We start from the raw sequence: 57449 nt of genomic DNA on the forward strand, positions 1-57449 counted from the left end.
GCTGGACTTTCCCGATCCCGACTCACCGACGATGGCGAGGCGTTCACCGCGCCGGACGGTGAAGCTGGTCGGCTCCACCTTGACCGCACCGTGGTAGGCGACGGTGAGGTCGGCGACCTCGAGAACCGGCATGTCGGGTCGGGCTTCGGCCATATACGTTGTGCCGGAGTCGGTGTGCGGCGCGTCGGCGGCGAGTCGGGGTGCGTGATCGAGTGTCATTGTTCGAGCTCCGAGTAGTCGATGACGTTGTCGGTGCGGAACACATAGCCCTTGAGGTTGTTGGCGAATGCGTTCAGCGGCTGGACATATCCGACGTAGACCGTCGGCATCTGATCGGCGAGGATGCGGGTGGCGGTGTTCCATTGGGTCCACGCCGCCGTCGAGAGCGGATCCCCGGCGGCGTTGCCGGCGGCGATGGCGTCGTTGAGCGGTGCGTAGTCGAAGTCGGGCCAGTTGATGGGCGATCCGGGGGTGTAGAACAGCGACAGCACATACGGCGGCGACTGGACGACGGCGTAGTCACGACCCATGGACGCCTGGAAGGTCTTGTTGGCCAGGCCCTCCTGGAACACCGCGGAGTTGACCTCGTTGATGGTGACCTCGAATCCGGCACTGGCGGCTGCGGTCTGGATCTGGACCGCGGTCTCCTTCAGGTCGGGCACGGCGTTGTTGACGGTCAGTGCGAACTTGACCGGTGTGCTGATTCCCGCGTCCCGCAACAGTTGCAGGGACCGTTGCGGGTCGGTGCTGTTGGGCTGCAATCCGGATGCGTTGTAGCCGGGCAGTGTGCCGTTGAGGATCGACGTCAGCGGGCCCAGGCGACCGTGATAGACGTTCTTCATGATCGACTCGTACGGCACCGCCGAGGCGAACGCCCGCCGCACCGCCGGATTGTCGAACGGCGCCTTGGTGGTGAGCAGCGGGATGTAGACGTAGGCGTTGGTGGGCACGGTGAACACCTGCGCGGCGTTGGCCTGCTGGAGCGCGACCTGATCGGCCGGCCGCAGCTGCGTCGCGATGGAGGCGCCGCCGCTCTTGACGAGGTTGCTGCGCTGGCCCGGGTCGGCGACGACGCGTTGCACGATGCGCTTGACCATGGGTGCGCCGAGCGCGAATCCCGGATTGGCTTCATAGACCATCTGCTGGCCCGGGGTGTAGTCGGTGAGCTTGTAGGCACCGAACCCGAAGCCGGCGTTGGTCTTCGACCATTCGACGCCGTACGGGTCGGTGGCGGTGGCGTGGGACTTGAGGACCTTGGCGTCGTAGATGGCGTACGGCGTGTTCGCGAGGAGCGAGAGCAGCGTGAAACCGAAACCGGGGTCGGCGATCGAGATCTCGACGGTGGCGCCGTCGATCTTGCGGACCTGGGTGTCGGGGTCGGTGAGGACGGGTTTACTGATGAACGGGATGATGCTGGTGTCGACCTTGAACTTGCGCTGCAAGGAGAAGATGACGTCGTCGGCGTCGAGGGCATTGCCCGCCACGCTCTTTGCCGCGGTATTGAGATGGAAGGTGTAGACCTTCTTGTCGGCGCTGACGTCGTAACTCTTGGCCAGCTCCGGCTCGAATTCGAACAGCTGCTGGTGGGCGGCCATCCCGTTGTCGCCGGCGACGTAGGGGTTGCGGATCAGCGTGGCACCGGTGTTCATGAAGAACTCCGCCGACTCATACCCGGTGGCACTGGTCTCGTAGCTGAAGCTCTGCGGCTGCGCGGCCGTCACCAGGACCAGGCCGCTCTCCTCCGAGGACCCACCGCCGCACGCGGTGAGCACCATCGCCGAGGCGAGCATGGCGGTCAGGCCGAGTACCACCTTCTTGGGAATCTTCATCTCAGAACTACTCCGTTTTCTCTCAACAGGGATATGACGCAACGTGATTCGTGGACTCTTGTCGGTGTGGGAGATCAGCGGCGGCGAAGGGCGCCTGCCGCGGTGGTGAACGTCGAGGCGGCCCATACGGCGTAGGCGAGGGCCAGCGCCGGGAACAGGGCGGGCCACCAGCGGCCGACGGCGGCGTCGGGTGCGCCGGAGGAGAGCATGTTGCCCCATTCCGCTTCGGGGAGTGGGATCCCGACGCCGAGGAAGCCAAGCCCGGCGCAGAAGATGATCGCCATGCCGAAGATCGCCGAACTGTTCTCCAGCATCGGCCCCCACGAGTTGGGGATCACGTGTCGGAGCACCACGCGCAGTTCGGTTTCGCCGCTCATGCGGGCGGCGGTGACGTAACCGTCGGTGCGGGTGCGCATCACCTCGGTGCGCATGAGCCGCGCCTGGAACGGCATCACCACGATGCTCAGTGCGATCGTGATGACCACGGCGTTGCGGCCGAAGAACGACACGATCACCAGTCCCGCGATCATCACCGGCAGCGCCTGGATGAGATCGATGAGACGTCCCACCGTCGAGGCGAGGAATCCGCGGACGCCCGCCGAGGTCGCGTACATCCCCGAGAAGGTGCCGATGAGCACCGCCACGGCGGTCGCGAGGACGGTGACCGCGATGGCGATCAGGACATCGAGGCGGAAGGCGGTCAGGGTGCGGGAGAACACGTCGAAACCGTTGGAGTCGGTGCCGAACAGGTGCGCTCCCGACGGACCGACCGAGGGTGGGCCGACGACCATCGTCGCCGATTGCGGCGCGAGCAGCGGCCCGATCACGGCCAGCAGCACCAGGACGCCGAAGGGCAGAAATCCCCAGTTGCGACGCAGGATTCCCCTGGCGGCCGCGGTGGGACGTCGGCTTTCGCCGGCGACCGGGATGGCGATATCGGTGGTGGCGTGGGTGCCGGTCGCGGGTGTGACAGTGGGGTCGGCGGCGGTCATCAGATCTCCTGCTTTCGGGCGGAACGGCGGCGCGGGTCGAGGAGGCCGGTGGCGATGTCGGTGAGGAAGTAGGCGGCCAGACACAACCCCGCGGTGACGACGAGGAACGAGCGCAGGGCGTAGACGTCGGAGGCCTTCACCGCGTCGACGGCGTACTGGCCGAGCCCACCGAGACCGAACAGCGATTCGAGCACCACCGCCCCGCCCAGCAGGAGCCCGAAGACCATGCCCAGCATCGCGACCGCGGTCGGCAGGGCGCGACGATAGATGCTGAGCAGTACCGTCCGGCGCGGGGCACCGGAGGCGATGCGGAAACGTGTTGCCGGGCTGTCGATCTCCTTGTCCAGGGCCAGGGTCAAGGTCTTGACGAGGATCGCCGAGTGCGCGACGACCATCACGACGACCGGTAGGAACAGATGTGCCACATAGGAACTCGCGGCTGGCATGTCACCGGCGATGAGGGCGTCGACGATCGGGAAGCCGGTGACCTGCGGCGGTGGCATCAACAACGGGTCGAGCCGTCCCGACGGCGCGGGCACCCAGTGCAACGTCGCGAAGAAGATGAACAGGAACGCGATGCCGATGACGTATTCGGGAACCGCTCCGGCTGCCTGGGCGTAGCTCCGCACGGCATCGGCGATGAGGTTCTTGGGCCGTGTGACAACGAAATACGAGAGCGCAAGGCTCACCAGCGCCCCGAAGAACAAGCCCGATCCGACGAGTTCGACGGTCGCCGGTACCCGGGTGGCCATGTCGTCGGCCACCGGACGGCCGGTGGCGATCGAACTCCCCAGATCGAAGGTGGCGAGGCCGTGCAGGTACGTCCCGAATTGCGAGATCCAGGAATCGTTGAGGCCGTAGCTGTCTCGAGCTGCCTCCAGTGCCGCCCCGGACAGCTGACCACCCGAGGCGGACACCAGCGGATCGCCCGGGATCATCTTGACGAGAAAGAACGCCACGACGACGAAGATGAGGAAGTTGACGATCGCCGTGCCCGCCGCACGTGCGATCCACAGGTTGGAGCGCAGGCGTGCGACGACCGCTCCGGCGACGTCGTGCGACGTCCCGTTCTCGTGCGTCTCACTGATGACGATGGTGGTTTCGGCGGTCACTGGCACCCTCCCGATAGGTGTTGCTAAGGACGATGCGACGATCTTCGGGGCGCTTTGTTTCGGTTCCTGCGCTCTTGCGTGACTCGGCTATTGCGCCGCTGCGACACCCGCACAGTCGGATGTCAGTGCAGTTCAGGACGTTTCTGTGGGAAACCTGAGCGCAAATCCGCCGACTGTGACCCCGACTACTTGACAACGCAAGGACTCCGGATCGGCCCTAAACTCCCTGCAAGAGGCCAGCACAACCGGACCGAAGTCCAGAGCTTTCGAGGGACTGTCATGACACGATCGACCGAATACCATCCACGCGCCCGCGGTGGGTCCGCCCGAGGTCGGCAGGTGTCGTCCCGACGCGTACGCGACCTCATCCTGGCCTCGATTCGCGAAGGCACCCTCGACCTCGACACCCAACTCGTCGAGGAGGACCTCATCCGCATGTTCAACTCCAGTCGAGCAGCGGTCCGCGACGCCCTCAACGAGCTCAGTGATGCCGGATTCCTGGTGCGCAGACCGCGGCTCGGGACGCGGGTTCATCGCCGTGACCTGGGCCTGGAGCTCACCGCGATCTCCGGGATCGGCGGAGAATCGGTGGAGATCGTGATCCGCGAACAACGACTGGTACCCAACCTGCCCCTGGTCCGCACCCGACTGAACATCCACGACGACCACGTTCGGCTGGTGGAGAACACATTTCACGCATTCGGTGAAACCATCGGTTTGCGCAGCGCCTATTTCTCGGCGTCCTACAATGCAGATCCCACCGAACTCGCCGGCATACCGCTGACCATGGAACGCACCGCGGCCGAGTTCTTCGGCACCGACCCCGGCGACGCCTGGGTGTCGATCGGCGCCGAGCGCTGCGATGAGCGGACCGGACAGATACTCGGCGTCGCGGCCGGCAGCACCCTGCTGATGCGCGAGATCACCTACACCACCAGTGACGGCGCGCCGTTCCAGATCGTGTTCGATCGATTCCGCGCGGACTTCGTCCGGTTCGAGACCCGCCACGATCATCGGGGTGTGGCGTGATCGCCCGCGGCGCAATCGGGCCCGCGCCGACGTCGATGACGCGGTGACCAGCGCCGTCATCGGTGTCGGCGGCGGTGTCCTCGGCGCGAAGTCGCGCAATGGGGGCGTAATGATCAGGTGACCGACGGTTAATCGTCGGCTCGCACTCTTCGTCTCGGAGTAGTTGTCCGTCAAGAAGATTGGAGAGGTGTCACGTGATCGTCACCGTAGTCGCGGGGAATCCGAAACCGGCCTCGCGCACCCTGCACGCGGCCACCCGACTGGCCACCGAGCTCACCGGGCAGCAGCCGGACCACGTCATCGACGTGGTGGACCTGGGGCCGGGGCTGCTCGGGTGGGGTGATCCCGCTGTCGCCGAGGCCGTGAGCACCGTCGCCTCCAGCGATCTGGTGGTGATCGCGTCCCCGACATTCAAAGCCACCTACACCGGGCTGTTGAAGCTGTTCCTCGATCAGTTCTCCACCGCCGACGGCCTGCGCGGGGTCACCGCCATCCCGCTGATGCTCGGCGCCGGACCGGCGCACTTCATGGCACCGGAACTGCTACTCAAACCCGTTCTCGTGGAACTGGGGGCCATCACCCCTGCGGCCGGGCTCTACGTGATGGACAAGTCCTACGACCAGCCCGACGCGTTTGCCACCTGGATCGAACGCTGGGGCCAGGTCGTCCTGCGCGCCGGCACCACCCTCGCCACGGAAGGACGATGACCATGATCCCCACCACCGACCTCGACGCCACCGAACTGCGAAAAGCGTTCTCGGCCTTTCCCACCGGAGTGGTCGCACTGGCCGGAACCGTCGACCGCGAACCCATCGTGCTCGTGGCATCCTCGTTCGCCGTCGGCGTCTCCCAGGACCCGCCGCTGGTCATGTTCGCCGTGCAGCACTCCTCGACCACCTGGCCCGTTCTGCGCGAGGCGCCGGCGCTGGGAGTGTCGGTGCTCGGCGAGCAGCAGGCCGACGCGATCCGGCAGTTGTCGTCGAAGGACAAGGCGGCTCGCCTCGCCGGCGTGAGCACTCGCGTGTTGCCCACCGGCGCAATCCTTCTCGACGCAACACCGGTCCACTTCGAGTGCACCATCGAGAACATTCACCGCGCTGGGGACCACGACATCGTCGTGCTGCGGATCGTCAGTGTGGGCATCGACCACAGCATCCGACCGATCATCTGGCACATGTCGTCGTGCACGAGGATCGTTGTCTGAGTGCGCAACGACACTGGTTAGCTCAGCGGGTCTCGAGGCCCTCGCCCTAGCGGGCTCGGGCACCTCGACCATCGGGGGGAGAGATCGGCACCGCGATCGGGGACCATCATCCGATGGTCGAGGTGCGAGCCGCGTGCGGCGAGCCTCGAGACCGCCTGTGCCGATGCTGGTTTCGTTGGAGCGGTTACTCTACCGACAGACGCGCTCGTTGAGCCTGACCTTGTGCAGGATTTCCGCATCCCACTGCACGTACTCGATCACGGCTCCGTCGGGGTGACGAACATAAGCGAACGTGCCCGTCGCACTCCGCGACGGCCCGCCCACCACTTGCGAGCCCAAGCCTCGCAGTCGATCCATCGTCTCGGTCAGGTCATCAACAACCAGCGGACCGACCGTACCGCGGAAGCGATCCGTCACCTCGGGCGGACCGCCGATCAGCAGGAGATCTCCCACGGCGGCGAGCGACGCTCCCTCGAACTCAAAGCGAAGGTCGGCGGTCTGCCCGACGAGCGTCTCGTACAACGAAAGCGCCGAGTCCAGATCGTCAACGAAGCATCGTGCATAGGTTTTCAGAATCGACATACTCTGAGGTTAGGAACACGGCCACCCACGGGAAGTACGCACTTGAAAGTAACCACACTTATAGACGTCGAGAGTAACCCCGACGTGCTCGCCGCCCAGACGATTGCCCGCGAGGTGTTCGCCGCCGTCTCCACCAAATGGGGCCTGCGAACCCTCGAATATCTCGACGGTCCGCCCAAACGCTTCGCCGATGTATGCCGATCGGTCGGTCCGGTCAGCCACAAGGTGATGACTCAGACTCTGCGCACGCTTGAGCACTCCGGCCTGGTCACGCGGCGGGATCATGGGCGTGCGAGTCCGCACGTCGACTACTCGCTCACCACCGCCGGCGCCGAGCTGCTCGCCCTTCTGCACCCCATGTGCGCCTGGTCCAGGGCACATCTCGATGAATTGATCGAGGGCGGCGCGGCTCACGCATCACGTGACGTCTGACGTTGATGCCGAACGAAGCACGCTGGATTCGCCGGAGTTGACGTGGTTCCGATTCCCATCGTCTCACCGGGTCTCGAGGCCCTCGCCCTAGCGGGCTCGGGCACCTCGACCATCGGGGGAAAGAGCCGGCCCACGGCAAGGGGCAACGGCGGCCCCGTGATCGGGGGGGCCATCATCCGATGGTCGAGGTGCGAGCCGCGTGCGGCGAGCCTCGAGACCGCCTGTGCCGAAGCTGGTTTCAGGCCACCGGCCGCGCGCACACCCGCGTGACGAGCGCTGCGGTGTCGCGCCGCAAGACCTCTTCGAGATCGTCGGCGCGTCCGGCGGAGAGCAGACGTGAGCGGGCGGTGGCGTCGGGATCGGGGATGACGACGAGCACGTCGTCGGTGGCGGTGAGGCCATCGACATAGTCAGTGATGGCGTCGACGATCGAGTCCTCGTCGACGGCGTACAGGGTTTCCAGCGGCACCATCGGATGCCGCTCGCGCCAGCACGTCGCGAAACCTTCCTCAGGGGACGCCGCGACCTCGACGTGCACCACCCGGACCTCCCGCCCGAAGGATCGGGCCCGGCGCAGCGCGTCCTCGACCGCGATGCACGGCTGCGATACCGGCACCACGGCGATCCCCTGCCCGGCAAAGGAGCGGTGGGTGAGCGTCTTTCGTACGAGATCGGCGTGATGGTCGGCGGCGGCCGCGGCGACCCGGCGCTTACGGTATGCACGCGAGACCGCCGACATCGACGCAACCAGCACGACGAGCACCACGATGACCCACAGCGACCCCTCGTCGGCCTTCATCACGGTCACCACCACGGTGGCCAGGCCGGTCGCTGTGGCGCCGATCGCGTTGAGCGCCAGACGCCATCGCCACCCGCGAGTGCGCGCTGTCCACCAGTGCCGCACCAAACCCAGTTGGGCGAGCGTGAATCCGATGAACACGCAGATCGCGAACAACGGCACGAGCAGATTGACGTTGCCCTCGGTCACCGCGATCAGGGTGCCGGCGGCAACAGCGAGTACGAGCACGCCCTCGCGGTAGACACCATGGGTGGCGCGGGTGAGCCGATGCGGCAGGTAGTCGTCGGCCGCGACCACCTTCATCAGCTGCGGCAGTCCACCGAAACTGGTGTTGGCGGCCAACGCGAGCAGGATGACCGTCGCCGCCTGAATGACGTAATACAGTGCACCACGCCCGAAGACGCCCTCGGTGATCTGCGAGAGCACGGTCACCCCGTCGCGCGGTTCGATATGCAGGGCTTCCACCAACGCGGCCACCCCGAGCATCATGGCACCCAGCAGCACACCGAGTGCCACCTCGGCATGCTGGGCACGTCGAACCCGGTTCTGCCGGAACTGCGGGGTGGCGTTGGCGATGGCCTCGACACCGGTCAATGCGGCGCATCCGTTGGCGAATGCCTTGAGCACCAACAGGAGTCCCACGGTGGTGAGGGTGCCGGTGGTGTGCTCGACCGAGGAGTGGGTGGGGTGCCCGCCGGTGATCAGTCCGACGACGATCAGCGAGAGGATCGACACGATGAAGATCACCGTCGGCGCCATGAACACCATTGCGCTGCTGACGATGCCGCGGAGGTTCACCGCGGTGATAAGCACCAGCACACCCAGACCGATCCACACCGTGTACGGCCGTGCCGCGGGGATCGCCGACGTCAGGGCAGCGGTCCCGGCCGCCACCGACACCGCGACGTTGAGCACGTAGTCGATGACCAGGGACGCCGCCGCCACCAGCGCCGGACGCCGGCCGAGATAGCGCTTCGACGACGCATACGCCCCTCCCCCGTCGGGGAAGACCGCGATCAGCTGCCGATACGATGCGATCAGGATGGCCAACAGCGCGACGATGGCCGCACTGACCGGCAGCGTCAGCCCGAGCGCGTGGCTACCCGCGGCGGCCAGGACCACCACGATCGCCTCAGGGCCGTACGCCACCGACGCCATCGCATCCAGCGACAATGCGGCGAGCCCGGTGGTCGCGGTCAGACGCCGTTTCTCGGCGGGGTCGGACGGTTCCGGGGCCTGCGGTGTCGGTCCGGAATCCGTCGGGACGGTACGGGTCGCGATGTTCAGCACTGTGCCGTTCTACGTCCGCCAAGCGAGCGATACCGCGTTCCATACGATCTTTTGACGCTGCGCCGGCGATCGTTCACGGCAGCATGACGCTCAGCCCACCCGATACCGCGTGAAGCCTTGCCGGGCCAGGGTGAAGCCGTAGCCGTTCGGGTTCTCGCAGGCGAGACCGGCCGACCGCGAGTAGCAGACGATCGTCAGGTTGGGGCGGGGCTGCCAGGTGACGGCGGTGCCATAGGGCAACGTCGCTCCGACCTGGCGATAGGCGCCCTGCAATAACGACGCGCACACTGGTTTGTCGAAGTCCGCCCAGCCGAACATCGTCGCATTCGTCTCGTCCTGTCGGTCGTACACACCGCAGGTGTCATCGCGGGGCACCGGCACGCTGAACTTGCTCTCACACAACAGACTTGTCGACGTGCCGAAGCAGATGACGTTTCCCGACGGAAGGGCGAAGCCGAATGTCGAACCCGGTCCGCCGTCGGCGAACTGGGATGCGGGCAGCATTCGGTAGCTGCCTCGATCGAACACCGGACCGGCTGCGGTGGTTGTCGTGGTGGCAGGTGTCCGTGGGCTCAATTCCAGCCAGAGCCTGCCGTCGGCAATGGCATCGAGATCCGGAGTGGCCGTGACAGTTCCGCCCGAGACGGTGAACGTGGCGTTCTTCCACGCCGGTTGCTCGACACCGCTGGATCGGGTGTCGACCGACGCGACGATGCGATCAGGGGTGGCCGACGAGACCCGGATCTCGCGGAACTCGTACGGGCGGATCGCCGACAGCTTGCCGTCGACGAAGATCGCGAGTGCCTCGAACAGACTCGAGCCGGTACCTGCGGGGCGGTCCCGGTCACCATTCTGGCCGGCGAGGATGGCGTAACCCAATCCCTTTTGGCAGGCATCGAAGTTGGTGGCCTTCGGATGGGTGTCGAGATGGGCCCATGTGTCCGGAGACGGCCCGCCGGTGGGCACCACGCCGCCGGCCAGCCAACTCGGTGTGGGCGCACACGACGCGCTCGACGACGCGGTGGCGGTTGCCGTCGCAGTGTGAGTGATTGTCGATGGCGCGGCCTGTTGCGAGCTGTGACAGCCCGCCGCCAGCACGACAGCCGCGAGTATCACGGCCATGACACTGAGTCGCCGGATCACGAGGCCTCCCCTTCATCGACGCGTGTGGTCACAGTAGCGCCATTTCGCGCGGGCGTATTCTCGATTTGGTTTCTCGCGTGTCGCCCGTCGATCTCCGGACGGCAGCGACGGTCCAAACCAGCCCTGACACAAGAGGTCTCGAGGCTCGGCGTTGGCGCGCCTCACACCTCGACCAGCGGGAGGAAGGTCCGACGCGCTGGTAGACGTCGGACGATCGAACGACATCGGTGGTGCGGAACCAGCAGCGGCGCAGGATGTCTCGAGGCTCGGCGCTGCCGCAATGGCAACGCTCAGCCCGCATCCTTGCGACCATCACGGCGTCGGCGCTTCTGCGACAACATTTCGCGGTCCGATTCGGCAAGCAGACGCGTCAACGTGGTCGTGGCCCCCGGCTCCGGCGCAGCCCACCCGATCGACGCCGACTGCGGTAGTGCGGAAATCGATTCCACGACCCGATTCTGCAACTGCCGGACGCCTGTGTCGCTGTCGCTGACGATCAGGACGACGAACTCGTCACCCCCGATGCGTGCGGCGAGCTGACCCGCGTCGAGCAGCCACCGCAGCGACCCGCCGGCGGCCTGGATCATCCTGTCGCCCTCGGCGTGACCGCGAGTGTCATTGAGGTGCTTGAGTCCGTCGATGTCGAAGCTGCCGACGACGACCGGTCGAGCGCGGGTGAGTGCTTCATCGAGCAGAACGTGGCCGCGGGTCGTCAGTCCGCGGCGGTTCAGCAATCCGGTGAGGTCGTCGGTGATGGCCAGGGCCCGAATGGTCTCATTGGCACGGTGCAGTCGACGCTCGGTCCGCTGCCACGTCAGCGCGATGATAAGCGCGAGTACATCGGCCTTCACGAGTTGCAGAATGACCGAGCCGAAACTGACATCGGTGGTGAAGTGGATGGCGTATGCAGCGGCGGCGACATTGACCAGCGCGATGAGGACCACGGCGATGCGCGGATAGGGAACCAACGCACCCAAGGCGACGATCACCAGCAACGTACCGATTGCGGGGTAAGCGATACCAGTGAACGCGATGTACACGAGCGGGTTGATTGCCACCACGACGGCGGTCGCGGTCACCACAATCGGTGCGCTGACACGTTTGATCACGTCACGGCGGCGCCACAGCAGCAAACCTTCGGCACCCAACACGGCAGCGGTGAAGATCGCGACCCACGACGGTGCCCAGACATTCGGTGCCGTGTCAATCAGAAACTGTGCCACGCCGACAGCCAAGAACAGCAGAGCACCGAGTCCGACCGCAAGCGCAAGTCGATCGTCAACGAGCGCGTGGACACGCTCTGTACTCGACATCGTGATCACACTCCCGACAATCGTCGCAGATGCGACCCAGTGTAGGCCCGTGCACAAGCTCCGGCATCGTGCAGGTTGATCGTCGGTGGCTACGATCAGACACGTCTGCGTATCCATTGCGCCGAGTCGACCGAGCCATACGCACGCGCTCAGCGCGGCCGATGGCGCCGAACGCAATGTTCCGAGCATCGCGGTGGGTGGGTCGATTCCCATTACCACCTGGATCACGCTCTCCACCACATCGAGATTCCCCGGTGTCTCGCCGATGAGAGGCAGAGCTTTTCCGCCGATGGTCGAGGTGCCCGAGCCCGCAAGGGCGAGGCCTCGAGACCCGGTGACACGACAGCGGGAGTACGGAACCAGCAGCGGCGCAGTAGGTCTCGAGGCTCGGCGCTAGCGCGCCTCACACCTCGACCAGCGAGAGGAAGACGCGGCAACCAAACGGCGCGACAGCGGGAGTACGGAACCAGCAGCGGCGCAGTAGGTCTCGAGGCTCGGCGCTGGCGCGCCTCACACCTCGACCAGCGAGAGGAAGACGCGGTAACCAAACGGCGCGACTGCGGGAGTACGAAACCAGCTGCAACACACGCGGCCTCGGGGACCAACGGAGGTGGGGCCGGTGGCGGGGGCGGGGTCAGTGACCGGGGGTCGGCGGGCGACGAAGGATGAGGGATTCGACGGCCTCATGAGGGACGCGGTCGTGCCATCGGGCGGCGTTGGTGTCGTACAGGCGCTCGCCCTCTTTGCGGGCCATCTCGGCGTCGAGGAGGTATTCGCGGCAGCGGGCCACGAATTCGGCATCGTCGTCGTACGGGGTGAGGCCGAAAACCGGGCCCAGGGAGCCGATGGCGGCCGAGGTTCCGACGACGGGCAGACCGATGCTCGCTGAATCGAGCAGCTTCACCCGCACTCCACCGCCGGTGCGCACGGGGGCGACGAGCGCACGACACGTGCTCAAGAACGCGGTGATGTCGTCGACGAAGCCGAGGTCGCGGACGCCGTCGGGCAGCGGCGGTTGTTTGGCACCGGCTTTCGGGGCGCCGATGACGCAGAGTTCGGCGCCGTCGATGCCCTTCGAGATCTCCGGCCACAGACGCAGCGCCTCGAGGAAGGCCTCCTGGTTCGGCGGCCATCCTCGAGTACCCATGAATGCCAGTCGTGGGGGCGCGATGTCACGATGAGCGGGAACACCGGGCGGCAGGGTGAGATCGATCCATCGCGCGTTGGGTACGCCGTTGTCGCGGTAGTACTGCGCCTCGTCGAGGTCGTAGCCGCCGAGGGCGTCGGCCTTGCGGGCAACCCGCAACTCGTCGGCGGTGATGCGCGGCGCCTCGAGCCTGCCGATGGTGCCGCGGGTCAGCTTCCACACCGACGACTCCGGGTTGACGGTGCTGATGACGAACGGTGCCGACACACTGTGTCGCGAACGCAGAAATGCTTCTGCCATATAGGAATGCTCGGCGACATAGACGTCGCTGCAGGTGGTGTCGATGGCGTCGACCAACTCGTCGACGTCGTAGCGGACGTGGCACAGACTGCGACGCGTCGTCACACTTCGCCACGCCAGCGACGGCCCCTTCACTGCCGGCTTGGGTACCCGGACGATGCTGCCGTCGGCGTTCGGGCCAATCCCGTTGCCCGACAGGCACACCGCACGAACATCGAAGTTCTCCCGTGCGATGTCCATCACGACCCGCGACAGGGCGATGTCTCCGCCATGCTCGTGCTCGGGGTCCTTCGACAGCAAGAACGTCACCGACGTCATCTCATTCACCCTCTCTGACAGTCTGTTCCGGAACCATCGCAGGCTGCTCGGCTTCCACCGCGGGAATCGGACGGCGCACCGCGGCGAGATAGATGGCCAGCAGCAGCGCATCGGTCACCACCGACGCGATACACGCACCGATCGATCCCCAGTGCGCCAGCGCGAACACCAACAGCAGCTTGATCGGGGCGAGCACGCCGGCGGCGACGCTGCGGACGATATCGCGGCGCTGCACATACAACACCGTCATCAGAACGAAGTTGACCACCCGCATGGCCACGAACACCCCGATGATCACCAACGACCACGCCAACTGCGTCGAGAACGGTGTGGCCAGCATGATCAGCCCGGCTGCGATCACCGATCCGGACGTCGTCGCCGCCACGGCAGCAATGTGTTTGGTGGGTGGGCCGGCACTCAGCGCACCACCGGCTGCACGGAGCGGCTCGTGATAGGTGTTGCCCAACGCCATCCCGAGTTGGGCCGCGGCCCAACCGACGGTGCTCGCGATCGCGTAATACCCGGCGATGTCGGAATCGGTGAGGGCACCGAGCAGCAGGATGTCGCCCTGCATGTACGCGGCATTGGCCAGGTGCTCGGCGAACAGCACCGCGATCAGCCGGGGATGGCCGGGAATGCCGGGACGGTTGCCCGGCACCAGCATCAGCCCACGCGCGGCGACCACCACGTACGGCAGGGCGTAGAGCACACTGGCCGTGGTCAGGTTCGGATGCGGTACCACCAGAAGGTATCCGGCACCGAGGACGATGCTGGAGAACTGGCGGATGGTGTCCATCCGCATCACCCGGTCGGGGTGTCCACCGCGCAGCGGGGCGCTCTTGACCGCGTTGAACACGACCTCGCCACCGCCGACGACCAGCGCGAACCATGCGAGATAGGAGAACGGCGAGCATGCCGCGCCGGCGATCATCAATCCGATGCCGAGCAATGCCCGGGAGGCGCGTTCGGTGAGGAAACGCTCCTGGGACTCGCGGATCGCGCGGACATTGAACGGATTGTCCAGTGGGGCAGCGATGATCGCGCCCAACGCGAAGCCCATCGCGTACTGCCCGTAGGACCCGACGCCGAGATGGGCGACAACCACAATCGTCCACAGCAACCCGGAGGCGCGGCCGCCGTAGGCCCAGCCGGCGGCGACCACCGCCTTGATCACATTGCGGCGACCATCGACGGGAGTCGGGGCGTCGGTCACCGTCACCGCGACCCCGCAGGCTTCGTTGAACTCTCTGACACCGACGACGTCCCCAACACCGACGACCACACCGAGACATAGCCCCCGATCACGGTGTCGGGTTCACGCAGCTTGCGCATACCTTCCACGCTCGCGCCCATCATCGCCAAACGCTCCGTGTCATCGACAATCTCGACGATCTTGCCGGCGAGCGCGGCCGGTGTCTGCTCGGGACTGACGCTGTCGTCGATCGCCACTGCCCCACCCTCGGCCCCCAACTCGCGCAGCGCACCGTGACCGGTGGTGACGATCGGTGTCAGATGACTGATGGCATCGGCGACCACACCGGAGGACGGATAGGCGGTGCCGTACGGGCTGCGATCGCCGTAGGGCACCACCAGCGCCCGAATCGAGGCGAAGTAACCGGCCATCTCCTCCTCGGCCAGCCCGCCGAGGATCTCGATGCCGTCACGGCTCGGCAGGTTCTCGGTGCCGCGGCCGGCGATCCGGATGGCGATGTCGTCGGGTAATTCGTCGCGCAGTCGTTCGACATGCTCGAAACCCTTGCCCCGGTATACGAGTCCGAAAAGCCCGACGGCTCGCGGACGGTCGGGGGCCGGCGGCATCTCCGGCATCGCCCGCACCGTCAGGGGCGCAACGTGCACCGTGGCGTCCGGATAGCGATCCCGCAGCGATTGTGCGCCGATCACGCTGGTGCCGAACAGAATCCGATCACCGAACACCCCTCGCTCGACGCGGCGGGAGACCGCTCGCATCGGGAAGTGCAGGCCGTGATTGAGTAACCGCTGACGCTGCAGGAATCGGGTGCGCGCGGGCCACCACACCAGTCCGGGCGGATCGTGCACCGTCGCGGAAATCGCCAGCTTGTCCGATGCCACAAGACCGGCTGTGGGCCAGAAGGATTCCACCGATCCGCCGGAGAACTCGGCGTGCAGCACGGTCGGCCGGTCGGACGCCGCGATCAACTCGGTCAGGTGTCGACGCCGCCGACGTAGGTCGGCCACCGTGTCGGACCCGGGGCTCCCGTGTCGGACCTCGATCACCTCGGCCACATGGCCGCGCAACGTCTCAGCAAATCGCACCGAATAGGAGCCCACCCCGCCACATTCGGCGCGCGGGCCCACGTGGATCACCCGTAGATCCGCCAACTCTGCCATCACTATCGGCGTCAGTAGAACAGCGGCCGGTACTTCGGCCGGTATCGGAGGGCGGTCTCGGGACGTTTGGAGATGACGCGAGCGGGCACCCCGCCGACGATGTCGAGATCGGCGACATCCTTGCCGACCATGGCACACGCGGCGACCACCGCACCGCGTCCGATGCTGACACCACTGACAATGGTTGCGCGACTGGCGATCCACACGTAGTCGCCGATATAGACCGGCTCGATGACGGGCACGAACTCCGGGCTGGCCGGGTCGTGTTTGCCGGCGATGATCTGGGTGTCGCTGGCGATCACCACATTGTCGCCGATGCAGATCCCGGATCGGGCGTCGAAGAGCACCCGGAATCCGATGGAGCAGGCCTCACCGATCCGGATCTGATCGATGTCGAAGACCTGGCAGCCCCGCAGGATCGAGGTGTCCTTGCCGATCTTGGCCCCGAACAACCGCAGGAAGCCCTGCCGGATCGTATGCGACGGGATGAAGGTGATGAGGTTGTTGTACAGCAGGATTCCGACCCGATTGCGCGCCTTGGCGATCGTGGAGATGTCGTTGAACGAATATCTCGGCGTGAAATCGTCCCGTTCGGGGACGGTGACGCTCGCCGGGGCGGCCACGGTCTCGTTGTCGCTCACACCATCTCCTTTGCCGATGCCGCCGGTCCGAGGTCGGTCGTTCCGGGTGCTGCCGATCTGTAACCTGGGGCGCTCTCGTCGATCACCCGTCGGATCTCGCCGATGAACGCGCTCTCGTCGAACTTGTGTACGTGATGGCGGATGACGTCGGTATCCCAGTCCATCGCCACCACCCGGTCCACCGCGTCACGGATCTGCTCGGGTTCGGGCTCGTCGAAGAAGTCACCGTTGATGCCCTCCACGACGGTGTCGAGGAATCCGCCCCATCGCAACACCACACACGGTTTGCCGTACATGCCACCCTCGAGCGGGGTCAGCCCGTAATCCTCGTAGCTCGCCGCCACGACCGCGGTGCAGTGCTGATACAACCACGCCATCTCGGTGTCGGCGAGATCCTGGAGCATGGTCACATTGTCGGGGCAGATCGCTTGCAGCGCATCTTTTTCCGGACCACGGCCGACGACGACGAGGCGGCGCCCACTACCCCGGAAGGCCTCGATGACCTTGTCGACGTTCTTGTAGGACAGCAGCCGGGAGATACACAGGAAGAAGGGGGCGTCGGTCAGCGACGCGTCCGGCGATACCGCGCCCTCGACCGGGGCGGGTGCGGTCACCGGTGCGGAGACCACGGTGGAGCTGAGTCCGTAGGTGGTGCGGATGCGGTCACGGACCGCGTTGGAGATCGCCAGGTAGCGATCGCAGTCGTAGGCGGCCCGACGGTCCCACCGCTTGAGTCCCGGTCCCATCGCGGCCATGGCGAACCGTTTGAGTCCGCTCGGCGACTCCCCGAGGTACACGTCGGTCTGATAGAGCCATCGCGCAGGCGAATAGCAGTAGACGATCTTGGTTCCGGTCGTGGAGAAGCCGTGCGCCCACCCGCTGGTGCTGGTGAGCACGATGTCGGCGTCGATGACCATCCGTGATGCAGCAAAGGGCAAGAGCGGCAACGCAGCCCGGTGGTTCTTGCGCAGGAATCCGACCCGGTTCACCGGCGAGGTCACGACGGTCTTCTCGGCGAACTCCGGATAGGTCTGATCGGGTTCGAAGAGCAGTGTGTGGATCACCGCCTCCGGGAAGGCCCGGCTCAGCGACAGCACCACCTTCTCTGCGCCACCGCGTTGGGTCAGATAGTCGTGCGCAATGGCGATCCTTGGACGTGGAGCGTCATCAGTAACCACGGGTTCTTCCATTCTTTGTGAGTGCGCAACCCACAGATCGCCGCGGTAGGACCGTACAAGCGTACGCGGCCGCCACCTACGGTCACGTACACAATTCTCACCACAGAAATCAGTCAGCGCGTGCTGGGAATGCCACCGCATCCCTGGGACAGGGGAAACGCTAACACCGCATCCGACGATCGGCATCTCGACTGCATGGTGACCGGGATCTCTCACGCATTTCTGTAACGCAACTTACACAGCGCACGAAATCCATTGCTTGTATCGCACGTGGAATCCGGAAGATTCCGTCGATCACCCCGCCAGAACCGACGCGGCGTATTTCGGCGTCCAGTCGTAGGTGAACAACGCCCCGAAGTTCTGCTCGCGGTCGGTGGTGGAAGTCCCCGAGTCACGAATCGTATAGATCAGCGCCGGACCGGCGAACCCGCAGTTGGCGGCGTACCACAGCATGTCGGTGATCTGCTTGGCCTGCTCAACCTGGCTCACCCCATCGGGCGAGCCGGCGGCGGTGGGGGCACCGAACTCGGTGAACCAGATCTTCTTGGCGCCGTCACCCCGCGCGATCATCAGATTGCGCAGGCCAACGGTGTCGCTGATGGCATTCTCCGGATTGGTCGTGATGCCGCTGGGAAAGACGTACGGATGCATCGCGGCCGCGTCGAAGTATCCTTGCGCGCCGCTGTTGTACATCGCGGTGTAATACGAGAGCGGAGAAAACGGACCGACCGAGCGCGCGAGACCTGCACTGATGACCGTGGCGCCGGGCTGTGCCGCCTTGACCGCCGTGTATGCGGACTTCAGCAGCGAGGTGTAGCGCGCTGCGTCGACGCTGCCACCGAAGAACAGCGGCAGGTTCACCTCATTCCAGATCTGGTAGTTCGACACGTTGGCGCCATACCGCGAGATCAGGGCGTGCAGGAACTTCGAGAGGTCGCCGTTGTTGGTGGGCGGGGCGGTGAAGAAGCTGCCTGCCGGGCGCGACCAGGCCGGCGATGACACCACCGTGGCCAGCACTTTCAGTCCATGCGCGCGGGCGGAGTTGATCAGGCGGTCGGGCGTCGACCAGTTGTAACTGCCCCGGGTCGGCTCGATGGTGTTCCAGTCGATGACCACTCGCAGCCAACTCGCCTTGGTAGCGGTGACGCCGTCGAGTTCGCGGTTCAGGTCGGCCTGCGACAACCACAACATGTCGCTGCCGCCGGCGAACCCGTAGCCGTCCGGCGGGATGGACACCTCAGCACTGGCGCGGCCCGGCTCGGCGCCGACCATTCCTGCACCGAGGACGGCGATCACGACGAGAACGATGGAGAAAAGCCGCAAACGGCGCACCGTGCTGGGCATGACATGTTTCATGCACGCATCGTAACCAGAGCTTCTGACACATTCTTCATGAGAGGTGAAATACATGTGAATTGCGTGACAATCGCCCGAATGCTGTCCAATTCCGGTATCTCGGCGCGCCAATTGTCGGGCAGCATGCGAACATCTCTTTGTCGGTCCCGAGGAACGGGCTCGCCGACGATGCTGCGTCCACGGCATCCACTGACTTCAGAAAATGGGGTTCGTATGAAAACCGCGCTCATCACCGGCATCACCGGTCAAGACGGCCTTTACCTGTCCGAGATGTTGCATTCCAAGGGCTACCGGGTCGTGGGATTGGTTCGGGGACAGAACAACCCGAAGGCCGACGCCCTCGCTCTCACTCACCCCTTCGTGGAGGTGGTGTCCGGAAACCTGCTGGATCTGTCGAGTCTGATGCGGGCGATGGCCTTCGCGAATCCCGACGAGGTGTACAACCTCGGCGCGGTATCATTCGTCGCGTACTCGTGGCAGAATGCCCGGCTGACCAGCGATGTGACCGGTACGGGCGTGCTCAACATGCTCGAAGCCGTGCGCCTGCACCAGGACACCACCGGCAAGCAGATTCGCTTCTACCAGGCATCGAGCTCGGAGATGTTCGGCAAGGTGCAGGAAGTTCCGCAACGCGAATCGACATTGCTGTGGCCACGGTCGCCCTACGGAGTGGCCAAGGTCTTCGGTCATTACATGACCATTAACTATCGCGAATCCTACGGAATGCACGCCAGCTCCGGAATTCTGTTCAATCATGAATCCCCGCGTCGCGGACCGGAATTCGTGACGCGCAAAGTCAGTCGCGCAGTCGCGCGCATCCATCTCGGACTCCAGGAGTCGCTCGCGCTGGGCAATCTTGATGCCAAGCGCGATTGGGGCTTCGCCGGCGACTACGTGCGCGCGATGTGGCTGATGCTGCAGCAGGCAGAGGCCGACGACTACGTGATCTCCACCGGCGAGACCCACTCCATCCGCGAACTCCTCGACGTCGCCTTCGACGAGGTGGGCATCAATGATTGGGAGCGCTACGTGGAGATCGATCCACGTTTCTTCCGTCCCGCCGAGGTGGATCTGCTCATCGGCGACTCCAGCAAGGCGCGCACCCAACTCGGGTGGACACCGGAGGTCGACTTCGACAGCCTGGTGCGGATGATGGTGCGTTCCGATGTCGCAGCCGAATCACGCTCCGTGACACGCGAAGTCGCCTGATGCCACACCGCGCGCTGATCACCGGCGCGAGCGGTCAGGACGGCCGGCTGCTCACCGTGGCACTCGCAGATCGCGAATGGCAGATCACCGGCGTCATCGGTCCGGGTAGCAACGCGGCACCCACCGACCTGCCCGGGGACGCCGAGCCGATCGCGATCGATCTCAGCGATGTCGATGCGTGCGCGTCAGTGGTCGAGACCGTACGACCCGACGTCATCTTCCATCTCGCCGCGGTGTCGTCGGTCGGTCAGAGCTGGCAGGATCCGGTGCACACCGGTCAGGTCAATGCCCAGGCGACGGCCGCAGTGCTCACCGCGGCCCGGGATCTGGTACGCGACGGCCATCCGGTACATGTGGTCAATGCGTCAAGTGCGGAGATATTCTCGGGCACACGCACTGCCCCGCAGGACGAGACCACTCCGATCTGCCCGACGTCACCGTACGGGGTGTCCAAGGCATACGGCCATCTGCTCGCCGCGGCGTTCCGCGCGCAAGGGGTGAGTGTGTCGAACGCGATCCTGTATCCCCACGAGTCCCCGCTGCGGGCCCCGCATTTCGTCACCCGTAAGATCACGCGGGCGGTCGCCGAGATCGCGGCCGGTACGAGAACCGAATTCGCGCTGGGCAATCTCACCGCCCGCCGGGACTGGGGCTGGGCGCCGGATTACGTCGAGGCGATGATCTCGATGGCCGACGCGCAGGCCGACGACGATTTCGTCGTGGCCACCGGTGTCTCGCACAGCGTCGCCGACTTCGCCGGCGCAGCGTTCGCGGCCGCGGGCATCACCGACTGGCATCATCACGTCCGCACCGACAAGTCGTTGTTCCGGCCCGCCGACAGCATCGACCTCGTGGGTGACAGCACCCGCTTGCGGACCACGCTGGGCTGGCGCCCCACCAAGACCTTCAGCGAGGTCGTGGCGGCGATGGTCGAGCACGACATGGCGTCGGTCGACCATGACGTCGCCACGGCTCAGCCCGCCGGGTCGAGCCGGACCGTGGCGTAGGCACGGAACATCCGCTCCCCCAACACCTGGGCGCCGGCCGCGTCGTAGTGGATGAACTCACCGGGATTGTGCATCCCCGCGGGGCCCTCGACGAAGGCGCACATCTCATGCCGGGACGGTGTATCGCGGTGTACTGCATCGATTCCGGGATAGCGGTCGTGACCGGTCGTAATCTCCTCGGGCACCATCTGCCCGAGGAGGAACGGCACGGTGCCGAATCGGTCACGCAGGCGCCGAATCAGGGTGTCGAGGCGGTCCCGATAGACCTCCGGTGCCGTCAGCGGTACATCGCTCTCCCCCTGATGCCACAGCACCGCAACGAGTTCGGATTCGGGACCGGCGGCCCGGAGCGCGCCCGCGATCTGGGTGACGGCCCGGTCGAAGAGGTTCACGCGCACCAAGCGCTCGTCGGGGTCCCAACTGAACCCGTTCTTCGGGTGGAAACTCGTGTCGCCGCGCGCCGCGGGGACGAGCAGGACCGCGCTGCCGGTGTCCTCGGCGAGCAGCCGACCGAAGGTGGTCCCGAATCCGACTCCCGCACCGGGGATTCCGTGCAGAAGCGGATCCTCGGCGAGCAGAATCCGTCCACGGCGGCGTCCGCATCCGGGCCACTGATGCACTCGCGGATCGATGACGGGTGCGGCCGCGGCGTCGACGAGCCGACCCGCACCATGGGCGTTGGACTGGCCGAGGACGGCAACGACCTGATAGGGCGGGGTCGGGGTGACCGGTGTTCCGGACGCCAGCGCCCGTTTGACGGTGTCCTTTGCACGGATACGCCACTGCACGGCTTTCGCGGCGTCACCGTGGATCCGCAACTCGGCGGCCGACGGCGCCCACTCGGTCTGATCGGTCATGTGGTCATCCTCCTGCGCAGGTATCGGGAGCGGTTGCGCCCGTGAATCTCTGGCCGATCCATCCCAGTACGGCATCACCGTTGAGGTCGCCGTGCACCTTGTCGGGCTGGAAGTCGGCGTCGACGACGGTGCCAGCGGCGCACAATTCACCGATGTAGGCGCGGGTCCAGTCCGAATCGATGAAGGTGTCCTTGCCGCCGTAGACGATGAGCATCGGCACCGGTGTGCGGGTGACGGGCGCGCGGGATCGCATCAGCCGGGCGACGAGACGGTTCTGCGCGTCGGTGGTGCGTGGCGCGATGTCGGTGGGGCGCAGCTGTGCGGCCACCGCCTCGCGGCGGTCACCGGCCGAGGGGGCACACTGCGACAACGCATCCCAGCCCGCCACGGCGGCGCCGGCACGGTAGTCGTCGAGGGCAACGCTGTGGTCGGCACGCGCCCACGATTCGATCACCCACTGCAACATCAGTCGCTGATCGGGGGTGGCGGTCCCGGCACGCGCCTTGCCCACGACACCGACGACGTCGGCGGCCGGGGCGAGCGCGGCGGCACCGAGCATCTCGAGCCCCGCACCGTAGTTGGGGAATTCGGTGGCGGCGGCGACCACGGCCCCGCCACCCTGGGAGCCGCCGTAGGCGACGAACCGTGGCGAGGTGTCGGCGAGTACCGCACGCGCGGCTCGCACGCTGTCGATGACGTTGAAGCCGGCCGTCGGCGCGTCGAGATACGGGTGTACCCCTGGCGCTCCGAGGCCCTGATAGTCGGGCAGCGTCACCACATATCCCTGTCGGGCGAGATTACCGGCGAGCGCCCCGAGACCGTACATGCCCGCGGCGACCGACGGGGCACACGGCATGTTGATCCCGGTGGTGCCGTGGGCGAAGGCGATCACCGGCCGGCCCCCGCGCGGTGCGTCGCCGGTACCGGCCACGACGACGGCGCTGACCACCGTCGGCGAGTTCGTGGTGGCGTCGGTGGAGCGGTAGGTCACGCGAAAGGCCTTGACCCCGGCGAGTTTCGTCGAGATCGGCAAACCGTTGAACGTCTCGGCCGACACCACCGATCCCGGACCCTCACCGGGCCGGAATCCCACCGCCTCCTTACCGACGACGAGGACGGCGGCCAGACGCACCGAGATCACCACCACCAGCACGAGGAGCACGATCACCGCGAACGCGAGCAGACCGAACAGCACCCGGTGTCGACGGATGACTCCCGTCCGGCGACCACGGATCACTCCCGTCATCGCACCTTGAACCGGCGCGCATAGGTCATGGCGGGTTTCTCCACGAAATGGAAGGTCACACTGGCCAGGGCGAAGCTCACCGCACTGCATGCCACGATGTTGACCGCCAGTCCGGCCCAGGAATCCCCCTGCAGCACACCCAGTCTGATCAGCACGATGATCACCGGGAAATGCCACAGATAGATGCTCAGCGAGATCCTTCCCAGATATTCCAGGGGCCGCCAGTCCAGGGCGCGGGCGAAGACGCTGTCGCCGCCCGCCGCCATCGGCAACACGATGATCAGGATGAGCAGACCGGAGGCGAGTGCGGTGAACGTCGACTGGAAGTTGGAGCCGGCGGCGATGAGTACCAGCATGATCAGCAGGCTCGGAACGATGGCAATGATCGCCGCGATCCGGATCGGTCGCACCCGGCGGGCGTCGATCATCCCGACGCCGACGGCCACGAACACCACCGTCGCCAGCATCCCGAAGGCGAAATTGTCACTCGAGGCCACAAAGCTGCGCAGAACCACCGCCGCCCAGTTCGGGCCCCAGTTGGCCTCGATGGTGGTGGTGATGCCCGCACGTTCGGTGAGCCAGGCGGCCAGGACCTTACCGGCGATCCCGAGCACGATGAGGATCGCCGGTGGTGCGAGGACGAGCACGGCGAGGTTGGTGCCGAATCGCCGCCGCAGGAACCACATTGCCGCGCCGAACACCGGAAGGCAGGCGTAGAAGACGAGTTCGAGAGTCAGCGACCAGGACGGGCTGATACCGGTTTGCAGGTAGTGCGGGAAGTAGGACTGCAACAGGGTCAGGTTGGTGGCGAGTTGCCCGGGATCGGTGATCATGCCGGTGCCCGCGTCGGTGCCGGTGTGGCTCGACGCCCACTCGTTGTGCAGGAACGAGGCCTGCAGCGCGAAGTTCACGATGAGGAAGATGACGAGATAGCCGGGGAACACCCGCAGCAGCCGATGGATGACGTAGGCGCGGGTGTCGGGCTGGGTCTGCTTGTGCTGCAGCAGGGCTCGCACATACGGCAGGTACAGCAGGAAACCCGAGAGTGCGAAGAAGAAGATCAGTGCCTGACCGAGCAACGCCAGACCGCCCTTGGCCATCGTGTCCGGGGAGCACTGATTGGCCACGTGCACGATGAGCACCGCCCAGCACGCCACACCGCGTGGTCCGTCGAGCCCGCGGATGCGGCCGGCCTTGTAGGCCGGGGGGCTCGTGGGGGTCGGGTCCGCCGGTGTCGCGGCGGGCGTGACTGGTGGTTGCCGTCGGTCGGCGAGTTCTTCGGTCATCGTTGCTCACTCCCGGGGGGCGGTACCGCATGTGGAGAACGCCGGCTCGTCGTCGAACCTGTTGAGCATCCAGCCGACGACGATGTCGCCACTGACGCCGCCGTGATCGGCGTTCGGCTGGAATTGCGATTGCAGTGTGGCGCCGCCGGCACACGCCGTTCCGATGGCCGCGGCGGTCCACCGGGAGTCGATCAACTGATCGCGCCCGCCGTAGAGCACCAGCATCGGTGCGGCCGGGCGCTGGTCGGGCACCCCGCGACGGGCCAGCAACGCGGTGAGCGCGGCGGCGTCGGCCGGTGAGTCCGGTGTCAGATCGTCGGGACTCAACGATCGCAGGATGCTCGCACGCGCCTGTGCGTGCGCCGGAAGGCATTGGGCCAGTTCATTCCAATGGCTCTGGGCCGCACCGCGTACGTATTTGCCGATGTCGAATCCGGGGTTCTCCTGTTGCACGGCGAGGATAAGCCACGTGTAGAGGCCGTACTGGTCGAGGGTCAGTTGTCGGCGGGTCGCGAGATCGACCAGACCGGAGAACTGCGCGGCCGGTGACAGGCTCGCCGTCCCCCGCAGATCGAGTCCCGTTCCGTAGGTGCCGGCCAGCGTGTTGGCCGCCCATACTGCTTGTCCGCCTTGGGAACCGCCGAGTGCGGCCCAGCGGGTGGACACCCCGGGCACCAGTGCTCGGGCTGCCCGGACTGCGTCGATGACGTTCATCCCCTCGGTCCGCGCGTCGAGATAGGGGTGGGTGGGATCGCTGCTGCCGGGGTAGCCGAGACCCTGATACTCCGGCACGACCACCACGTAGCCCTGCTCGAGCCACGCCGCGGCGGTCGCGGCGAGGTCGCCGAGAGCCGGGTCGAGGGTCACGCCGCATTCGCCGAGGAGTCCGGTGGTCCCGTGGGCGAGAACGACCGTGTCCCACCCGTCGGCCGGACGGGCCGAGGACGGGACGAACACCGCGCCCCACACCGTCGTCGGGGCTCCGGTGCGGCCGTCGGTGGACACATACCGGATGCGCAGGGCGGTGCTCGCCTGTGCGGTCACGCGGCGGTCGAGGTACGGCATGGTCTGGGCGGCGCGCAGCGCGCCCGGTCCGGTGCCACTGGTGTTGACGTCATAGGCCACACCGAGGTCGTCGGAGCCGGTGGGAGCGGAGTCCGGTTTCGACGAACATCCGGTGGCGAGGACTGCGACGATCACCAGGATCGCCAGCCACCATCCCGCACGTCGGCGCGATGGTGGTGCCTCGGCCGCCATCCGAGGAGTCGGTTCGTGAGTGTCTGTCATCGGTCGGCCCCCATCGCCGGTTCACGCACGCGGACAACTGCTTCCCGCGGCGTCTCGATGACGTCGCGGGAGATCCCGACACCCACGACGCACACGCTCGAGAGCACCACGCCGAGCACGAGCGCGGTCAGCAGCGTCGTCGAGATCCCGGGAGACACCGATGCCACCGACGAACCGGCGTCGATGACCTCGGCGTCATACTGCGGCATGCCGTCGGTGCGGCTCCATTCGAGTTCGGTGACCAACGCGGCGAGGTTCGTGCCGACCCCGCGGGCCAGCGTCTGCGCCGCGTCGGCGGTCGGGCCCTTGGCGCCTATCGTGATCACGGCGCCGTCGCCGTACGGCAGCACCGTGATCCGGCTGCGCAGCGCGGCGATGTCGGCGCCGCCGAGGGCGCCGGTGGCATCGGCGAGGCGCGTGCGTCCCAGTACCTGGTCGGAGACGGCGAGGTCACTGTAACTCGAGATACGCAGTCGCCCGGCCAGATCGGAGGCCTGCGCCGCCGACACCGTCGCCGGGCCGGTCGCGGTGACCAGCAGCCGTGCCTGCGACTCGTAGGCGTGCGGCAGGAAGATGAAGGCCACGAGGCCGGCCACGACCGCCCCGAGGGCCGCGGCGGCGATCACCGGCAGACCCCGGACCCATAGTGCGGCGTAATCGGCGGGTGTGCGGTCGCTGGGTGACCTCATGGCAGGTCACCGCAATTCTCCGGTGGGGTGGGTCCGCCGTTCGCGAGACTGCGCATCCAGGCGACCGACTGGCTGGAATCCAGGGTGGAGTGGGATTCACCGATACGTTTGATGGCCTGTACGTGACCGCCCTGCCGGCAGGACTGCGCGATCACGCGGGCGGTCCACGGCCAGTCGATCAGCGGGTCGTCGGAGCCGTACATGATGAAAAACGGTTTGCCGCCGAAGTTCCCGGTGCCCAGCGGGAGGCCGGTGCGATCGAGCCAGTCGTAGAGGCGTTGCCCGGCGGCGGCGGTCCTGGGTCGCAGATCCTGCGGTCCCAGCGATGCGGTGGCGCGGAGCTGACCCTCGAAATCGCCTGCCGGGATGCAATTCAACACGTCTTCCCACACCGACTTGGCGTACGGCGAGCGGTAGTCGTCGGCGTTGAACTCGTCGGGGAGCACCCGCGACAGCGCGTCGATGAGGTACGCGAGCAGCGGGTACTGGTCGCGGGTGAGGGTGCCCGCCTCGGCCTTGGTGACCAGATCCCGCATGTTCGACACCGGAACCAGCCCGACCGTACCCAACAGGTCCAGGCCGCCGCCGTAGGAATCGGCGAGATCGCCTGCGGCCCAGGCGGCCATCCCGCCGAGTGACACCCCGTAGGAGATCCACTTGTCCGACAGCGACGGGTAGGTGGCGCGGGCCGCGCGGACCGCGTCGATCATGTTGTACCCGTAGGTGCGCGCATCGAGGAACGGGTTGTCGACGTCGTTCATGCCGAGACCCTGATAGTCGGACATGGCAACGGCGAAACCGTTGTACAGCAACGCCGCGATGATCACGTCGTTACCCAACAGGTTGGTGTAGAGCGACGGAGCGCACTTGTGGCGGACACCGGAGTTGCCGTGGCCCAGTGCGACGGTCACCCATCCCCCGGCGGGGGGCCGGCCGCCGGGAACCGCGACGACCCCGGACACGACGGTCGGCCGGCCGGTGATCCCGGAGGTGGACCGGTATTCGACACGATGTACGACGGCACCGAGTTCGGTGATGGGTGCGATCTCCTCGGAGCCCGCCATGCCCACGGTCAGCACCGAGCCCGGTGCCGATCCACCGGCCGCACGATCAACACTCGGGGCTGGCAACGGAGTCACCAGTGGCGACCCGGAAACGTCGGGGGCCAGGGCGATCGCCCCGGGTTGGTCGTCATGGGCGGCGCACGCCGACGCACCGAGAATCATGGTGGCCGCCAGGACGATCACCGTCCTCCATCGACGTCGCGGCCCGCCCGAGGTGCTGTGCGGCCGGTGCTGTTTCACCGCGACTCACGCAGCGCGGGTTCGGGCAGACCCGACCCGGTTTCCCCCGAACCGGATGCCACCGACCCGGATGCCGTGCCCGCGGGCGTCGGCTCCTCGGAGTCCGCGGACGATCGGGCGACGTCGGTCCTCCCCGGGGTGCCGGCGTCCGCGGACGACGCACGGCGGGCCGGGGCGCCGAAGGTCAGAACCGTGCCGATCACCGTGCCGACGGTGCCGACGGACTCCACCGCAGTGCGCAGCGCGGAGCGCGTGGTGCGGCCACGACGGGCGACGACGACGACACCGTCGGCCAGACCTGCGATGGCGCGCGCGTCCGGCCCGAGCGCCCCGGCGTCGACGACCACCACGTCGAAATGCTGACGTGCTTGTGCGAGAACCATTTCCAGCCGACGTGACCCCAGGAGTTCGCCGGGTGCCGGCGGGACGGGGCCGGCCGGCAGGAAGGCCGGCGTCGCGGTGGTCTGGACCTGCCCGAGCAGGTCGGACTCCCCGGTCAGGATGGTCGACAGGCCGGCGCTCGCACCACCGCCGAGCCGCGCCGTGAGGGACGGGTCGCGCAGGTCGCCGTCGACGAGCACCACCGATTGGCCCGACCCGCCGATCTCGGCGGCGAGATTGGCGGCAACAGTCGACGTGCCGACCTCGGAACCGGCGCCGACCACCGCGACGAGCCGCGGTGCCGTGCCGTCGGGAGTACGTTTCGCGCCGATGAATCTGACATTGTTGCGCAGGTCGCGGTAGCCGTCGCCCTGCGGATCGTGGGCGAGGTCGGTGATGAGGACGGCCTCGGCTCGGGCGGGTTCGTCGGCGATCACCGCGAGCACCGGAAGATCTGTGGTATCAGCAAGTGCGAGTGGATCATTGACACGACGGCGCGCCCGCAATCCGAGGAGCAGTGCGACGACGACACCGACGATCAGACCCACCACGGCACCGAGGGCGGTCAGCAACCACCACGCCGGCCCGGAGGGGGCACCGGGCAGCGACGCCTCGTCGTAGACGATGGCGGTGGCCGCGGGTTCACCACCGCGCCGTGAGGTCTCGAGTTCCTGCACGACGGCGACCGTCTCGCGGGTCACAGCCGCAGCCTCCGACTGGGCACGGGCGGCCGAGCCGGCGCTCACCGAGATGTCGAGGATGACGGTCTTGTCGACCGGGGTGGCCGTCGTCGACGCCTTCAGGTCGGCGGCACTCACCTGGCCGTTGAGGGCACGGGAGGCGCGTTCGGCCACCTGGTCACTGGTGGCGACCTGGGCGTAGGAATTGACCCGCGCCTCGGCGAAGAGGTTGTTCTGGTAGGACTCCCCAACCGATGTGCCGCCCTCCGCGGACACGAAGAGCTTTGCCGTCGACACATATTTGACAGGCTGGATGAACATTCCGTAAACAAATCCGGCAGTGGCGAGAATCACCATTCCGGCAATCAGCACCCACCAGACCTTCACGAGAATGTGGACGTATTCCCGAACAGCCACCGGGCAAACTCCTTTCAGTCGGCCGGACCCACCTCTAAGCCTCAGCCGCAGTGACCTTTTCGGGTCTATCCGGTGAACTCAGACATTCGCCGACCCTGATGGCACTTTCGCAGACCATAGTCGACAACCGCCGCCAACGCACTCGGAGAGTTGAATGCCCAAGAAAACGCACTCACCGATGCGCCGGGCGCCATTGGTTCGGCATTCTTCGGCGTGTGACCCGGGCCCGGTCATGTAAAGATGCTCACCGTGGGAACAGTGCGCGCAGCGACAATCGTGGGTTCGGTGTCGGCGATCACTTTTGCCGCCATCATCGCCGGGCCGACGCCGACCCAACTGGTGATGCTGCTCGCCATCGTCATCGTGGGTACCTACATCGGACTGGCGCATCCCACCTGGTTACTGTGGGCACTGGCCGTCGTGCTCGCCTGTCTGCCCGCCGGATATGTGCCCGGGGTGCATCTGCCGCTCATCTTCGCGATGACCTCGGCGGTGTTGCTCGCCACCGTCATTCATCCCCCAACACGGTCGTTCACTGCCGGGTCCCCCACTGCAGGGTCTCGCATCGCGCTGCAGCCGTTGGACCGATTGCTGATCCTGTTCGCGCTGATCGCGATTCCGTCGGTGGTGTTGACGATGACCGGACTCGCCGACATCGTCGAATACGCGAAATGGGCGACGGCGGTGTTGTTGATCGTCGCCCTGCGACGCCTCACCGGATCGCAGCTGGCCACCTTCGGGCGGGTGTTCGTCGGTGCCACCGCGGTGTCCGGCCTGATCGGCCTCGTCATGCTGACCGTCGACACCGGTGGCAAGACCTTCAGCCTGCTCTCGCCGTTCGGGTACACCCCGGCATCGGCGGGACGATTCGTCTACACCGGCGCCACCGCGATCCCGCGTCTTTCGGGGACGTTCATCGACCCGAACGCCGCGGGCATCGGTCTGCTCGCGGCACTGATGATCTGCCCACTGGTGTTCCGCGGACGAACCCGCTGGCTGCTGGGGCTGTTCCTACTCGTATGCATCGCCGGCACCCTCAGCCGTGCGGCGTTGTTCTCGGTGGTCCTCGGCGTCCTCCTGATGCTGTTGTTCCACACCATGTCCGGACGCGCCCGCGGATACATCGCCGGATCGATGGTCGCCGGAATGGTGGTCCTCGCCGCGGTCCCGGCGTCGCGACACCGGATCTTCTCGTCGTTCGGTTCCGGCGACACCGGCTCGTCGGCGCGCGGGGACGCGTTGCGCGACTACCCGGCGAACATGGCCGGCCACTGGCTTCTCGGACACGGCTGGGGCATACCGGAGTTCAAGGACCCCTCGCTGGCGTTCACCATCAACTACGTCGCCAATGCACCATTGCTTGCGATTTATCGTGGTGGTCTGTTCGTCGGGATCGTGTTCACCGTCGTCATGCTGTACTGCTGCCGGCTGGCGTATCGATGCCTGCGACACACCCGCTGGGAGCCGGCCTTCTTCGGCGGGTGTTTCATCGGGTTCTTCGTCCTGGGCATGCAACTGGACTTCAGCACCGTCACCATCCCCGTGTCGGTGACCGATCTGTCGGTGATGATCGCGTTTCTCGCTTTCGCCCAGCGGTTTTCGACGTCCGACGAGTCCGTCTCGACCCGCGCGACAGCCCGGGCGACATCGGTCGGCGCCGGTTAGGGCCGGATGCGCGCGTACCTACGGCGGCATCGCACCCTGCGTCGGGCGTTGATCGTCGGTGTGGTGACCGCGCTCCTGCTCGGCTCGGCGTTCTGGGTCGTCGGGTATTTCCTGTTCTACCGGTCCCACGAGGACACCCTGCGCCGCGCCGACGCCATCGTGGTCCTCGGCGGCGAACACGACGGGCGGGAACAGTACGGGATCGACCTCGCCCGACGCGGCTACGCGCCGGTGGTGCTGCTCTCGGACCCGTACAACCGCTTCGACGGGAAGGTCCCCGACCCGGTGATGGATCGCGCGTGCGCCGCGAGTACCGCTGCGGTGCAGGTGATCTGCTTCGTCCCGCAACCGGGCACCACGGTCGGTGAGGCGATGTTCGCGACCAGGATGGCGCGCGAACACCGATGGCGGTCGATGATCGTCATCAGCTGGCGCTTCCACCTCGTGCGTGCCCGGATGATCTTTGACCAATGCGGTGCCGACGGGGTGGTGATGCGGGCGGTGCCCCGCGATTATCCGTCGTCGGTCCTGTACTGGGGTGCCAATTTCGCGTATCAATACGCGGGTCTGGCGAAGGCTGCGGCCGTCGGGTGTGATCGGTGAAATCACACCCACACCCATCACGAGTGGTGAGATCACGAGCAAGGGGATCAGTCATGCGACGACGACGCACATCCAGCGTGTCCCGACGAGTGCTCCGGGCCGGCACCGCCATCGCGGTCTGCGGCGCCGCGGCGTTCGCGGCGGCACCCCCGGCCGCGGCGGTCAGCCCAGATCAGTTGCGCCCCAACTGCACCTGGGCGAGCGCCGCCGACGAGGCCGCCACCGTACAGACCTGCGCGGTGTACTCGGCAGCGATGAACCGGATCATCCTGGTGCAGATACGGCCGTCGGCGCTGGCGGCCGGGTCCGCCGAGCACGCCGTCTACCTGCTCGACGGCATCAGTGCGCCCGATACCCGCAGCACCTGGGCCGACGCCAACAGCGGCGCACTGGCCGCCTACAGCAGCACCTACAACCTGGTGATGCCCGCCGGCGGGGCCGGAACGTGGATGACCGACTGGCAGAGCACACCGGAGGGCACGGGCGGCACCCCGGGGGCGTCGGCCGAGTGGGAGACCTTCCTGTCGACCGAATTACCCGCCTACCTCGCCGACGACTTCTCCGTCGAGCCCGGCGGCAATGCGATCGTCGGCCTGTCGATGTCGGGTGGGCCCGCGCTCACCCTCGCACTCGATCACCCCGAGATCTTCACTGTCGCGCAGTCACTTTCCGGTTTCTACCAAACCAATAATCCCATCGGGTGGTTCGTGATCCCGGCCATCCAGAGTTTCGTCACCGGCATCGCCAACGGCAACACCGCGATGTGGGGTGATCCGCTCGGCCCGACGAGCACGTGGTCGGCGCACGACGTCTCGGCCCGAATCGGCGAGATCACCGCCTCGGGTCAAAGGATACTCATCAGCACCGGAATCGGAGTGCCCCTGCCGCAAGACTTTCTGATCATGGCCATCACCGGCAATCCCGTGGCCTTCGTCAGCGGCGTGGCCATCGAACTCGGGTCGCTCGCCTCCACGCTGGCCCTCAACGCCCAGGCCGTCGTCTACGGGCTACCCGTCGACTTCTCCTACCACGTCGGGCTGCACAGCTGGACCCAGTGGTCGGCGAACGCCGGGGCCGATGCGACGGCGGTGGAGTCCGCTCTCGCGGCGGCGAATTCACCGACGACATCGAGCACGGCACCCCGGACGTCGACCGCCGGGGCCGCAGCGATCGTGGGTTCCACGGCGGTCGTGAGTACCACGGCGATCGCGAGTACCACGGCCACGACCACCGTGGAGACCAGTGCGGCGGTGAGTTCTGCGGGGACAACAACCACGGGGAGCAGTGCGTCGTCCGGCGACGCCGGCCCGGATGTGGCGTCCTCGGGTTCGGCCGTATCGAGCACGGCGAGGCAGACATCGACGGCGCCCTCGGTACCGTCCGCTGACTCGATCCTCGCGCCCGGTACCGACTCCGCGTCGGTGCCCACCGCTTCGACGGCTCACTGAACCTCGCCGGGTCCTTCACACCGGCATTCATTCCCTGTTCACGAAAGAAAACGGAAATGGTCCGCTCTCGATAGCGCGCGCCAATTCACAACATTCCGTGTGGCGGATTCTCACGCCATTTGATATCAATTGACATCAGAGGCGGACCTGCAATCCGCGCACGGTCCATTCATTTGAGGACAGTCCATGCGGAATCGTAGTCCAGTCATGTCGTCCACACGGGTCGCCGCATTGTGTGCCACCGCGATTCTCGGATTCGGGACGGTGTCGAGCGCGCCCTTCCTCACCATCCCGCCCGTCGCGTCGGTGATCAGTCAGGCTTCGCCCGTGCCGATTCGCCTGGTGGCCGTGATCGATCAGAGTTCGACGACCATCGGCATCGCCGATTCCTCGCTGTACGGCCTCGACTCGGCCACGTTGGACACCACGCTTGACCACATCGCCTCACTCGGGGTGACCAGTGTCCGGGTGGCGATCCCGTGGATGAGCGTGGAGGCCAGGGAGGGGACCTACGACTGGACGCAACTCGATGCGCTCGTATCGGCGGCACAATCGCGCGGAATCAGCATCGTCGCCACCCTCACCGGAACGCCGGCGTGGGCCGGAAATATCATCAATGGTCATTTCGATCCCGACGAGTACGCCGATTTCGCCAGCGCGGTGGCCTCCCGGTACAAGAATGAGATCAGCGGCTACGAGATCTGGAACGAACCGAATGCCGCACTGTTCTACAACCCGATCGACCCGACGTCGTATACCGCATTCCTCAAAGACGCCTACACCGCGATCAAAGCCGCAGACCCGAACGCCCTCGTGATCGCGGGAGTCCTCGGAGCGACGACCACGACGGGCGCCGCCCTCGATCCCGTGACATTCGTCCAGGAGATGTATGCGGCCGGGGCCGCGGGCTACTTCGACGCGTTGTCGTTTCACCCGTACCAGTTCTCCGAGGAGTACAGCGAGAACGATCACGCGGACTCTCCGGCCAGCCAGGTGACCGCCATCCAGGCGCTGATGGCCCAGTACGGGGATACGGCGAAGAAGATCTGGATCACCGAGTACGGCGAGCCGACCACCGGGAGCTACACCCAAGCGCAGCAGGCGGCGTTCATCCAGGACTTCATCGAGGCCTGGCAGAACCAGACCGGTGCGGGACCGATCTACATCTACACCACGCGTGACACGGATACCGGCTCGTCGAACGTCGAGGACAACTTCGGTTTGTACGAGACCGACTGGACCCCCAAACCCGCCGCCCAGGTCCTCGCCGATCTGGTCGCCCAGTACTCCGGAAGCGGCTCGGCCACTCACGATCTCGGTCAAGCACTGGCGACCGCGCTGCAACAATGGGTCACCCAGCTCGCGCAGTCGCAGCTCGCCGCGATCCAGCAGCTCTGGCAGGACCTGGCCAGTGCACTGCAATCGATGTTCGGCGTCTCCGCGACGACCACGACCCAAACGGTGGCCACGGCCGCCGCGCTGAGCACCGCGGCCGGGGCCACTGCGACGACGTCGGCCACTGCGACATCTGCTGCGGTGCCGGCTGCTGCCACGCCGGCGACCTCGACGACATCCGAGAGTTCTGTGCCCACCACGACGGCTGAGTCGCCCACGACGTCGGCGGCGCCGACCGCATCGAGTTCTTCGTCGGCAACGACGACTGAGGCAGCTGCTCCGGTGACCGCTGTTCCCGAGACGACCGCTCCCGAGACCTCGGTGCCGGACAGCTCGGCACCGGCTACCTCGTCGGCAGCGAGCGCAACCTCGACCCCGGCTGCCGGCACGACCCCCTCAGCCGTCGACAAGTCCTCCACCACAAGCGAAACGACTTCCTCCGCAGGAGGTACGGCAGCAGTGCCCACGGCGTCGAGTGCGTCGTAGTCGGCGAGACCAGGTCAGCGCGCGGAGGTCACTGTCACGATCGCCGACGGTTCGTTGTTGGTGCACAGAGCCGAGGTCATCGTCCGCTGGTTCGCGGTGCCGTGGATCGGACCGCTGAAACACAGCCATGACCCCGACTTGTGTCGATGATCGCCGTCACCGCGAAGTGCGGCCGCAAAGACCTCGTCCATCACTCGATTGGCCTCGCCGCACGTGACACCGTCGGCGGCGACCACATGCCCTGCGGGATCGCCGTGGAGCGGGTTGCAGATGGTCGGCGTCCCGACCGCGATCGTGGATACCGCTGTGTCGGAAGCATTGTCGACCCTGGTCGGTGCGCTACACGACGCCACGACCAGAGTCACGGCCGCCGCGGTCAGTGCGGTGACAGCCCGCGGTGCGGTGCCGCGCACGGTGTGCCGCGGCATATCAGCGCCGCAGCACCGTCGCGGCATACTTGGGCTTCCAGTCGACCGTCAGCAGGGCACCGAAGTGGTCTTCACGATTGGCAGGAGAGGTGCCCGCATCGCGCACCGAATAGATGAAAGCCGGTCCGCAGTAGCCGGTGCGGGCAGCGGCAGCCAGGACGTCGGTGATCTGACGGGCCTGCGCACGCTGGGTCACCATGTCGGTGACGCCGAATCCGATCGGTGCGGTGCCCCCGGCGGGCAGGGTGGGCGCGCCGATCTCGGTGAGCCAGATCTTCTTGCGGGCATCGCCGTGGCGCACCATGACCGCGCGGATTCCGCCGACCTCGGTCCAGCCGTTGGGGGTGGCGGTGATGCCGCCCGGGAACACATACGGGTGCATGGCGAGTGCATCGAAGAAGCGTTGTGCACCGGCGGCATACATGGACGCAACGAATCCCGTCGCGCCGGCACCGGGGCTCAGCCCGCCCGCGATGACCGTCGAATTGGGTTGCACCGCTTTGATGGCCGCATACGCTGCCCGCAGGAGCGCGGTGTACCGCGCGGGATCGGGTGCCTGTGCACCCCAGAACAACGGCAGGTTCGGCTCGTTCCAGATCTCGTGGTCGGTGACGTCGGGGTATCGGGCGATGAATGCCTTCATGAACCTGCCCAGGGCGGCCGGATCGGCGGGCGGGGCATAGATACCGAGCGGAGCGGAACCACGGGCCCACTGCGGGGTGGTCAGCACGTTGGAGAGCACCCGTAGATGGTGTCGGCGGGCGGCGCCGATGACGCGGTCGGGGACGCTCCAGTCATACTGTCCTCGAACGCGTTCGATGGTGGACCAATCGACCATCACCCGCAGCCAACCGGCACCGGTCCGCGACACCGCGTCCAATTCCCGGTTGATGGTCGCTGCAGACTGAGTCAACGGCGAACTCCCCTGCGCGAAGCCGTATCCGGCGGCCGGGGCGAGCACCGAGGCCTGCGCGCGCGGTGCTCCGGAGACCATGCCGGCCACGATCGCCAGGACCATGGCACAGACCATCAACGGGGCAGCGATTCTCCGGGTTCTCGACGCATGACGCGGTCGACACGATCCTCTGAGGTGTGGCACGCCGGACAGTGTATCGGCGATGGGGTGATTCGGCGCGTCGAGACGGTGGTACCAGACCGATATCGCCGAGACCTATCTCACTGGATTTCCGCGGCCATTGTCGTAACGTTCGGACGCCCGCCGACGAATGGCCCGCGCGAGGACGGCCGGTGGCCGCCCCACTTCTCCCGTATGGCCGGTTTCTCCTCTACAGAGAGCGCATTGCGGGTTCGGCGCCCGACCACGTTTCCATTTCGCAGTGCTCGCCGATCGGCCATCGAACATCATATTCGGCGGCACCGAGGCCGCATTACCGAGAATTCATTGTCGGCCTTTTCCGACCGGTCTCCCAGCGGTTGAGGAAACCGCGTTGCCCTCGTAATCTTCACTCGTACGGCGGACGTCGCGGGGTGACGCCGCATCCGTTTCTCCCGCACGACTCCACCTGCACCGAGGCGCATGGTGGCGACATGTCGGGAAATGACTCACTTCCGGAGGTCGTCATGGCTGGTGATCCCGCTCTCGAGTGGCCGGCACACGACCGGTCCTCGCGCGAGGACGTGGCTCGTCGGATTCGGTTCGGCATGCGCAAGCGAGAGACCTCACGGTCGTGGGTTCATCGTTACCAGCGACTGCTCACCGTCTCCGACGTTCTCATCGTCTGCGCCACGGTGGTCGGAGCGCAGGCAGCCCGATTCGGTTGGGGCAGCGGCCCGGTACTCAACGGGGTCAAACTCACCGCCGACGCCGTGTCATTGCTTCTCATCGTGGCGTGGGTCGTGGCGCTGCGAGTGTTCCAGACCCTGGACCGTCGGATTCTGGGTGCGGGGGCGCAGGAGTACAGCCGGGTGGTCACCGCATGCCTGACGGTGTTCGGCACACTCGCGATCGTCGATCTCCTGTTTCGCCTCAGCGTCGCCCGCGGATATGTGGCCGTCGCCCTGCCCGTCGGGACGGCAGCCCTGGTGCTGTCACGGTGGCTGTGGCGACGGCGCTTGGTCTCGGCACGCAAAGCAGACGACACCGCGCACGCCTACCTCGACCGACTCCTGGTGATCGGTGAGATCCCTTCGGCGACAGCACTCATCGCCCGCCTGATGCGCAATCCCGCGTTGGGGTACACAGTCGTCGGAGTGTGCTCGCCGGACAACACTCGGCTGGGACAGCCGGGCGCCGGGACATCGGTGCAAGTGGACGACCACGAGGTTCCCCGGTGGGGCGACTTCGACGATGTGGCCGCCGCCGTGGACGAATGCGGCGCGACCGCGGTCGCGGTGACCTCAGCGGAAGCTCTCGGACACGAGGCGATGCAGGAGTTGTCGTGGGATCTCGAGGGACGTGACGTCGAGATGCTGGTCGCGCCCGGCGTCACCGATGTGGCCGGGCCGCGAATGATGGTGCGACCGGTTGCCGGTCTTCCGCTGCTCCACATCGACAAGCCGAGATATGAAGGGGCGAACCGCTTTCGGAAGGCAGCTCTCGACCGGGTCGGGGCTTTGTCGGCGCTGCTGATGTTGCTGCCCGTGATGGTGGTGATCGCGATTGCCGTGAAGCTGGATTCGCGTGGGCCGATCTTCTATCGCGCCACCCGAATCGGACTGAACAACGCGCCATTCCAGATGTGGAAGTTCCGATCGATGGTCACCGACGCCGACACCTTGCGACCGCAGATCGCCGCCTTGAACGAGGGCGCCGGTGTGTTGTTCAAGGTGCGTGATGATCCACGGGTCACTCGCGTCGGCAAGTTCATTCGGCGCTACAGTCTCGACGAACTCCCGCAGCTGTTCAATGTGGTCGGCGGGTCGATGAGCCTGGTCGGCCCCCGACCCCCACTCCCCGACGAGGTGGAGCGCTACGACGGCCGCGTTGCGCGGCGAATGCTCGTCAAGCCGGGGATCACCGGACTGTGGCAGGTGTCGGGGCGCTCGGACCTGTCGTGGGAAGAGTCGGTGCGCCTGGACCTCTCCTACGTCGAGAACTGGTCCATCATGCAAGATCTCACCATCCTGTGGCGCACCGTCTGGGCGGTGGCCCGCAAGGACGGGGCGTACTGACCGGCCCGGTGCCAGCACCGGCGCACCACGATTTCTCGCCTGGCGGCTCGTTCACTCCTCGACGATCGGGAAGGAACCGCCGACTACGAATACAGATGACACCGGAGCGGAGCCCCGACCCGAAAAATCAGGGTTTTCGGGCGGATTCGGTGGAAGTTATATTCGTACTCGTCAGGCAGTGGGCCCGCGACCTCCACTGCCCGACGAAGTGGAGCGCTACGACGGCCGCGTTGCGCGGCGAATGCTCGTCAAGCCGGGGATCACCGGACTGTGGCAGGTGTCGGGGCGCTCGGACCTGTCGTGGGAAGAGTCGGTGCGCCTGGACCTCTCCTACGTCGAGAACTGGTCCATCATGCAAGATCTCACCATCCTGTGGCGCACCGTCTGGGCGGTGGCCCGCAAGGACGGGGCGTACTGACCGGCCCGGTGCCAGCACCGGCGCACCACGATTTCTCGCCTGGCGGCTCGTTCACTCCTCGACGATCGGGAAGGAACCGCCGACTACGAATACAGATGACACCGGAGCGGAGCCCCGACCCGAAAAATCAGGGTTTTCGGGCGGATTCGGTGGAAGTTATATTCGTACTCGTCAGGCAGTGGGCCCGCGACCTCCACTGCCCGACGAAGTGGAGCGCTACGACGGCCGCTTCGCACGGCGAATGCTCGTCAACCGGGGATCACCGATCCGTTTGGGCGGTGGCCCGCACGGACGGGGCTTACTGACCGGGTCCCGGCACCAGCACCGGCGCACCACGTCTCGAGGCTCCTCGCCTGGCGGCTCGTTCGCACCTCGACGACCGTGAAGAACCGCCGACTACGAATACAGATGACACCGGAGCGGGCGCCCGACCCCGAAAATCGCGGTCTTCAGCCTGATTTGGTGGAAGCTGTATTCGTACTCGCCAGGCGACGAGGCCCGCGGCTCATGCCTCGCCTGTTTTCAGTCATTCGCGATGTAGCACCCGACCCACGACCTGGTGTTTTGCCGTCAACCTACTCGGGAAATGACTGAAAACAGGCGAATGGTCACTGCGCCGGGCTCACCTGCCCGCCGGACAACACGCGATAGGCATAGGTCGAGGCGATGAGGGTGACCGGACCGGTCACCAGGAGCCCGACGAGGCACAGGAGGGCACCGACGAGATTCAGGACGATCACCACGATGGCCAGCAACAGCAGACTGCCGACGTTCTTCGACGTCAGTTCGAAACTGCCCTTGATCGCATCGGTCGCCGACAGATTGCGGTCGATCGCGAAAGCGAGGGTGTACCACAGCAGGAACGTGGCAATGAGTCCGGGGATGACGATGAGGATGAAGCCGATGGTCGTGATGACCCAGACAAGAATCGCGGCGATGAACACCTGAGCCAGATTGTTCCAGGTGAAGAAGTCCCCGAAGGACGGCTTGTTCCCGTCGAGCTCATTGAGCGCACCTCGGGTGAACGCCGCCTGTACGAGCACACTGAGGATGCCGGACACGAGTGACCCGATGATTCCCGGCGCGCTGAACACCGACGCGTCGTAGTTGAATCCGCGCGCCGCGCTGTCGATCAGACCGACGACCACGAACGTGACGATGGCGAACAGAATCCAGTTGAGCGCGTTGGCCTTGTACTTGTTCCAGCCGTAGCTCAGAGCGGCTCCGAGGTCGAGTTGGGCGGGCGCCGGCGCGTATCCGGGTGCGCCGCCTGGCGGGTACTGGCCGGCCGGTGGTGGATACGCGCCGGGCCCGGGCGGCGGATAGGAGCCGCCCTGCGGCGCTTCGTATCCACCCGGAGGAGGTGTGTAGCCCTGATTCTGCGGATCCTCCCCCGGGTACGGGGGCTGGCCGGGTCCGCCTGGCGTACTGGTCATGACACTCCTCGCGTTCGATCAGTGACTGTCAGCGACAGTGACACGGGCCCGAGGAGAAAGCAATGACACGGGCAAGAAATGCCCATGACGAAATAATCAAGAATGCGCCACAGGTGGTAGACCTGCCGTTCTGTTACGGCGACAACGATTCTCGTTCGTCTACCTAAGGAACTGGGCTTTGGGAACGGAATCCGCGCTAACCGGTCCCGAGTATTTCGCGGCACTCATCAGTGGTGTGTGTCTGAATGCACTCGGTCCATTCGCGTTGATTGTCGGCCCACGGATGTTGCGGTGTCTGACCGGTGTCGGGCACCCATTGGTAGTCGTCACAGACGATCGCTGTGCCGTTGGGGTCGGTGGCGGTGCGGCCGATGTCGGCGCCGATGCACGACTGACCGATGGTCGGTGCCGCGGCCGTCGTCGGCGTCGGCGTCTGGGGTGGAGCGGGATTCGGGGACACAGCGGTGGTACCCGTCTCGTCCGTGGTCGGCAGAGCCGCGGCCGTGGCCGGGACCGAACTGCTCGGCGTTGTGGAGGCAGAGGCATACACCGTGACCGTCTTACGTGGCGGTCGTCACGACACGTCAGATGGCCGAATGGTGCGTCCACCGACCTGAATCGACATACTTGTTCACGATGCGTTCACCCGACCTTTTCCACGCCCTCGTCCTGCTCAACCTGCTTTTCGCCTGCGGATTGTGGACACTGCTGCGTCCGACCGTGCGGGCGGCGGTGGTGTTGGTGGTGGTCGGCGCAGCCTGGCTCTACTGGAACAAGCCGTTGGAGGGGGCCACGCTGATCAGCATCACCGGACGCCACGGCATCACCGAATCGGATCTGTTGTCGTTTCTCGCGGTCGGGATAGCGGTCTGGGCTGTGGTGCGTTCGCGCAAGCGAGCACCGCTATCTGGCGAGGATTGAGGCCGTGATCTTGGGTTTCCAGTCGTGGGTGAGCAATGCGCCGAAGTTGTCCTCGCGGTTGGTGGCCGAGGTCCCCCAGTCGCGCACCGAGTAGATGAACGCGGGTCCGCAGTAGCCAGAGTCGGCGGCGGCGCGCAGCACGTCGACGATCTGCGTGGCCTGCTGTTGCTGGGTCACCATCTCGTTGACCCCGAACCCGACGGAGCCGGTCGACGCCGACGCTCCTTCCGGAATCGTCGGGGCACCCATCTCGGTGAGCCAGATCTTCTTCGCGGCGTCGTCGTGGGCGACCATGACCGCCCGGATCTGTTGGGTTTCGGTCCATCCGTTCGGGATCGTGCCGATCCCAGCGGGAAATACGTAGGCGTGCATGGCCGTGGCGTCGAAGTAATTCTTGGCACCGGCCGCGTACATCTTGGTGTAGAAGTCGGCGGCACCGGCCTGCGGGCTCATCCCGGCGGCGACGACCGTCGAGTCGGGCTGCACCTGCTTGATCGCGCTGTAGGCGGCCTTCAGCACGTTGGTGTACTCGGTGGGGTTGGCCGGGGCAAAACCCCAGAAGGCGGGCAGATTCGGTTCGTTCCAGATCTCGTGATGGGTGATGTCGGGATAGCGCTCGACGACCTTCTTCATGAACGCACCCAGGGTTGCCGGGTCGGCGGGCGGCGCGTACATGCCCAGTGCACCGGGTGCTGCGGCACGTCGCGCCCAGGTCGGGGTGGTGGTGACCAGCGACAGGATCTGGAGGTGGTGGGCGCGGGCAGCGTTGATGACCTGGTCGGGATTGGACCAGTTGTAGGTGCCCTTCGACGGCTCGATGCTCGACCAGTCGATGCCCACCCGCAACCACCGGGCGTCGGTTTTGGCGACGGCGTCGAGCTCACGGTTGAGGTCGGCGGAACTGAGGAACAGGGTGGCGCCGCCTTGGGCGAAACCATATCCGGCAGACGGTGCGACGACGGCGGCTCTGGCCGGTCCGGCCGTGCCGAGCGCCGCGGCGATGATCGCCACGATCGACGACAGCACGACCAGCGCGCGCAACGACCTTCTCGAACCCATGAGTGTCTCCCGATGACGCCAGGTGGTGCGGTACCGGGCGAGTCTATCGAGGTGGCGGCCGACTCGTGGCCGGGTTCGCCGGTCCGGCATACACCGCGTGCATCGGTCGGTTCGGCTTAGCATGACCGGGTGACCCTTCCGGCGCTCTCGCGACGCGACGTGCTGCGGCTGGCACTGCTCGGGTCGGCAGGTGCGCTCGGCGCGTGCGCGTCGACCGAACCCACGGCGCCGTCCCCAGCGCCGGTCTCGCCGGACGGACGGCGGTGGGGCGCGTTCATCCCATCGGTGACGCCGGCGCAGGCTGCGACACGCACTCCGCTGCAGCAACTGACGAATCTCGCGGGTACGGCACCGAGGTACGTCCACCGCTTCTGTGCGCTCGGCGATCCGGTGCCCGTCGACGACCTCGACACCGTCGTCGCCTTCGGCGCCACTCCGCTGCTGACGCTGGAGCCGTGGAAGCCCGACGGCGGGACCGTACAACCCGAGTTCGCGTTGGCGCGCATCGCCTCCGGTGGCTTCGACACCGAATTCGACCGATGGGGAACAGAACTCGCGTCGTGGGGAAAGCCGGTGCTGTTGCGCTTAGCGCAGGAGATGAACGGCACCTGGTACCCCTGGGCGGTCGGGGTGAACGGCAACACCGCCGCCGACTATCGCGCCGCGTGGGCGAGGATGCGTTCGGTCATCGCCGACCGACACCCAACAAGGTACGTTTCGTGTGGGCACCGAACGCACTCACCCTGGGCACCAATGCTTTTGGAGACAGCTACCCCGGGCGTGACCAGATCGACGTGCTGGGTCTCGACGGCTACAACTGGGGTGAGGCGCCCGGCCACCACTGGCAGTCGGCCACCGACCTGTTCGTCCCGAGCCTCGAAACGCTGCGCGCGCTCGACGCCACTCACCCGATTCTGCTCACCGAGGTCGGATGCGCCGACGGACTCACCGCTCAGGACAAGGCGTCGTGGATCCGCGACTTCTTCTCCATCGTCGAAAACCAGTCGCGCGTCGAAGGTTTCGTCTGGTTTCAGATGGACAAGGAGCGTGACTGGCGATTCAACTCCACCACCGCGAGTACGGCGGCGTTTCGGGCGGGGGTGGCAGGCTGGTGAGGGGCCGGCTCATCCTGCGGACACCGCTCAGCGGGCGTTGTAGTCGAAGCGGCGTTTGTCCAGCAGGATCTTGTTGCGGGCCGGCACACAGGTGTCGTTCTCGCAGAGCAGGTTGTTGACCGACAGGGTGATGATGTCCTTGTCACGGCCGTTGGCCTGCTCGGTGAGGATCGGTTCGTGGCGGGTGACGTCGTCGAGGCGGAAATCGCATCGGGCCCAGTCGTCGAGCGCACCGGACATGCAGTCGGCGATCTGGGAGTTCGGGTACGGCGTGTCGGCGATGTAGACCAGTCGGGCACCGGTGGCGCGCAATGCGACGAGGGTGTCGTCCCACGCGCGTGCCGACTCGGCGTAGTCGGGAACGTAGGTCGACAGTGACGAGAAGATGATGATCTTCGTTGCGAGCGCGGCGATCTGGCGCAGCGCATCCTCTCGCCACCGGACACAGTCCTCGGCGTTGAACGGGTCGGGGCGACCGGGCCGGGGCCGGAGGTTCTGCGCCGGACACGCCGCCTTGGTGAACTGGTAGATCCGCCAGCCGTGCGCATTGCCGATGTCGCGCACGGTTTCCGACCATTGTTCGGCATGCGAGTCGCCGAAGAGGACGACGGGGATGCCGTCGCCGGGGCCGAAGGCGCACTCGCGTCCGGGCCCGTGCTCGCCGACCCGGACCAGGCAGTCGTTGGGCTCTGGTCGATCGTCGTAGGCCTGGAACGGGTTGGGCACCACAGGCCCCGACGTGGCCGCATTCTCCTGCCCGAACACCGACTGATAGCTCAGCGCGGCGTTGCTGACGGTGTCACGACTGGCGACCTTCACGGTGATCACCCCGGCGGTCATCGCGACCGCGAGGCCGACGACGAGCCCGGTGAGCCCAACCGACAGCGACGCCGAATGATTGCGGCGCAGTTCGGTGTTGGCGATGATCGGTTCCTCGAAGAACAGTGTGTCGAACGCTGCGAGCACCCCGGCGGTCCCGAGTGCCACCGAACCGGCCGGCACCCCGGCGACCGTCGAGTTCATCGACTCCGCCAAGGCCGATCAGAAGCAGCCGAAGACGCTGCTGCTCCTCGGTGATTCGACGGGCGCCTCGCCCAACGGATGGGCACCCCAGCTCGGGCAGGCGATCAGCACATCGCTCGACCGTCCCGTGGCGACCGCCTACTGGAACACCCAGACGGCCAAATACGGCGCTCCCGTCGGACTCGGTGCGGGCACCAACGGCGCCGTCGGATACTGGAACGGCTCGGCCCCGGGCAAGAACGTGCAGTATGCGGTGGACAACCTCACCGCACTGACCACCTCCCCGACCGGTGCGGCGATCACCCCGGACCTGATCCTGGTGAACTTCGGACTCACCGAGGACGCGAACTCGCCGTTGGCCACGAAGGTGCAACCGCTGATCGCGGCGTTGCAGAAGAAGTTCCCCGACGCCGGTATCGCCGTCGTCAAGCAGAACCCGCCGCGCGACTCCGACAACAGCGATCAGGTGTCGGGGTATGCGTCGGCGATGGATGCGCAGGGCATTCAGGTGATCGACGTGTATTCGGCGTTCCCCGCCGATCCGGCGGCTCGGGCGTCGCTGATGTCCGACGGCGTCACCCCCAACGCGGCGGGCCAGAAATTGTGGGCCAAGTCGGTGCTCTCGGCGTTCGGTCTGCCCACTCCCACCTGAGGAAATCCGGTGGGACGTGCATTTCCCCCGGCCGAAGGACACACTCTCACTTCCGTGGCGGGCGCTTCTACGGAACAATTCTGAGGAACGTCCATATCGAACCTGAGAAAGTCCTGTCATGCACGCGCTCGCCACGCCTTTTGCGCGCCGGATCGGCGCGGGTCTGTTGGCGGTCGGGATCGCCGGGACAATGGTCGGCGCGACGATGTGGTCACTGCCGAGTGCCGAACCGGCAACCACCACGAACCTGCAGGTGGCGCTGTCCTCGGTGGCCGAGGAACCCACGCAACTCGGTGTCACCGACGACCAGATCTATCGCATGTCGGACGCCCAGCTCACCGCGACGCTCGACGATCTTCAGGCCCTCGGCGTCACCGACCTGAGGGTCGGGGCCCCGCTGAGCTTCCTCCACCAGGACAGCACCGGGTGGAAGCGGCTCGACGCGATCATCGACGGGGCACGCGCACGCGGGATGACCGTGGTGATCGTGGCGTCGGTGAACTCCCCGTGGACGCCGTCGGCCGGCCCGACGGCGTCATCCACCACCGAATTCGCGGACTTCGCGAAGTTGCTGGCCAACCGGTATCGCGGCAAGGTCGCCGGGTACGAGGTCTGGAACGAGGTGGGCTCGACGGTCAGTGCGTTCGTCTCGGCCGAGGTCCTGCAGGATCTGCTCGACGCGGCCAGTGCCGCGATCCAGGCCGCCGACCCCGGCGTGCTGGTCCGAACCCAGCAGGTACTCAGCCTGCTGTTGCCCTCGGCGCCGGTGCCGGACATCGCGCACACCGTCGTACCGATGCCGCCCAGCGCGCCGGCGGTGCCGTCGGTCGCGCCCGCGCCTACCCCGGAGACCACACCGGACACCGATGCCACCGAGGCGCCGGTCGGTGGCGGGGGTGACAGTGCCGGGGGTGACGATGCCGGGGCCGCGTCGACCACGACCGCCACGACGACGCCGAGTGAGACCTCACAGACGCCCGCGGCGAGTTCACCGGTGACGAATTCCCCGGCGCCACAGACCATTACGCCCGACAACGACCCGAGCGACGGCCAGTCCGGCAACGATCCCGGCGACACCGCAACGCCGAACGGCACAGTCGTCGACGGTCCGACCCCAGAGGTGGCGGCCGCGCAATAGCGGGTGCGAGACAGTGCGGCAACACCAGCGGCGCAAGACATCGCGGCGCCCAATTGCTGCGCTCGGCGATGTCCTCGGGTGATGATTCTCGACAGACACGGCGCGCACCGTGGACGTACCGAGAGCGAATGAGGCGAGATGACCACATCCCGAGACCGCCGCGTCGACCTGCTCGCCGGATGGGAGCACCGCGCCGAGTGGCCCCTGGCGATCATCGCCACGATCTTCTTGGTTGCGTACTCCTTTCAGATCCTCGGCCATCCCGACAGCGTGTGGCTGACGGCACTGCACGTGGTGCTGGTGGTGTCGTGGCTCGCCTTCGCCGTCGACTACGTGGCTCGACTGGTGATCGCTCCCGAACGAGGACGCTGGTTTGTCCGACATCTGTTCGACCTCGCGGTGGTCGTCCTGCCGATGCTTCGGCCACTGCGACTGGTCAGTCTCGTCGTGTTGGTCGGGGCGTTGCAGAAGGCGATCGGCGGGGCCATCCGCGGAAAGGTGATCGTCTACACCGCGGCGAGCTCGGTGTTGCTGATCTACGTTGCCTCCCTTGCCGTTTACGACGCCGAGCGTGGGCACGCCGGTGCGACGATCACCTCGTTCGGCGATGCGGTGTGGTGGTCGTTCGTCACCGTCACCACCGTCGGCTACGGCGATTTCGCGCCGGTCAGCATCACCGGGCGAATCGTGGCCGTGCTGTTGATGATCGGCGGGATCAGTCTCATCGGCGTCATCACCGCCACCATCGCCTCCTGGATCGTGCAGCGGGTCGCCGAGGAGGACGACGCCGAACGCGCGGCGACCGCCACCGAGATCCGGGAACTGCGGGATGAGATCCGTTCGCTGCGTGACGCTCTCACCGGGGGCGGGGCGACGCCGACCGCGGATGATCCGCGTGCGGATTTCCCCTGATCGACGGACACGGATAATGCCGACAGACCGCCCACGGCGCGGCACAATGACGACGACATCGCCTTTTCTCGAGAGTGGACACATGAGCAGGATTCGTCGAATCATCATCGGTGCGAGTCTCATCGGTGCCGGAATCGCAGGTTCGGCACTCGCCGCCGGCCCCGCCCAGAGCGCACCGTATTACTCGAATTGTTCTGAAGCGCGCGCGGCCGGAGCCGCACCGCTTTATCGCGGTGACCCGGGCTACCGCTCGGCGCTCGATCGAGACAACGACGGGATCGCCTGTGAGACCGGCTCCGGGTCGGGTTCACGTCCGCCCGCCACGCCGCCTGCGCCACCAGCACCGTCGGCCCCATCGGCCCCGTCGGCTCCGCGTCAGGCACCTCCGCAATTGCCGCCGCAGCCTGCCCCGCGAACCTCTCCGTTCGCGTCGGTGGACTGGTGGCCACCGTTCATCCCGGTCCCCGACGTCCGCTTCGGTGATTATTGCAGCTCGTTCAAATGGCAAGAGGGCCATACGATCACCAACAAGCGAGCATTCTGTGTCCAGGTCCGTGGTACCGGCACATATGTGTGGGCACCGGAACGCCGTGTGACGCCGCAGAATCCGAATGTCGTGCTGGCGGCGTCCGGTCAATCCTGTGTCAACACCGACGCGATGGCGCGTGACTCGAGGGCTCGGACCCTGTTCTGCAACGCCGCGCGCGGCGGCAGCCGATACTCGTTGCAGCCGTACTGACGTCGAGATGCGCTGACCCGGAGGAATTCACCTGATCGGCCGAGTGTGCCGTGCGGGCCGGGCTTCTATGCTGGGCGGATGTATCGGAGGATCGGCCTGGTGATCGCCGGGATCACCGTCGCGCTCGGCGCCGCCGCATGCGCCTCCGACGACGAACCCGTGCTCGGAGCAACGACATCGGCTCCCGCGGTCACCGAGATCGTGCTGGCGCCCCAGCGCGACAGGCTCGCAACGACGTCGGTGGCCGACCTGTGCCGGGCGTATGACGCCGCGTCAGCGGTGACCGTCGAGAACGGCGGTGCCGATCGGGCCGCGATCGGTCCGGCGCTGCGTCACCTGGCAGACCTCGCCTACGCGTTCCCGGATGCTGCGGTGCGACAGGACGCCGGATATGTGCAAAGCGTCGCCCACAACGGCTACACCTACCCGCGCGACTTCTACGGCAGTACGATCGCGATCAGCACGAGATGCCGCTGAGGCGTATCGGATTCAGCCGACGGCCAACGCGATCGCAGCGAGGATCGACCACACGAGCATCGCGATGCCGGTGGCACCCAGGGAGGGAATGAGACCCGGGCCCACCGCCTTTCGCAGAACCGGGCGGGCGGCGAGCCAGATGACGGGCGCGACCGCGAGACCGATCAGTGACCACGGGGTTGCCAGGGCGAGAACGCAACTCGCGAGGAGGGGTACCGCCAGCAGGCCGACGTAGAGGCCACGGGTACGCCGAGCGCCGAGACGCACGGCGAGGGTGATCTTGCCCGACTCGGTGTCGCTGGGGATGTCGCGCAGATTGTTGACGACGAGCACCGCCGTGGAGATCGAGCCCACCGCGATCGCGCACACCAGACCCACCCAGTCGACCCGGCCCGAGGTGACGTACTGCGTGCCGAGCACCGCAACCAGACCGAAGAAGGTGAACACGGCGATCTCACCGAGGCCGTAGTAGCCGTACGGTTTGGACCCGCCGGTGTAGAACCACGCCCCGGCGATACAGATCGCGCCGAGGACGACCAGCCACCAGGCCGTCGTCACCGCGAGGACCAGTCCCGCGATCGCGCCGATCCCGAAGCACACGAAGGCGGCGGCCTTGACCGCCGACGGCTGGGCGGCCCCCGACCCGACGAGCCGCATGGGGCCGACCCGCTCGTCGTCGGTGCCCCGGATACCGTCGGAATAGTCGTTGGCGAAGTTCACGCCGATGATGAGTGCGATCGCGACGACGAGCGCCAACGCGGCCTTCCACCAGACGACATCGGCCGACGAGTCGCCGCCGGCGTAGAGCGCGGCGCCGACCCCGGCGACCACCGGGGCGATCGCGTTGGGGAGGGTGCGCGGACGGGCGCCTGCTATCCACTGCGTTGCGGTTGCCACGCACTCGATCGTGCCATGCGGATCACGGCGCGGTACTTGCGACCTCATGCCGCGGCAAGACCGCCCAGGCGACGACGCTGCCGGCGAGCAGGAAGGCGGCCCCGACGGCGAATCCGAGGTGATAGCCGTCGGCCGGGACGGCCTGACTCGCCGCGATCGTCACGAGCACCGCCAGCCCGATCGTGCCGCCGAGTTGCCGCGAACTGTTGAGCACGCCGGAGGCGACACCGACCTCTGCGGAGTCGACGCCGCTCGTGCCCACCGCGCCGACGAGGACCATCGATCCGCCGATGCCGATCGCCGCGACGAGCGACGGCGCCAGGATTCCACGCCAGAAATCGAACTCGTCGGGCATCACTGCGAACAACCCGAGTCCGGCGGCGCCGAGGAGGCCCAGGACACCGATGCTGTTGCGGGCACCGATCTTCGGCGACAGCTTTCCCGAAAGGACAATTCCGACAACGACTCCGCCGCAGAACGGGAGGAACAGCAGTCCGGCGATGTCGGAGTCGACGTTCCACACGGTCTGCACGTAGAGCGAGGCGAAGTAGAACGCGGCGAGCTGACCGGCGGCGAGCATGAACCCGAAGATGTTCGCGCCCACGATGCTTCGGGTCGTGAGAAGCCGAGGCGGCATGAGCGGATGGTCGGCGGTGCGCTCCACGATGGCGAACCCCACGAGCAGTAGTGCCGCAGCGGCGAAGCCGATCAGGGCGCGCGCCGAGGACCACCCGTGGTCGCCGGCGGCGGCGACCGCGAACACCAGACAGGCAACTCCGGCGGTGACGAGGACCGCACCGGGCACGTCGAGACGCCCGACGCTGCGCCGATGCCCGGCGTCGACACCGCGCAGAGCGGCGAGGAGTGCGATGACGACGATCGGCACGTTGACGAAAAGCACTGCGCGCCACGACCACCAGTCGGTGAGCAACCCGCTGAGAACCACACCGACGGCACCGCCGGCGGCTCCGGCACCGCCCCAGAACGCCATCGCGGTCTTGCGGACGGCCGGGTCGGCGCTCGAGGCGAGCGCCAGTGATGCGGGCGCGAGCAGGGCGGCCGCGACTCCCTGGATCGCTCTGGCAGCCACGAGAATGGCTGGGTTGGTGGCGAATCCGCCAACGATGCTCGCGACGGCGAACACCGTGAGTCCGGCGAGGACGACGGTCCGGCGGCCCCAGAGATCGCCGAGCCGGCCGCCGAGGAGCATGAACCCGGCGAAGGTCAGCAGGTAGGCGTTGACGACCCACTGCAGCCCCGAGGCGGTGAACCCTAGGTCGGCGCGCATGGCCGGCAGGGCGATGTTGACCAGCGACATGTCGAGCGCGACCAGGAACTGCAGGGTGAAGATGGTCCCGACCAGGGCGCGGTGATGGGTGGGTGTCGTCGTCGGCGTGAGGGTCATTGACGGTGAGGCCTCTCGACTAGGTTTCAGTACGCGTACGTTTACGTATGCGTACTGAAGGCTAGCCTGGGTACCCGTGGATGTCGACAGCGCTCTGGTTGGCGTCGACAGCGCCCTGGTTCGCGTCGACAGCGCCCTGGTTGGTGCCGACAGCGCCCGGAGATCCGGCCGGTCGGGTCAGTCGTTCAGATGGGACAGCACGCCGTCGATCTGCGCCGCCACCGCGTCGCGAACCCGGAACTCGCGCGAGTACTCAATCAGATGCGGCAGCAGCCGCGCGATGGTGGGCACGTCGGTGAGGAGGTCGGGGTCGATCGTTTGATGCCACGACTTCTCACCCGGCCGGCGTCGGGCCAGAGTGTCCTGCCACTGCAACTCGGAGGCGACGATGTACCAGACCGAGCGCCACGTCGACATCGCGGTCACCTCGTCGACGCCGAGTTCGATTGCGGCAGAGACGAAGGTGTCGGCAAGGACGAGTGCAGGCGCGCCGACTGTGGTGCCCTCACGCAGGATGGGGACGATCCAGGAAATCGCGGCGAGCTCGTTGTACATGTCGACGGCGACGGCGATCATCCGCTCGCGTGGTGGCCCCTCGGGACGGGACCACGGGATGCGCGCGGCGACCTCGGTGAGAACGAGCTGCAGCAGTTCGGACTTGTTGTCGACGTAGTTGTAGAGCGTCATCGGTTTGGACCCGAGTTCACTCGCGAGCCGCCGCATGCTCAGGCCCTCGACTCCATCACGTTCGATGAGTCGGATCGCGGCGTCGACGATGTCGTCGAGCTGCAGGGATGGTGCGGGCGGCATGATGACCAGTTCTACCAGCCTCCGCCGAACCGGGCGCCGTCGGCGGTAGGGAGGGCGCTGTCGGCGAGATCGGCGTCAGCCGGGCTGGGTCGGCGACAACTCGAGACACTCGACGCCCCAGCCGAGAGCAGTGGCCGAGGCGACGGACCAGCCGGCGGCGCGCGCGAGGCGTTTCAGGTCGGCACCGGTGCGCGGCGGCACCCCGACGGCTCCGAGCGCCACCACCGCCATCTCGGCGGCCCGGGCGTTCAGGGCGTCGGCTTCGGTCGACTCGATCAGCAACAGGGTGTCGGCGGCGGCACGCACGCTGTCGAGATGGTCGATGATCTCGTCGTCGGTGCGATGCTCGACGGCACCTGCAAGCACGACGGCATCCGGGGTGCCCCAGTCATCGGCGAAGTCGACGCCGGGCGGAGGGTCGTCGCTGCGCAACGCGGCCAGCGGCGCCGGTTCCTCTACCACGGTCAATGCGGCGCGAACCCCGCCGGTGCGCAGTCCGTCGGCGACGACGAGCGCGGCCGGGCCGCCGATCGAGATTCGAGAATACTTGGACCACAGGGGAAGTGCGGCGAGTGCGGGCATCAGGAAGACAAGCCCCTCGGCTTCCTCGACCAGTTCTGCATAGTTCTCCGCCGACGTCGCCACATGTGTCCTCAGGGTGTCACCCGTATGCTCCGCCCAGGCCGGTCGCCCGGCTTGCAACGCGTCAGCGAGTCCGCCGAGGGCGAGCACCTGCTCGGCGTAGAGACCGTCGAACTCCTCCCGGGCGTGCTCGTCATCGCGGAACCGCTCCCCCACCGGGCCGAGGACGACCTCGTCGTCGCGAACTCCCAGGACACCGCAGGGAACGAGAACACCCAGCAGCGAATCCAGGCTCGCCGCAGGGATTGTGGCGGCCGAGGCGACCGCTCCGCGGGAGCGGCCCCCACCGGCGAGTGCGTCGATCACCCCGAGTCGCAAGGCCGCGCGCGTGGCCATCCACGCCACCGGCGACCCGATCGGCATGACGGGTACACCCGCAGTGGGTGATTCGCCGTCTGCCGCAGCATCGGCAGGTTCGTCACGGATGTGCCAATAGCCGGTGATGTCGGTGTGCGACTTGGGGATACCCCAGTCCCGGGTCACGAGTCGGCGCAGCGCGAGCAACGCCCGACTCTCCGCCGACGCCCACACATAGGCGGGTCGATGCACCGGCGCAGCCTCGGCTACCGCGGCCAGCAGCGCGTCACGGTCGCCGGGCGCACCGATCACCCAGTCAAGTCGGTCGCCGTCACCGATCACGATGTCCTGCAACGCATTCCGTGACGCGACGACGAGGATCGCACGAGTCGGCACATGCAGCGGACGCTCGACGAAGAAGCGGGCAATCGCGGGAATCGCCGTCTCGTCGCCGATGAGCAGCAGTTCGGCGACGTCGTCGGGAATCACGCTGGAGGCCTTGGGGCCGGCGAACCAGAGATCGTCGCCCGGCTGCGCCGAGCGCACCCAGTGTTCGGCTGGACCCGACGCGTCGCCGTCGGTGTGGACGACGAAGTCCAACTGCATCTCGAGCGCCTGCGGATCGTGGTGGTGCGGAGTGTAATCGCGCGTCACACGATGCTCCGACGGCAGCCAGTCGATGCCGTTCTCCTGCTGGCGCGGCAGCGCATCGGTGATGTCGGCGCCTGGAGCGAAGATGAGCTTGATGTGGTCGTCGAACGCGGGAGCGGCGAAGGCGGGGAACGACATTCCGTCGCGGGTGAAGGCGCCGAGTTGCTCACCGCCGACGGTGACGCGCCGCATGCGCGGGGTGACGTCGGTGACCGCGCGCACCTGAACGCATCGCAGGACGAGCGGGTGGGCGCGATATCGGGACCGGCTCATCGGTGGTGCTCATCTCCTGGTGTGGGGTCGTCGGATTCGGGCGTCGGCGTGACCGACGAGTCCGTGCGCCCATCACCGTACCCGCGTGCGCAGGCGTCCGATACGCCCGGTTCCGGCGCAGCGGACACCGAAAGCCGGCCGTACGCGTGGTGCGTACGGCCGGCTTTCTCCTCGGCGCGGCGGGGATCAGACCCCGGCCGGCGCCTCCGGCAGGCTCGCGAGGATCGCGGCCTTGAGATCGTCCGGCGTGGTCGCCGAATTGATCACGGCCACCGACGCGGGGTCGGCGACCTCGATGATGCCGAGCAGCAGGTACTCGGCACGCAGCCCGCGATCGTTGCGTTCACGGGCGATACCGACCGCAGCCTCGAGCGCCTGACGCGTCTCGGGGGCGAAACGCGGGCGCATGCCGCGACCGCGCGGACCGCGTCGGCCGCGTCCGGGTTCGAAGGGTCCGCCGGGGCCGAATCCGGGTCCGTCCCAGCCGCGTCCGCGGCGATCGGGGCCCCAGCCCTCGGACTGTCCGTCCTCGGCGTCGCCGTCCTGCGGGGTCCAGGGCGTCGGACCCCAGCCCTGCGGTCCGTACCCCTGCGGCCCGAAGCCCTGGGGTCCCCAGGCTTGCGGCCCCCACGGTTGTGGGCCCCAGGCCTGCGGTCCGTAGCCGCCGCGTCCGCGACCACGACCGTGGCCATGTCCACGGCCCCGGCCTCCTCGGGGACCGCAATCCCCACGTCCACGCCCGCGGCCTCGTTGCGGGCGCTCGGCCCAGCCGTCGGCGAGGTCGTCACCGAAGCGGTCGCGGACCGCGGCACGTACCTTGTCGAGGTCGATTCCGATGGAGCGCAACGCTTCTCGGTCTTCCTCATAGCGGTCGGCGGCGCTCTGCTCGGCAGCGGCGTCGTCGTCGGTGTCGTTCTCGTCGTGATAGGCGCGGGAGGCGTCTCGCGCGTCGATCAGGTTCAACCCCGCCTCGGTGAGCACGCCGTACAGCGGCGTACGTGCGTTACACAGCATCCCAAGGATGAGGTGGTCGTTGCCGAGCCGGTGGTGTTCCAGGTCGGCGGCTTCTTGCGTGGCGAATGCCAGCAGCATCTTGTCGTCTCGAGTGAATCGACCGAACATGATGGTTCTCCTTACGAAGTCGTGCGGCCCATCACTGGGCATCGCGTTGTGAGTGCTTCTGGTGCACGGCCTGCCGGCTTATCTGCAGAACATCTGCGATCGCCTGCCAGCTCCAGCCCTGGTCACGGGCGTTGGCGACCTGAACTTCCTCGAGGCGGTCGGCCAAGGTGCGCAGGGCGCGTACCGCGGCCAGACCTCGAGAAGGGTCGTCGCTCGCGGCGGCCCCGGCGAGGCGGTCGGCCTCGGTGGGTTCGTTGGTCTGTTCGTCGTGCATGTTGTCAGGTTATGTTGACGTCGCCGCGTTGTCAAGAATTATTGACGAGAAGTTTGACGGGGTGGCGACGTCGGCGGCGGTGAGGGCGCTGTCGGCGATGGGGAGGGCGCTGTCGGCGGGGTGACGAGCGCCGTCGGCGGGGTGACGAGCGCTGTCGACGGGAGGGAGAGCGCCGTCGGCGATGGGGAGGGCGCTGTCGCGAGAGTGGGGCGCTACTCGTTGGCGATGGACTCGGTGATGTTCATGCGTGCGGCCCGGCGGGCGGGCACCAGGGCGCCGACGAGACAGAGCACCACCGACACCCCCACGAACACCAGGGTGATCGGCCGGGGTGAGTACGCGATATCCAATGAGGTGGTGGCGCTGAGGATCTCGTCGCTCAGCACGTGCAGGATCACGCCGATGAGCAGGCCCAAGAGGGCGCCGACGACGGCGACCGCCCCGGCTTCGGCGAGCACCATCTGAGAGAGAAAGCGTCGGGAAGCGCCCATGGCGCGCAGGACGCCGAGTTCGCGTCGGCGTTCGATCACCGACAGCAACAGGGTGTTGAGCAGCGCCACGGCGGCCGCCACCGACACGATCCACTGGATGGCGACGGTGAAGCCGCCGGCCTGCTGGGCTTGGCGTTGGGTGGCGGCGAGCGCCTCGGCCCCGGTGTAGACGTGGGCATGCAGTCCGCCGTCGAGCGGGATCTGCGCAGCGATGCGGTCGAGATCGGCGCGCACCTGCGCCTTGTCGGTGCCGGGCGCGGTGATCACCTGCAGGTAGGTGTCGCCGGGCCGGTCGAACCAGCGGCCGAGCACGGCGCTCGACACCGCGGCGGTGCCGGAGTCGATGGCGACGTAGTCGACGGTGTCGCGCACCACCGTCTGCTGGAAGCCCGTCGGCGTGGCGATGCGCAGGACGTCGCCGGTGTGGACGCCGAGGGCGCGGGCCAGCACATTCGACAGGATGATCCCGTCGCCGGCCAGGACCTGCCGGACCGCGTCGGGGCTCGCCTTGCGCATGAACGGGGCGCGTGAGCCGGGCACCAGGCCCTGGACGAGCGCGCGGTCCTCACCGATGTTGACGTTGGCCCATTGCCCGCCGATCACCGCGCTCACCCCGGGTACCGCGGCGACCTCGGTGGCGATCTGCGGCGGCAGGACAGGGCCCAGCGGCACCTCGTCCTCGGTGGAGGAGGAGACGTAGAAGTCCGGATCGCCGAGGCCGTCGAGGGAGGTGGAGATCGACGAAACGAGATTGTCCAGGGCTCCCGAGGTTCCCATGCCGACGGCGATCGCGACGGCCACCGTCATCAGGGTGGCCCACGCACGGCGCGGGGCGCGCCCGGTGTTCACCGAAGCCAGGCGACCCGGGCCGCGGAATACCTTGGCCAACAGCACGACTGCGGTGACCAGCGGTCGGGTGAGCGCGAAGCAGATCAGCAACGCGCCGACGGCGTAGACCGCCCCGGCGACGATGGCCGGCCTACCGGGGACGGTGAGCACGATGATCCACGCGCCGATCACCGCGGCGACGCCGACGATTCCCGCCGCCCACACCGCCACCCCTCGGCGGGGCACACCGTCGGCTACCTCGCCGGGACTCATCGCCTCTACCGGGGACACCGAGAACACCGACCGCGCAGCCAAACTCGTCGCACCGACGCAAGCGACGACGCAGGCGAGGATCGCGACGACCGGTACATACGCGGGCAGATGGTAGGTGATCGCGATGGTCACCCCGTCGCGGGTGGTCTCCGGGACCCGAGAGACCGCCCAGCGTCCGGCGAGAACGCCGACGGGTACCCCGATCGCACCGCCGACAATGCCGAACAGCGCTGCCTCGCCGAGCATGTCGCCGACGAGGTGGGTGCGGCGGGCACCCAATGCGCGCACCATCGCCAGAGACCGGCGCCGGGAGGCCACCGCCATGTTCATCGTGTTGAAGACCAGGAACGCGGCGATCACCAGCGACACCAACGCTACCAGCAGCGTCGAGTCGCGGGTCACCGAGCTCGCCAATTCCGCTTGCTTGGCCCGGAAGTCGGGGTTCACCACGACAGCACGGCCGTCGACGACGCGGGTGGCCTCCGCGCGCAGATGTCCGACGTCGGCTCCCGGCTTGGCGACGAGGAGGATCGAGGTCACCCGCCCCGCGGTGCCCGCCGGGCCCGCCAGGTCGGTGAGACGTTGCGCCAGCGGCAGATACGCGAACGCGTACCTACCCTCGTTGAGCTTGTCGGCGTCGGGTCCGGTGACCACCCGGGCGACGCGTACCTCGTCGTCACCGATCGTGAGTTGTTGTCCCTCACGTAGTCCGGCGGCGGGTCCGGCGATGATCCCGTTCTCCAGGTCGGCCGGTGAGATCGACACCCCGCCCTGCGCGGCCGCGAGATCCCCCGACAAGGCCGTGACCCGAAAGTCGGAGCCCAGCAACGGGATCTGCGTGCCGCCCACGGTGATCGACCCGCGGATCAACGGGACCACGGCCTTGGCGTCGGGCAGGTCACGACGCAGTTCAGCGGCCAGACCCGCGTCCACACCGGAATCGGCGATGGCGGCGACCTCGAGGTCGGCGGCACCGGAGATCGCCGAGTTGAACGCCCGCACCGAGGCGGTGAACGAACCGTAGGTGCCCAACACCGCGAC

At 66.9% G+C, this 57449-nt stretch carries 52 protein-coding genes and 2 pseudogenes (2 of these 54 only partly in view); 20 read left to right on the forward strand and 34 right to left on the reverse strand.

Annotation, left to right across the window (positions count from 1 at the left end; translation table 11 throughout):
• The 4 genes from QNM97_RS18155 to QNM97_RS18170 all read right to left on the reverse strand — a co-directional run.
• Nucleotides 1-219, reverse strand: partial view of an ATP-binding cassette domain-containing protein gene (locus QNM97_RS18155; RefSeq protein ID WP_283819695.1) — the 5' end (the start) only. The gene continues 699 nt to the left of window position 1, outside the view; 219 of the gene's 918 nt are visible here — the first part of the coding sequence; it begins with the start codon at nucleotides 217-219; the stop codon falls past the left edge of the window.
• Nucleotides 216-1829: an ABC transporter substrate-binding protein gene (locus tag QNM97_RS18160; protein WP_283819696.1), complete on the reverse strand. Its 1614-nt coding sequence runs from the start codon at nucleotides 1827-1829 to the stop codon at nucleotides 216-218. Before QNM97_RS18160 ends, QNM97_RS18155 begins: the two co-directional genes overlap by 4 nt.
• Before the next feature lie 74 nt (nucleotides 1830-1903).
• Nucleotides 1904-2821, reverse strand: coding sequence for an ABC transporter permease (locus QNM97_RS18165; protein WP_283819697.1), 918 nt, complete (start codon nucleotides 2819-2821; stop codon nucleotides 1904-1906).
• Complete coding sequence (locus tag QNM97_RS18170; protein ID WP_283819698.1) at nucleotides 2821-3933, reverse strand: ABC transporter permease; 1113 nt, start codon at nucleotides 3931-3933, stop codon at nucleotides 2821-2823. The genes QNM97_RS18165 and QNM97_RS18170 overlap by 1 nt, the downstream gene beginning before the upstream one ends.
• A 339-nt stretch (nucleotides 3934-4272) precedes the next feature.
• Between QNM97_RS18170 and QNM97_RS18175 the strand changes: the two genes are divergently transcribed.
• From QNM97_RS18175 to QNM97_RS18190, 4 genes are all read left to right on the forward strand, one after another.
• Nucleotides 4273-4962: a GntR family transcriptional regulator gene (locus tag QNM97_RS18175; RefSeq protein WP_283819699.1), complete on the forward strand. Its 690-nt coding sequence runs from the start codon at nucleotides 4273-4275 to the stop codon at nucleotides 4960-4962.
• The gene (locus tag QNM97_RS18180; RefSeq protein WP_283819700.1) at nucleotides 4952-5083 is read left to right on the forward strand and encodes a hypothetical protein; all 132 of its coding nucleotides are present in this window, start codon (nucleotides 4952-4954) and stop codon (nucleotides 5081-5083) included. The genes QNM97_RS18175 and QNM97_RS18180 overlap by 11 nt, the downstream gene beginning before the upstream one ends.
• Nucleotides 5084-5156: 73 nt before the next feature.
• Nucleotides 5157-5669, forward strand: a complete 513-nt coding sequence (locus QNM97_RS18185; RefSeq protein WP_283819701.1) for an NADPH-dependent FMN reductase — start codon at nucleotides 5157-5159, stop codon at nucleotides 5667-5669.
• Nucleotides 5666-6166 carry a flavin reductase family protein gene (locus tag QNM97_RS18190; protein WP_283819702.1) on the forward strand — a complete coding sequence of 167 codons (501 nt, stop codon included), beginning with the start codon at nucleotides 5666-5668 and terminating at the stop codon, nucleotides 6164-6166. Before QNM97_RS18185 ends, QNM97_RS18190 begins: the two co-directional genes overlap by 4 nt.
• Nucleotides 6167-6355: 189 nt before the next feature.
• Here the strand turns inward: QNM97_RS18190 and QNM97_RS18195 are convergent, their stop codons facing one another.
• Entirely contained in the window at nucleotides 6356-6748 is a 393-nt protein-coding gene (locus QNM97_RS18195) for a VOC family protein (RefSeq protein ID WP_283819703.1), read from the reverse strand.
• 42 nt (nucleotides 6749-6790) lie between these two features.
• Here QNM97_RS18195 and QNM97_RS18200 point away from each other — a divergent pair, with 42 nt between their 5' ends.
• Complete coding sequence (locus QNM97_RS18200) at nucleotides 6791-7180, forward strand: winged helix-turn-helix transcriptional regulator (RefSeq protein ID WP_283819704.1); 390 nt, start codon at nucleotides 6791-6793, stop codon at nucleotides 7178-7180.
• A gap of 238 nt (nucleotides 7181-7418) precedes the next feature.
• Here QNM97_RS18200 and QNM97_RS18205 read toward each other — a convergent pair whose 3' ends face one another.
• The 9 genes from QNM97_RS18205 to QNM97_RS18245 form a co-directional block, all read right to left on the reverse strand.
• A complete protein-coding gene (locus tag QNM97_RS18205) occupies nucleotides 7419-9269 on the reverse strand; it encodes an APC family permease (protein WP_283819705.1) in 1851 nt (616 codons plus the stop codon).
• A gap of 90 nt (nucleotides 9270-9359) precedes the next feature.
• Nucleotides 9360-10391 (reverse strand): hypothetical protein, encoded by a 1032-nt coding sequence (locus QNM97_RS18210; protein ID WP_283819706.1) that lies wholly within the window; start codon nucleotides 10389-10391, stop codon nucleotides 9360-9362.
• Between the two features lie 311 nt (nucleotides 10392-10702).
• On the reverse strand, nucleotides 10703-11725 hold the full coding sequence (locus tag QNM97_RS18215) for a GGDEF domain-containing protein (RefSeq protein ID WP_283819707.1): 1023 nt from the start codon (nucleotides 11723-11725) through the stop codon (nucleotides 10703-10705).
• Nucleotides 11726-12359: 634 nt separating this feature from the next.
• Complete coding sequence (locus QNM97_RS18220; protein WP_283819708.1) at nucleotides 12360-13490, reverse strand: glycosyltransferase; 1131 nt, start codon at nucleotides 13488-13490, stop codon at nucleotides 12360-12362.
• A gap of 1 nt (nucleotide 13491) precedes the next feature.
• Entirely contained in the window at nucleotides 13492-14709 is a 1218-nt protein-coding gene (locus tag QNM97_RS18225; RefSeq protein ID WP_283819709.1) for a lipopolysaccharide biosynthesis protein, read from the reverse strand.
• Nucleotides 14706-15860 (reverse strand): glycosyltransferase, encoded by a 1155-nt coding sequence (locus QNM97_RS18230; protein WP_283819710.1) that lies wholly within the window; start codon nucleotides 15858-15860, stop codon nucleotides 14706-14708. The genes QNM97_RS18225 and QNM97_RS18230 overlap by 4 nt, the downstream gene beginning before the upstream one ends.
• 11 nt (nucleotides 15861-15871) lie before the next feature.
• Nucleotides 15872-16501 carry an acyltransferase gene (locus tag QNM97_RS18235; protein ID WP_283819711.1) on the reverse strand — a complete coding sequence of 210 codons (630 nt, stop codon included), beginning with the start codon at nucleotides 16499-16501 and terminating at the stop codon, nucleotides 15872-15874.
• Entirely contained in the window at nucleotides 16498-17679 is a 1182-nt protein-coding gene (locus QNM97_RS18240; RefSeq protein ID WP_244332694.1) for a glycosyltransferase, read from the reverse strand. Before QNM97_RS18240 ends, QNM97_RS18235 begins: the two co-directional genes overlap by 4 nt.
• A 294-nt stretch (nucleotides 17680-17973) precedes the next feature.
• Nucleotides 17974-19035, reverse strand: a complete 1062-nt coding sequence (locus tag QNM97_RS18245) for a beta-galactosidase (RefSeq protein ID WP_283819712.1) — start codon at nucleotides 19033-19035, stop codon at nucleotides 17974-17976.
• 213 nt (nucleotides 19036-19248) lie between these two features.
• Here QNM97_RS18245 and QNM97_RS18250 point away from each other — a divergent pair, with 213 nt between their 5' ends.
• Together QNM97_RS18250 and QNM97_RS18255 are read left to right on the forward strand one after the other, a co-directional pair.
• Nucleotides 19249-20244: a GDP-mannose 4,6-dehydratase gene (locus QNM97_RS18250; protein WP_283819713.1), complete on the forward strand. Its 996-nt coding sequence runs from the start codon at nucleotides 19249-19251 to the stop codon at nucleotides 20242-20244.
• Nucleotides 20244-21251 (forward strand): GDP-mannose 4,6-dehydratase, encoded by a 1008-nt coding sequence (locus QNM97_RS18255; protein ID WP_283819714.1) that lies wholly within the window; start codon nucleotides 20244-20246, stop codon nucleotides 21249-21251. The genes QNM97_RS18250 and QNM97_RS18255 overlap by 1 nt, the downstream gene beginning before the upstream one ends.
• On the opposite strand, the gene QNM97_RS18260 is transcribed toward QNM97_RS18255, so the two are convergent.
• The 7 genes from QNM97_RS18260 to QNM97_RS18290 are packed head-to-tail and all read right to left on the reverse strand — an operon-like array spanning nucleotide 21218 to nucleotide 29398.
• A complete protein-coding gene (locus QNM97_RS18260; RefSeq protein ID WP_283819715.1) occupies nucleotides 21218-22108 on the reverse strand; it encodes a sialate O-acetylesterase in 891 nt (296 codons plus the stop codon). The genes QNM97_RS18255 and QNM97_RS18260 overlap by 34 nt on opposite strands.
• Before the next feature lie 4 nt (nucleotides 22109-22112).
• The gene (locus QNM97_RS18265) at nucleotides 22113-23354 is read right to left on the reverse strand and encodes a lipase family protein (protein ID WP_283819716.1); all 1242 of its coding nucleotides are present in this window, start codon (nucleotides 23352-23354) and stop codon (nucleotides 22113-22115) included.
• Entirely contained in the window at nucleotides 23351-24640 is a 1290-nt protein-coding gene (locus QNM97_RS18270) for an acyltransferase family protein (RefSeq protein WP_283819717.1), read from the reverse strand. The genes QNM97_RS18265 and QNM97_RS18270 overlap by 4 nt, the downstream gene beginning before the upstream one ends.
• Before the next feature lie 6 nt (nucleotides 24641-24646).
• Nucleotides 24647-25897 carry a lipase family protein gene (locus QNM97_RS18275; protein WP_283819718.1) on the reverse strand — a complete coding sequence of 417 codons (1251 nt, stop codon included), beginning with the start codon at nucleotides 25895-25897 and terminating at the stop codon, nucleotides 24647-24649.
• A 26-nt stretch (nucleotides 25898-25923) separates the two neighbouring features.
• Nucleotides 25924-26616 carry a YveK family protein gene (locus tag QNM97_RS18280; RefSeq protein ID WP_283819719.1) on the reverse strand — a complete coding sequence of 231 codons (693 nt, stop codon included), beginning with the start codon at nucleotides 26614-26616 and terminating at the stop codon, nucleotides 25924-25926.
• Nucleotides 26613-27863 carry a lipase family protein gene (locus tag QNM97_RS18285; protein ID WP_208794533.1) on the reverse strand — a complete coding sequence of 417 codons (1251 nt, stop codon included), beginning with the start codon at nucleotides 27861-27863 and terminating at the stop codon, nucleotides 26613-26615. Before QNM97_RS18285 ends, QNM97_RS18280 begins: the two co-directional genes overlap by 4 nt.
• A gap of 53 nt (nucleotides 27864-27916) precedes the next feature.
• Nucleotides 27917-29398 carry a tyrosine-protein kinase domain-containing protein gene (locus QNM97_RS18290; protein ID WP_283819720.1) on the reverse strand — a complete coding sequence of 494 codons (1482 nt, stop codon included), beginning with the start codon at nucleotides 29396-29398 and terminating at the stop codon, nucleotides 27917-27919.
• Nucleotides 29399-29656: 258 nt separating this feature from the next.
• On the opposite strand from QNM97_RS18290, the gene QNM97_RS18295 reads away from it, so the two are divergent.
• The 4 genes from QNM97_RS18295 (at nucleotide 29657) to QNM97_RS18310 (ending at nucleotide 34995) form a co-directional block, all read left to right on the forward strand.
• Complete coding sequence (locus QNM97_RS18295; RefSeq protein ID WP_283819721.1) at nucleotides 29657-31063, forward strand: O-antigen ligase family protein; 1407 nt, start codon at nucleotides 29657-29659, stop codon at nucleotides 31061-31063.
• Between the two features lie 6 nt (nucleotides 31064-31069).
• Nucleotides 31070-31666 carry a YdcF family protein gene (locus tag QNM97_RS18300; RefSeq protein WP_283819722.1) on the forward strand — a complete coding sequence of 199 codons (597 nt, stop codon included), beginning with the start codon at nucleotides 31070-31072 and terminating at the stop codon, nucleotides 31664-31666.
• A gap of 53 nt (nucleotides 31667-31719) precedes the next feature.
• Entirely contained in the window at nucleotides 31720-33114 is a 1395-nt protein-coding gene (locus QNM97_RS18305) for an alpha/beta hydrolase (protein ID WP_283819723.1), read from the forward strand.
• 207 nt (nucleotides 33115-33321) lie between these two features.
• Nucleotides 33322-34995: an endo-1,4-beta-xylanase gene (locus QNM97_RS18310; protein ID WP_283819724.1), complete on the forward strand. Its 1674-nt coding sequence runs from the start codon at nucleotides 33322-33324 to the stop codon at nucleotides 34993-34995.
• Between the two features lie 14 nt (nucleotides 34996-35009).
• Here the strand turns inward: QNM97_RS18310 and QNM97_RS18315 are convergent, their stop codons facing one another.
• Both QNM97_RS18315 and QNM97_RS18320 read right to left on the reverse strand, forming a co-directional pair.
• Nucleotides 35010-35423, reverse strand: a complete 414-nt coding sequence (locus QNM97_RS18315; RefSeq protein WP_283819725.1) for a hypothetical protein — start codon at nucleotides 35421-35423, stop codon at nucleotides 35010-35012.
• A gap of 1 nt (nucleotide 35424) precedes the next feature.
• Nucleotides 35425-36441 carry a hypothetical protein gene (locus QNM97_RS18320; protein WP_283819726.1) on the reverse strand — a complete coding sequence of 339 codons (1017 nt, stop codon included), beginning with the start codon at nucleotides 36439-36441 and terminating at the stop codon, nucleotides 35425-35427.
• A 563-nt stretch (nucleotides 36442-37004) separates the two neighbouring features.
• Here QNM97_RS18320 and QNM97_RS18325 point away from each other — a divergent pair.
• Both QNM97_RS18325 and QNM97_RS18330 read left to right on the forward strand, forming a co-directional pair.
• Nucleotides 37005-38555, forward strand: coding sequence for a sugar transferase (locus QNM97_RS18325; RefSeq protein WP_283819727.1), 1551 nt, complete (start codon nucleotides 37005-37007; stop codon nucleotides 38553-38555).
• A gap of 166 nt (nucleotides 38556-38721) precedes the next feature.
• A pseudogene (locus QNM97_RS18330) lies at nucleotides 38722-38973 on the forward strand (sugar transferase); the annotation flags it as partial.
• Nucleotides 38974-39581: 608 nt separating this feature from the next.
• Here QNM97_RS18330 and QNM97_RS18335 read toward each other — a convergent pair.
• On the reverse strand, nucleotides 39582-40409 hold the full coding sequence (locus QNM97_RS18335) for a DUF2189 domain-containing protein (RefSeq protein WP_283819728.1): 828 nt from the start codon (nucleotides 40407-40409) through the stop codon (nucleotides 39582-39584).
• A 196-nt stretch (nucleotides 40410-40605) separates the two neighbouring features.
• On the reverse strand, nucleotides 40606-40959 hold the full coding sequence (locus QNM97_RS18340) for a hypothetical protein (RefSeq protein WP_283819729.1): 354 nt from the start codon (nucleotides 40957-40959) through the stop codon (nucleotides 40606-40608).
• 86 nt (nucleotides 40960-41045) lie between these two features.
• Here QNM97_RS18340 and QNM97_RS18345 point away from each other — a divergent pair, with 86 nt between their 5' ends.
• Nucleotides 41046-41330 (forward strand): hypothetical protein, encoded by a 285-nt coding sequence (locus QNM97_RS18345; RefSeq protein WP_283819730.1) that lies wholly within the window; start codon nucleotides 41046-41048, stop codon nucleotides 41328-41330.
• Here the strand turns inward: QNM97_RS18345 and QNM97_RS18350 are convergent.
• The gene (locus tag QNM97_RS18350) at nucleotides 41313-42389 is read right to left on the reverse strand and encodes a glycosyl hydrolase (RefSeq protein ID WP_283819731.1); all 1077 of its coding nucleotides are present in this window, start codon (nucleotides 42387-42389) and stop codon (nucleotides 41313-41315) included. The genes QNM97_RS18345 and QNM97_RS18350 overlap by 18 nt on opposite strands.
• A 719-nt stretch (nucleotides 42390-43108) precedes the next feature.
• Here QNM97_RS18350 and QNM97_RS18355 point away from each other — a divergent pair.
• Entirely contained in the window at nucleotides 43109-43504 is a 396-nt protein-coding gene (locus tag QNM97_RS18355) for a glycoside hydrolase family 26 protein (RefSeq protein WP_283819732.1), read from the forward strand.
• A 27-nt stretch (nucleotides 43505-43531) separates the two neighbouring features.
• Here QNM97_RS18355 and QNM97_RS18360 read toward each other — a convergent pair.
• Nucleotides 43532-44506: pseudogene (locus QNM97_RS18360) on the reverse strand (SGNH hydrolase domain-containing protein); the annotation flags it as partial.
• Here QNM97_RS18360 and QNM97_RS18365 point away from each other — a divergent pair.
• The 5 genes from QNM97_RS18365 (at nucleotide 44451) to QNM97_RS18385 (ending at nucleotide 48445) form a co-directional block, all read left to right on the forward strand.
• Nucleotides 44451-45179 carry an SGNH/GDSL hydrolase family protein gene (locus tag QNM97_RS18365; RefSeq protein WP_283819733.1) on the forward strand — a complete coding sequence of 243 codons (729 nt, stop codon included), beginning with the start codon at nucleotides 44451-44453 and terminating at the stop codon, nucleotides 45177-45179. The pseudogene QNM97_RS18360 and the gene QNM97_RS18365 sit on opposite strands and share 56 nt — an antisense overlap.
• A 118-nt stretch (nucleotides 45180-45297) precedes the next feature.
• A complete protein-coding gene (locus tag QNM97_RS18370) occupies nucleotides 45298-46317 on the forward strand; it encodes a cellulase family glycosylhydrolase (protein ID WP_283819734.1) in 1020 nt (339 codons plus the stop codon).
• 138 nt (nucleotides 46318-46455) lie between these two features.
• On the forward strand, nucleotides 46456-47229 hold the full coding sequence (locus QNM97_RS18375; protein ID WP_283819735.1) for a potassium channel family protein: 774 nt from the start codon (nucleotides 46456-46458) through the stop codon (nucleotides 47227-47229).
• 82 nt (nucleotides 47230-47311) lie between these two features.
• Nucleotides 47312-47968 carry an excalibur calcium-binding domain-containing protein gene (locus QNM97_RS18380; RefSeq protein ID WP_283819736.1) on the forward strand — a complete coding sequence of 219 codons (657 nt, stop codon included), beginning with the start codon at nucleotides 47312-47314 and terminating at the stop codon, nucleotides 47966-47968.
• A 78-nt stretch (nucleotides 47969-48046) separates the two neighbouring features.
• Nucleotides 48047-48445, forward strand: a complete 399-nt coding sequence (locus tag QNM97_RS18385) for a hypothetical protein (RefSeq protein WP_283819737.1) — start codon at nucleotides 48047-48049, stop codon at nucleotides 48443-48445.
• A gap of 12 nt (nucleotides 48446-48457) precedes the next feature.
• Here the strand turns inward: QNM97_RS18385 and QNM97_RS18390 are convergent, their stop codons facing one another.
• The 7 genes from QNM97_RS18390 to QNM97_RS18420 all read right to left on the reverse strand — a co-directional run.
• Entirely contained in the window at nucleotides 48458-49342 is an 885-nt protein-coding gene (locus QNM97_RS18390; protein ID WP_283819738.1) for a 1,4-dihydroxy-2-naphthoate polyprenyltransferase, read from the reverse strand.
• 22 nt (nucleotides 49343-49364) lie between these two features.
• Nucleotides 49365-50747 carry an MFS transporter gene (locus QNM97_RS18395; RefSeq protein WP_283819739.1) on the reverse strand — a complete coding sequence of 461 codons (1383 nt, stop codon included), beginning with the start codon at nucleotides 50745-50747 and terminating at the stop codon, nucleotides 49365-49367.
• A gap of 177 nt (nucleotides 50748-50924) precedes the next feature.
• Nucleotides 50925-51557, reverse strand: a complete 633-nt coding sequence (locus tag QNM97_RS18400; RefSeq protein WP_208794495.1) for a TetR/AcrR family transcriptional regulator — start codon at nucleotides 51555-51557, stop codon at nucleotides 50925-50927.
• 75 nt (nucleotides 51558-51632) lie between these two features.
• Nucleotides 51633-53420: a siderophore-interacting protein gene (locus QNM97_RS18405; protein WP_283819740.1), complete on the reverse strand. Its 1788-nt coding sequence runs from the start codon at nucleotides 53418-53420 to the stop codon at nucleotides 51633-51635.
• A 186-nt stretch (nucleotides 53421-53606) separates the two neighbouring features.
• Nucleotides 53607-54542: a Clp protease N-terminal domain-containing protein gene (locus QNM97_RS18410; protein ID WP_283819741.1), complete on the reverse strand. Its 936-nt coding sequence runs from the start codon at nucleotides 54540-54542 to the stop codon at nucleotides 53607-53609.
• A gap of 31 nt (nucleotides 54543-54573) precedes the next feature.
• Nucleotides 54574-54816, reverse strand: a complete 243-nt coding sequence (locus QNM97_RS18415; protein ID WP_006372671.1) for a helix-turn-helix domain-containing protein — start codon at nucleotides 54814-54816, stop codon at nucleotides 54574-54576.
• Nucleotides 54817-55028: 212 nt separating this feature from the next.
• Nucleotides 55029-57449, reverse strand: the 3' portion of a protein-coding gene (locus QNM97_RS18420; RefSeq protein WP_283819742.1) for an FtsX-like permease family protein. Its footprint extends 144 nt past the window's final position; the window shows 2421 of its 2565 coding nt (coding positions 145-2565); its start codon lies off the right edge, out of view; the stop codon is at nucleotides 55029-55031.

Origin of the sequence: Gordonia sp. L191 (genome assembly GCF_030077625.1) — a bacterium.
Lineage (GTDB): Bacteria > Actinomycetota > Actinomycetes > Mycobacteriales > Mycobacteriaceae > Gordonia > Gordonia polyisoprenivorans_A.

What these genes read in the sequence shown, in the direction of transcription:
- QNM97_RS18160 (WP_283819696.1), bottom strand. Translation starts at nt 1,829, where the DNA reads ATGAAGATTCCCAAGAAGGTGGTACTCGGCCTGACCGCCATGCTCGCC.
- QNM97_RS18165 (WP_283819697.1), bottom strand. Translation starts at nt 2,821, where the DNA reads ATGACCGCCGCCGACCCCACTGTCACACCCGCGACCGGCACCCACGCC.
- QNM97_RS18190 (WP_283819702.1), top strand. Translation starts at nt 5,666, where the DNA reads ATGACCATGATCCCCACCACCGACCTCGACGCCACCGAACTGCGAAAA.
- QNM97_RS18195 (WP_283819703.1), bottom strand. Translation starts at nt 6,748, where the DNA reads ATGTCGATTCTGAAAACCTATGCACGATGCTTCGTTGACGATCTGGAC.
- QNM97_RS18210 (WP_283819706.1), bottom strand. Translation starts at nt 10,391, where the DNA reads ATGGCCGTGATACTCGCGGCTGTCGTGCTGGCGGCGGGCTGTCACAGC.
- QNM97_RS18215 (WP_283819707.1), bottom strand. Translation starts at nt 11,725, where the DNA reads ATGTCGAGTACAGAGCGTGTCCACGCGCTCGTTGACGATCGACTTGCG.
- QNM97_RS18220 (WP_283819708.1), bottom strand. Translation starts at nt 13,490, where the DNA reads ATGACGTCGGTGACGTTCTTGCTGTCGAAGGACCCCGAGCACGAGCAT.
- QNM97_RS18230 (WP_283819710.1), bottom strand. Translation starts at nt 15,860, where the DNA reads ATGGCAGAGTTGGCGGATCTACGGGTGATCCACGTGGGCCCGCGCGCC.
- QNM97_RS18245 (WP_283819712.1), bottom strand. Translation starts at nt 19,035, where the DNA reads ATGAAACATGTCATGCCCAGCACGGTGCGCCGTTTGCGGCTTTTCTCC.
- QNM97_RS18250 (WP_283819713.1), top strand. Translation starts at nt 19,249, where the DNA reads ATGAAAACCGCGCTCATCACCGGCATCACCGGTCAAGACGGCCTTTAC.
- QNM97_RS18255 (WP_283819714.1), top strand. Translation starts at nt 20,244, where the DNA reads ATGCCACACCGCGCGCTGATCACCGGCGCGAGCGGTCAGGACGGCCGG.
- QNM97_RS18260 (WP_283819715.1), bottom strand. Translation starts at nt 22,108, where the DNA reads ATGACCGATCAGACCGAGTGGGCGCCGTCGGCCGCCGAGTTGCGGATC.
- QNM97_RS18265 (WP_283819716.1), bottom strand. Translation starts at nt 23,354, where the DNA reads ATGACGGGAGTGATCCGTGGTCGCCGGACGGGAGTCATCCGTCGACAC.
- QNM97_RS18270 (WP_283819717.1), bottom strand. Translation starts at nt 24,640, where the DNA reads ATGACCGAAGAACTCGCCGACCGACGGCAACCACCAGTCACGCCCGCC.
- QNM97_RS18275 (WP_283819718.1), bottom strand. Translation starts at nt 25,897, where the DNA reads ATGGCGGCCGAGGCACCACCATCGCGCCGACGTGCGGGATGGTGGCTG.
- QNM97_RS18280 (WP_283819719.1), bottom strand. Translation starts at nt 26,616, where the DNA reads ATGAGGTCACCCAGCGACCGCACACCCGCCGATTACGCCGCACTATGG.
- QNM97_RS18300 (WP_283819722.1), top strand. Translation starts at nt 31,070, where the DNA reads ATGCGCGCGTACCTACGGCGGCATCGCACCCTGCGTCGGGCGTTGATC.
- QNM97_RS18305 (WP_283819723.1), top strand. Translation starts at nt 31,720, where the DNA reads ATGCGACGACGACGCACATCCAGCGTGTCCCGACGAGTGCTCCGGGCC.
- QNM97_RS18310 (WP_283819724.1), top strand. Translation starts at nt 33,322, where the DNA reads ATGTCGTCCACACGGGTCGCCGCATTGTGTGCCACCGCGATTCTCGGA.
- QNM97_RS18315 (WP_283819725.1), bottom strand. Translation starts at nt 35,423, where the DNA reads ATGCCGCGGCACACCGTGCGCGGCACCGCACCGCGGGCTGTCACCGCA.
- QNM97_RS18320 (WP_283819726.1), bottom strand. Translation starts at nt 36,441, where the DNA reads ATGGTCCTGGCGATCGTGGCCGGCATGGTCTCCGGAGCACCGCGCGCG.
- QNM97_RS18325 (WP_283819727.1), top strand. Translation starts at nt 37,005, where the DNA reads ATGGCTGGTGATCCCGCTCTCGAGTGGCCGGCACACGACCGGTCCTCG.
- QNM97_RS18335 (WP_283819728.1), bottom strand. Translation starts at nt 40,409, where the DNA reads ATGACCAGTACGCCAGGCGGACCCGGCCAGCCCCCGTACCCGGGGGAG.
- QNM97_RS18345 (WP_283819730.1), top strand. Translation starts at nt 41,046, where the DNA reads ATGCGTTCACCCGACCTTTTCCACGCCCTCGTCCTGCTCAACCTGCTT.
- QNM97_RS18350 (WP_283819731.1), bottom strand. Translation starts at nt 42,389, where the DNA reads ATGGGTTCGAGAAGGTCGTTGCGCGCGCTGGTCGTGCTGTCGTCGATC.
- QNM97_RS18370 (WP_283819734.1), top strand. Translation starts at nt 45,298, where the DNA reads ATGCACGCGCTCGCCACGCCTTTTGCGCGCCGGATCGGCGCGGGTCTG.
- QNM97_RS18375 (WP_283819735.1), top strand. Translation starts at nt 46,456, where the DNA reads ATGACCACATCCCGAGACCGCCGCGTCGACCTGCTCGCCGGATGGGAG.
- QNM97_RS18380 (WP_283819736.1), top strand. Translation starts at nt 47,312, where the DNA reads ATGAGCAGGATTCGTCGAATCATCATCGGTGCGAGTCTCATCGGTGCC.
- QNM97_RS18385 (WP_283819737.1), top strand. Translation starts at nt 48,047, where the DNA reads ATGTATCGGAGGATCGGCCTGGTGATCGCCGGGATCACCGTCGCGCTC.
- QNM97_RS18395 (WP_283819739.1), bottom strand. Translation starts at nt 50,747, where the DNA reads ATGACCCTCACGCCGACGACGACACCCACCCATCACCGCGCCCTGGTC.
- QNM97_RS18400 (WP_208794495.1), bottom strand. Translation starts at nt 51,557, where the DNA reads ATGCCGCCCGCACCATCCCTGCAGCTCGACGACATCGTCGACGCCGCG.
- QNM97_RS18405 (WP_283819740.1), bottom strand. Translation starts at nt 53,420, where the DNA reads ATGAGCCGGTCCCGATATCGCGCCCACCCGCTCGTCCTGCGATGCGTT.
- QNM97_RS18410 (WP_283819741.1), bottom strand. Translation starts at nt 54,542, where the DNA reads ATGTTCGGTCGATTCACTCGAGACGACAAGATGCTGCTGGCATTCGCC.
- QNM97_RS18415 (WP_006372671.1), bottom strand. Translation starts at nt 54,816, where the DNA reads ATGCACGACGAACAGACCAACGAACCCACCGAGGCCGACCGCCTCGCC.